Here is a 57,671-nt window from a genome sequence, read left to right on the forward strand (position 1 = left end):
ATATGGCTCAGTTGGTAGAGCGCACCCTTGGTAAGGGTGAGGTCCCCAGTTCGACTCTGGGTATCAGCACCACTTTATACTTAGGTTAAAGTTCGGCAAGAAGTAAAAGAATTTGTCTGGCGGCTTTAGCGCGGTGGTCCCACCTGACCCCATGCCGAACTCAGAAGTGAAACGCCGTAGCGCCGATGGTAGTGTGGGGTCTCCCCATGTGAGAGTAGGGAACTGCCAGACATCAAACAAGTAGAAAGGCCATCCGAAAGGATGGCCTTTTTGCGTTATGCGTACTGTTAAATCCCTCACCTCGTTAATCCCTCTCGCGAAATTCGCACATATCGGCGTATACCTATGCGTTTAACTGGCAAAATAGTGCGTATACATAAAGTAATCGAAACGCAGCAGGAGTGAGGTTACTGGCAGGGTTAACTGTGTAAAGCAGGAAGCGTAGTAGGGTGTTAAATAGAGTTAATAACGGGTAAAGCCAGGATGGAAAATATAAGCGCTTACATCACAACAAAATAAAAGCGCGGACATCGCCGCGCTTTTAAAAGCCTTATTTAGTCAGAGCAACAATACCCAGCGTCAGGCCCGCTATTGCCGCGGCACCACCGGCTATCGCACCTGCTGTTTCCCAGTTATCCTGGGTGGTGCCCTTCATGCAGGTATTGGTGTGAACCAGTCGGCCCTGATCGTCGTATACCGGTACACATGGAGAGTCGTGCGCACAGCCAGCAAGCAGCGCAGCGAGGAGTGCAACGGAAAGGAATCTTTTCATGATGTTACCTCAAAATAATCGCTTATTCGCTTCAGAGCCGATGCGGCAATTAACGAATTGATGATTATTTTACCACCGTGCTAATACCATGCAGAACAGTGAATAATCTCAATTTGTGTGGATTGTAAAAATCATGGAGAAAAGGAGCGGGTGGAGATAATTAATGGAGAAAATGTGAAGGATCGATATATTTATTCTGTTGTTTTCCGTAAATAAAAAAGGCACCCGAGGTGCCTTTTAATTTTTCATTAATCCTTGTGCTTTGTAAACCGTCTTCGGACAACCACAAAGAAAACAGGAACGAAGAAAATGGCCAGCAGCGTAGCTGACAGCATCCCGCCCATCACGCCCGTACCGACAGCGTTTTGTGCCCCACTTCCTGCACCACTACTGATTACCAGAGGCATAACGCCAAGGATGAATGCCAGGGAAGTCATCAGGATAGGACGCAGACGCATACGTGAGGCTTCCAGCGTGGCTTCGATAATCCCTTTGCCTTCTTTATCCATGAGATCTTTGGCGAACTCAACGATCAGTATGGCGTTCTTGGCGGATAAACCAATTGTCGTAAGCAGACCAACCTGGAAGTAGACGTCATTGTTCAGCCCGCGCACCGATGCAGCCAGAAGCGCGCCGATCACCCCCAGGGGCACAACCAGCATGACCGAGAATGGAATTGACCAGCTTTCATAGAGGGCAGCCAGACACAGGAACACCACTATCAGCGAAATGGCGTACAGGGCTGGAGCCTGATTACCGGAAAGACGTTCCTGGTAAGACATCCCCGTCCAGTCGTAGCCGATGCCGGAAGGCAGTTTCGACGCAAGGCTTTCCATTAACGCCATTGCCTCACCGGTACTTTTGCCTGGCGCAGACTCACCGAGGATCTCCATTGATGGCATCCCATTGTAACGTTCCAGACGGGGTGAACCGTATACCCAGTGAGAGCTGCTAAAGGCAGAGAAAGGCACCATTTCGCCGTTAGCGCTACGCACATACAGGCCGCTAATGTCTCCTGGCAGCATACGGAAGCGAGCGTCAGCCTGTACGTAAACTTTTTTCACGCGTCCATGATCGATAAAGTCATTCACATAGGTGCCACCCAGTGCTGTTGAGATGGTCTGATTAACATCAGATACGCTTACACCTAACGCCTGTGCTTTCTCCTGATCGACATCCAGCTTGAATTGAGGCGTATCCTCCAGGCCGTTAGGACGCACGCGGACCAGTAAATCTGGATGTTCTCTCACCATGCCAAGCAGCTGGTTACGCGCCTGCGTTAGTTGCGTATGCCCCAGGTTTGCCTGGTCAATCAGTTCGAAGTCGAAGCCTGTCGCCGTGCCCAGCTCAATAATCGCGGGCAGGTTAAACGGAAATACAAGGCCATCTTTGATCTGGCTGAACGCTTTCGTCGCACGGCTGACAATGGCGCTAACGCCGTTTTCATCGCCCGGACGTTCTTCCCAGGGCTTCAGGCTGACGAACGCGATACCGGCGTTTTGGCCCTGGCCGCTAAAGCTAAAGCCGTTTACGGTGAAGACCGATTCAACGTTCGCTTTCTCTTTCGTCAGATAGTAATCCTGAACCTGATCGAGCACCTGCTGGGTGCGCATCTGCGTCGCCCCTGCCGGCAGCTGAACCATCGTCATAAACACCCCCTGATCCTCTTCCGGCAGGAAGGAGGAAGGCAGGCGCAGGAACAAGACTGCCATGCCGCCGACGATGATGACGTATACCAGCAGATAGCGCCCGGTCTTACGTAAAATACCGCTTACGCTGTTGCTGTAGTGCTCCACGCTCTTATCAAAAAGCGCGTTAAACCAGCCAAAGAAGCCACCTTTCTTTTCATGATGCTCGCTGGCAACGGGTTTGAGCAGGGTGGCACAAAGCGCTGGCGTTAATATCAGCGCAACCAGCACCGATAAGGCCATCGCGGAGACGATGGTTAGCGAGAACTGGCGATAGATAGCCCCGGTAGAGCCTCCAAAAAATGCCATCGGTATAAACACCGCCGAAAGCACCATGGCAATGCCCACCAGAGCGCCCTGGATTTGTTCCATCGACTTCTGCGTCGCCTCTTTTGGCGGCAGCTTGTCCTCCACCATCACGCGTTCTACGTTCTCGACCACCACGATGGCATCATCGACGAGCAAACCTATCGCCAATACCATCCCGAACATCGTCAGGGTGTTAATGGAGAAACCGAACGCAGCCAGTACCGCAAAAGTACCCAGCAACACCACGGGCACCGCGATAGTCGGTATAAGGGTTGCCCGCAGGTTTTGCAGGAACAGGTACATCACCAGGAACACGAGAACGATCGCTTCAAACAGCGTCTTCACCACTTCATGAATTGAGATCTTCACGAAAGGTGTGGTGTCGTATGGATAGACAACTCTCAGGCCCTGCGGGAAGAAGGGCTGCAACTGCGCCAGTTTGCTCTTGATGGCGGCAGCGGTATCCAGAGCGTTTGCGCCAGTCGCCAGCTTGATCCCGAGCCCCGTCGCGGCCTGCCCGTTGATTTTGGTGACCATGTTGTAGTTTTCGCCACCCAGCTCAATGCGGGCCACGTCCTTCAGGTGGACCATTGAACCGTCCTGGTTCACCTTCAGCGTCACACGGCCAAACTCCTCCGGCGATTTCAGGCGCGTTTGAGCAATAATAGAGGCGTTCAGCTGCTGACCCGGTACAGACGGCGTCCCCCCCAACTGGCCCGCCGCAATCTGGTCGTTCTGGGTTTTCAGCTGGTTAATGACGTCCAGCGGCGTGAGCTGGTACTTATTCATTGCGTTGCTGTCCAGCCAGATTCGCATGGCATACTGCGCACCGAACAGCTGCACGTCACCGACGCCGGAAGTACGGCTGATCGCATCTTTTACGTTAGAAGCAACATAGTCGGAGATATCATCCTGGGTAAGGTTTTTATTATCCGACACGAAGCCCGCAACCAGCAGGAAGCTGCTGCTGGATTTTTCCACGCCGATCCCCTGTTGCTGCACTTCCTGCGGCAGCAGCGGCATGGCGAGCTGAAGCTTGTTCTGAACCTGAACCTGCGCGATATCAGGATCCGTACCCGACTCGAACGTCAGGGTGATGGTGACGTTACCGGCAGAATCACTGGTGGACGACATGTACATCAGATTGTCGATTCCGTTCATGTTCTGTTCGATAACCTGCGTCACCGTGTCCTGTACCGTCTGGGCATCCGCGCCAGGGTAGGTTGCTGTCACCGCAACTGCGGGTGGCGCAATGGTCGGATATTGCGCGACCGGCAGTTTTAAAATGGCCAGCCCGCCCGCAATCATCAGAATGATGGCGAGTACCCAGGCGAAAACAGGCCGTTGAATAAAGAAATTAGCCATGACGATATCCCTTAACTGGCTGGAGTAGCGGCGGTATCAGGAATAGCCACGACGGTGACGCCAGGGCGAACTTTTTGCAGGCCGCTGGTGATGACGCGGTCACCGTTTTTAAGGCCGTCCGTGACCAGCCACCGATCGCCAATCGCCTGCGGTGCAACGACAGTGCGAGATTCCACCTGATTTTTATCGTTTACCACAAGCACGGTGGCATCCCCGCGCGGTGTACGGGTTAACCCCTGCTGGGGAACAAGAATGGCATCCGGCTGCGTACCTTCATCGATGCGCGCACGGACAAACATACCCGGTAACAGCATATGCTGAGGGTTAGGGAAGAGGGCGCGAAGGGTGATTGAGCCGGTACTTTCATCTACCGTGACGTCAGAGAACTGTAGCGTTCCTTTTAACGGATAAGGCTGGCCGTTTTCCATCAGCAGCTCGACGCTGCTGGTGTCGCCCTTTTGCAGGCTCGTCTGCTTCAGACGCATAAAATCGCTGCTGGACTGGGTCACGTCGACATAAATTGGATCGAGCTGCTGAACCGTTGCCAGCGCAGTTGACTGACCATTAGTGACGAGCGCCCCTTCAGTAACGCTGGATTTACCAATTCGACCGCTGATTGGCGATGTGACTTTCGTGTAGGCGAGGTTGATCCGCGCGCTTTCAACGCCAGCCTTCGCGGCAACGACGCTCGCATCCGCCTGCTGAGCGGTTGCCACCGCCTGATCGTACTCCTGCTTGCTCACATATTGCGTACCGACCAGCGGAACGTAACGTTTCACCGTCAGATGGGCAATGTTTGCCGCCGCCTGCGCTTTTACCAGTTCACCTTTCGCATTGTCGTAGGCTGCCTGATAGGTGGCAGGATCGATCTGATAAAGGGATTCACCCGCTTTGACATCGCTGCCTTCGGTAAAATTACGGTGCAGAATGATACCACTGACCTGGGGACGAACCTCCGCAACACGATACGCATCTGTTCTGCCTGGTAATTCCGTCGTTACGGCCAGCGGCGCGCTTTTGACAATATGAACATTCACCTGGGGGGCTTGCGCATGCTGCTGTGAATTTTCCTGCCCATCGCACCCGGCGAGCAGTGCGGCACAGACAATGAAACCGGATAAGGGTAAGCGTCTGAAATGAGTCGTCATTACTGTTCCTTAAACTACCCCTAAACCGATAATTGCCGTGAATCGGTGAGAGGGTATGAGGCAAAAATAAAAATGTAGCTGCGTATAATAATGAGGGTATTTAATGTTTTTTAATTTATACGTGCTGGAGGGGCTTTAAAAAGTAAAAATCAGAATCTGGCCAGTGCTTTCAATATGCAATTTCTGTCAGGATAACCAGCGCAAATGTTTTGGGGTCGCTTTATTCATGTGTTTTGTGAATGCAATGCATTGAACTTATTTGACTGAATTATAAATTAAGCAAATTGACTTTTTTTGTGCAAAATGAAAATCGGTTATGATGAATACTTTTATTTATCCGACCCCTTCATTACGTTTGGTAGTGTATTAATCGTATGAGCAATGAGTAGCAGGCTATGGCGCGTAAAAAGAAAGAAGAGGCTCAAAAGACCCGTCAGCAGTTGATTGAAGCCGCTATCGGGCTATTCGCGACGCGGGGCGTGGCTAACACCACGCTCACCGACATCGCCGATGCTGCGCAACTCACTCGCGGGGCAGTTTACTGGCATTTTTCGAGTAAAGCGGAAATATTTAACGCCATCTGGGAACAGCAATTACCGCTGCGTGAGATGATTCGTGACAGGTTAGTGCTTTCCGAAAAAGATGACCCGCTGTTAATGCTTCGTGAACAATTTATTGTCGGCTTGAAATATATTGCAAGCAATCCCCGGCAGTATGCTCTTCTACAGATTTTGTATCATAAGTGTGAATTTCATGACGATGTGATTTCAGAATGTGAAATACGAAAGCGGATCGGTTTAAACGATGATTATCTTCGCAGGACGCTGAGGCAATGCATTGCTCGTAACATCATCTCGTCACAAACGAATATTGAACTTGCGGTAATAGTTTTCCACGCCTTTTTTAGCGGAGTCATCAAAAACTGGCTAATGAACAGCAACAGTTTCAATTTGTACCAACAGGCGCCGGCGCTGGTGGATAATATTCTGGCGACGCTGCATATCACCCGAGTAACGCCAGTGGTTTACGATGCGGCCTCATGACGGCGTCCGGGGTGGCGACATCTCCCCGTGCTGGCACTGTTCCTTAATCGCTTGCGCGGTGATCGGTTTGCCCAGCAGATAACCCTGTAGCGTATTACATCCCAGTTCTGTCAAAAACGCCTGCTGCGCTGCGGTTTCCACCCCTTCCGCCACAACCTTCAGATTCAGCGTTTTTGCCAGAGCGACAATCGCCGAGACAATCGTTGCGTCTTCGCTCTCTCCACTTAACTCTTTCACGAAAGCGCGATCGATTTTTAACTCACAGGCGGGGAGCCGCTTAAGATAGAGCAGGCTTGAGTAACCTGTACCAAAATCGTCTATCGAGGCTTTTACGCCCGCATCCGTCAGCGCTGTCAGGACGCGAACGCTTTCGTCTGGATTGTTCATCGCCGTGGTTTCGGTCACCTCCAGGATCAACATACCGGGCGGTACGCTATGGCGCGACAGACAATCGAGAACCGTTTTAACCAGCGTCGGCTGTTCGAACTGCAACGTAGAAAGATTCACCGCCATTGACCAGTCCGTGTGACCCTGAAGATGCCATTCACGCAGCTGGCGGCAGGCCTCGTCGATGACCCAGTTTCCAATGGGAATAATCAGCCCGGTTTTCTCTGCCAGCGGCAGAAACAGCTCGGGAGACAACAATCCCTGTTTTGGATGCTGCCAGCGTAACAGCGCTTCAAATCCAAGTACTGGCCCGGCAGGGGCGTGGAATTTAGGTTGATATACCAGGCGTAACTCATTACGGTCGATGGCCTGCCACAGATCGTTCATCAACTGAAGATGCGTCTGCGCCAGCGTATTCATTGACGGCTGGAAGAAGTGATAACCGTTGCGACCCATATGTTTTGTGTGATACATCGCCGCATCAGCGTTAAACATCAGTTCACGATCGGTGTTGCCGTCGTGCGGATAGAGCGCGATGCCAATGCTCAGGGTGACCATCAGCTCGTAAGGATCGAGATGGAACGGGCTATCAATAACGCGCACCAGTGAATTAGCCAGTGAGGCTGCATCATCCGGGCTGTCAGTTTCGGCCAGCAGGACGAATTCATCCCCACCGATACGCGCCAGCGTGTACTGACCTTTCAACTGCAACAGCAGGCGCTGAGTCACAGCAACCAGAAGCTTGTCACCGACGTCATGACCGTAGGCATCATTAACGGTTTTAAAACCATCGAGATCCATAAACATCAGCGCGAAGGCGCTCCCCTCGCGATCGGCCTTGCTGATAGCCTGATCGAGACGATCCCCCAGCAGAATGCGATTGGGCAAACGCGTCAGCGTATCATGTAACGCCAGCTGTGCGAGCTCGCGGTTAGCTTCTGCCAGCGATGAGGCCAGCAGCGAGGTACGAGCCTGAAGGCGGGCATCGAACATCGACACCAGTAATGTGATCCCCAAAATAGCAAGCGCGACCACGCTTACCAGTACCGCCAGCCAGCTACCGTTAATGCCATGATGGTGGACCATCGTCGACACCGGAAACTGGGCGGCTTCCATGCCGGCGTAGTGCATACCAGCGATAGCGATGCCCATGGTGATCGCCGCCCCCAGCCGCATCAACGCCATTTGTGCGGCTTCCTGTCGTAAACGGAACGTCAGCCAAAGAGCGGCCAGTGACGCGGCCAGGGCAATGACCACAGAGATGGCCACCCACGTGTTATCCCAGACAATACCCGGTGTGACTTCCAGTGCAGCCATTCCGGTGTAGTGCATGGCAACAATGCCCGCTCCCATCACGGCTGCGCCGGGGAGCAGCCGTTGCAGACGCAACTGCTCACCGCTAACGAGCCACAGGGCGAACATCGATGAGCTGATGGCGATAACCATCGAAAGCACGGTCAGGGCCGCGTTGTAGCTCATGCTCATGGAAAGATCCATCGCCAGCATACCGATGAAATGCATCGCCCACACGCCAATCCCCATCGACACCCCGCCGCCTGCCAACCAGACGCGCGCAGCGACGCCCTGGCTACCGGCAACGCGCGCAGCCATATTCAGTGCGGTATAGGCGGCAAGAATGGCGACAACAAAGGAGATGACGACGAGGATTTGGTTGTATTGGCTAACCAGCATGGTCTGTTCACTCGTTGGGGGATGTTAAGCAAGAGCGGTTGGAAAGGGCACAGACATTATCATCGTCAGGAAATGACGAAAAGTGATTTAAATCCCTGTTTTTATTAGGTGATAGCAGGGATGGCGCAGGGGGTAGCGGTTAGTCCAGCTCTGAACAGTTCACCAGTTTTAGCGGATTTACGGAATTCATATTGCGACATTTATCGGTTTCAGTGCTCATCAGTTCAATCCACTGCATCAGCAGCGCATCGAAAAGGAAAACAGAGACAGCAAAAACGACCAGCCACCAGTATTTACGAATCATGTGTCATTCCGCGAAAAGAGAGCCTTTAACGTGCTGGAAATATACACGAAAAGCGGGCGTTGAAAAGTGGGGAACGAGAAGGTTTACAAAGGTTGACGGTCGCCCATTTGGGCGATAAAAAAGGCGCTTCCCCATGCCGAAGAGCGCCTTTTTAAACAAGCAGTTAGCTAATCGAAATTAGTTCATGCCGTATTTTTTCAATTTCTTACGCAGGGTACCACGGTTGATGCCCATCATCAGGGCAGCGCGGGTTTGATTACCACGGGTGTATTGCATCACCATGTCCAACAGTGGCTGTTCAACTTCAGCCAGTACCAGCTCATACAGGTCATTAACATCCTGACCGTTCAGTTGAGCAAAATAGTTCTTCAGTGCCTGTTTAACCGAGTCACGCAGGGGCTTTTGAGTCACCTGATCCTGAGAGTTAACGGTAGATACGGTCAGTACGTCAGAATTTACGCGTTGTTCGAACATAGTTCTGTCAGCTCTTTATTTCATTACGCAAGATTTTCGAAGTATGCCTCCAACGCCTCCAGCTGTTCGCTGGCATCCTCAATGGCGTTGAATGTGCGCCGAAACTGGTCATTTGGAGCGTGCTCCTGGAGATACCAGGAGACGTGTTTACGCGCAATTCGGTACCCTTTTGCCTGGCCGTAGTGGTCATGCAGTTCCCGAACATGCGAACAAAGCAAGCGCTTAACCTCTGCCAGAGGCAGCGGGGCAAGCAGCTCCCCAGTGTCCAGATAATGCTGGATTTCCCGAAAGATCCAGGGTCTTCCCTGAGCGGCACGTCCTATCATCAGAGCATCAGCTCCCGTATAGTCGAGCACAGCTCTGGCTTTAAGCGGGTCAGTAATGTCGCCATTCGCGATAATCGGAATGGAAACTTTCTGCTTAACTGCCCGAATGCTGTCGTATTCAGCTTCACCGTTGAACAAACAGGCGCGAGTGCGTCCATGAATGGTCAGGGCCTGAATGCCACAGTCTTCGGCCAGTTGGGCAATCTCTACGCAGTTACGGTGTTCCGGCGACCAACCCGTGCGAATCTTTAACGTAACAGGAACGTCCACTGCGCTGACAACCGCCGTCAGGATTGACTTCACCTGGTCGGGGTATTGCAGAAGGGCTGAACCTGCAAGCTTGCGATTCACCTTTTTGGCCGGGCAACCCATATTGATATCAATAATCTGGGCGCCACTTTCCACGTTAATACGCGCGGCATCTGCCATTTCTTCAGGCACGCTTCCGGCAATTTGCACGGTGCGAATACCTGGCTCATCAACGTGCACCATCCGTAGGCGGGACTTATCGCTTTCCCAAACCTGCGGGTTAGACGACATCATCTCGGAAACGGTCAGTCCTGCTCCCATCTCGTAGCACAGCGTCCTGAACGGCCGGTCGGTAATACCTGCCATGGGTGCTGCGATCAGGCGATTTCTGAGCTGGTGGTGTCCGATGCGCATGAGTTAAGAAATGACCATACTGTGACTGCAAGGCGGCGTATATTACGCATTTTTTGCACGAGATGAAAGGCCAAACTTTGAACAATCCACTGCTGTAGATCAATGAATCGCCAGTCATACTTTTGGGATAAGATTATTCGCTATTTAAATCATTGGGTTATGAATAAATGAACGTTTTGTGGGCTCTTACAATTTCCCGTAACTTCTCATCATTTCTGAATAAATGAATCAATTGTCCGGGATAATCTGCTGCGATATGCAGCAGATTAGGGTGCTTCTTGCAATCTGTGTCGCCTTTCAGCACAGGATATCAGCGCAAAAAATCGACTTATTCAACCACCAGGCGGCCATGAAGCGGCTGGACCGGGCGGTTGTTATCGTGATGCATGATATGAGTGAATTTTTGAAGCTGTTCAGCAGAGACGGTCAGCGGCTGCTTAAGCACCAGCCACGTTACCCCTTCTGAGCACGGCGGCGTGGTCAGAGAGCCGCTGAAGCGCCAGTAGGTTTTATCCGCGGGCAGGAGTTTATTGATATCGAGGGTTGGCTTGATCGTGACGTTCTGGTCAACCTGTCCTGGCATCACGCTCCAGAGTTTATCCAGCTCAGCGTTTGCCGCACCCTGGTCGAACATAACGGCAACGACCGTCAGTTCGCCGTCAGCATTTTTGTGCACCAGATGCATTTCCATCGCGTATTTTTTACCGTGCACCGTGTTTTCGGATGGCGCATGGAAATGGAACTGTTGTAACGTCCAGGTCTGTTTATCAAGCGTGATGCTGTCGCGTGTATCGGCGTTTTCACTCGCCTGGATAGTATGGCCGTTGTTTGTCAGGGTGACCGGGCCGTCGATGTAGTGTGTTTCCAGCGGAGTGATATGGGCTTTGACCGTGCTATCAATGTTAATCGGCGACTGATACATCCCGCTTTTACACGTTTTATACGCCTCGTCCAGTTCGCCCCAGTGCTCCGGTGCGCCTTCTCCCTGATAGCTCCAGTGTGATGCGTAAGCCGAAGCCGACATCATGCTCAGCGCCAGCAGCGCTGCCTTGCATGCAATATGTTTCATCGTATTCTTCCTGTGAATTTTATTATTCAAATCAATAATTAACATTATTGTTTGCAGGGCTATTTTATCGGAGAAAAGATGAAGGCGGGAGGGAAAACCGAAGGGGAAAGGCGTGGTCAGAGGACCACGCCAAATGCTTATTTTTTACGACCGGTGATGCGGCACCACTCTTCTTTCTCGACGACCGGGTCGAGCGCAAAGAGATCGGCGTAGGCTTCGCAGACGCTGTCTGCCTGGCTTGCCAGAATGCCGGACAGACCCAGCAGGCCGCCCTCAACCGGCAGGACGCTGATTAACGGCGCCAGCTCGCGTAACGGGCCAGCCAGGATATTCGCGACCACCACATCGGCTTTCATGGCCTCTGGCTGTGCATCGGGCAGATACAGTTCAAGGCGATCGGAAACGCCGTTACGCTCGGCGTTATCACGGCTGGCCTGAATCGCCTGCGGATCGATATCGATCCCGATGGCTTTGGCCGCGCCCAGCTTCAGCGCCGCGATAGCGAGGATCCCGGATCCGCAGCCGAAGTCGATCACGGTTTTGCCTTCCAGATCCAGCCCATCCAGCCATTGCAGGCACAGGGAGGTTGTCGGGTGAGTACCGGTTCCAAACGCCAGACCCGGATCGAGCATCACGTTCACCGCGTTTTCATCCGGAACCTCGCGCCAGCTTGGGCAGATCCACAGACGCTGACCAAACTGCATCGGATGGAAGTTATCCATCCACTCGCGTTCCCAGTCTTTGTCTTCCAGCTGTTCGATTTTATGCGCGAAGCCTGCGCCCAGCAGCGGATGGTTTTCCAGAATCGCCACCACCTCTTTCATGTCGGTTTCTGCATCAAACAGGCCGATAACGTCGGTATCGCCCCACAGGCGCGTTTCGCCCGGCAGCGGCTCAAAGACCGGCGTGTCATGGGTATCCTGGAAAGTGATAGAGACCGAACCGGCTTCCATCAGCGCATCACTCAGTTCTTCGGCGTTCGCGCCGGTTGTGTTCAGTTTTAATTGGATCCACGGCATGGCAAAACTCTTTATTTATCAGTAGACATCAGGGTGGCGGGTGGTACGGGGCGGCCGAAACGGTTACCCACCACAAACGCCAGTAAACTTAACAGCAGCGAGGGCACAATCGGGTGAAAGCCCAGATACTGAATTTTAAACGTTGCGAGAACGGCATACAGAACGCCCCCGACGATCATGCCGCTTAACGCACCCGCGGCATTAGCGCGTTCCCAGTACAGGCCCAGCACCAGCGGCCACAGGAATACGGCCTCAAGCCCGCCAAAGGCGAGCAGGTTCAACCAGATGATCATCTCCGGTGGACGCCACGCGGCCAGCAGCAGCAGCGCACCCAGTACCAGGGTGATCGCGGCCGACATACGCTTCAGGCGACGCTCATTTTCAACCTGTTCAGGGCGCAGGTTCAGGTAGAGATCTTTAATGATCGTAGCGGAACTTTGCAGTAACTGGGCGTTGATGGTCGACATAATGGCCGCCATGGGCGCGGCGAGGAAAATCCCGGCGGCAAACGGCGGCAGCACTTTTACCATCAGGGTCGGGATGACCAGATCCGGCACGGTAAGGTCAGGGATCACCGCGCGTCCCAGCGCGCCCGCCAGGTGCATGCCAAACATCAGGATCGCCACCACAATCGTCCCGATGATGATCCCCCGGTGCACGGCTTTGCTGTCTTTATATGAGATGCAGCGCACGGCGGTATGCGGCAGGCCAATGACCCCAAAGCACACCAGCACCCAGAACGAAGTCATGAAGGTTGGAGAGAGAATATCATCCGCCCCCTGCGGCGAGACCAGCTTCGGATCGATCGCTTCCAGAGTTTCAACCGCATGGCCCAGGCCACCCGCGGCATGCACGATGCCGACCAGAAGAACGAGGGTGCCTACGAGCATGACCAGCCCCTGCATCGTGTCGTTCAGCACGCTGGCGCGGAACCCGCCAAACGCGGTATACAGCGCGATGCTGACGCCGAAGATGACCAGACCCGTCTCGTAGGGGATCCCGGCCGCCGTTTCCAGCAGGCGCGCGCCGCCGATGAACTGCACGGTCATCGCCCCGATGAACGCCACCAGCAGGCTCAGGCTTGCCAGCCATACCAGCAGGCGGCTCTGATAGCGGGCAAACAGCATATCGTTCAGCGTCACGGCATTGTAGCGGCGGGCCAGGATGGCAAATTTTTTACCCAATATGCCAAGCGAGAGCCAGATGGCAGGAAGCTGGATCATGGCCAGCAGTACCCAGCCCAGTCCGTACTTATAGGCCGCGCCGGGGCCACCGATAAACGAGCTGGCGCTGATGTAGGTGGCGGTCAGCGTCATCGCCAGCACGACGCCACCCATTGAGCGGCTCCCGAGGAAATACTCGTTCAGAAAGGTGCCGGTCGAACGTTTGCGCATCGCATAAACCGACAGGCCAAACACCAGGAACAGGTAAGCGATAAGGGGCAGAATGACTTCAAGCTGCATCATCGTCCTCCAGAGAAATATCGCGATAGATGAATTTCACCATCGCCCAGCACAGCACAATAAACACCAGCGGCAGCAGCAGGCAGGCCATTTCAAACCAGTGCGGAAGGCCGGTTATGCCGATAGCTGAATCAGGTAAGTAAGCAGTTACTAACCAAGCAGCAAGATAGAGAAGGGTCAGCCACAGCGCCCAGCGCGCTTCTTTATGGGCCTGAACAAAACGCTTGTCCATTTTTTGTCCCTTGTGGATGAAGAAAGCGGGGATTGTACATGATGGGGCTTTGCGATCCCCAGAAATAAAAAAGGCCGGATTATCCGGCCTTTTAGCAACGCTGGTCTGTTACTTCTCGTTCAGACCGAGTTTTTTCTCCAGGTAGTGGATGTTAGTTCCACCATTCTGGAAGTGCTCGTCGCTCATGATGCGCATCTGGAGATCAACGTTGGTTTTGATCCCATCGATGATCAGCTCCTGGAGGGCGTTCTTCATGCGGGCAATCGCCACGTCACGGTTTTCGCCGTAGCAGATCAGCTTACCGATCATTGAGTCATAGTACGGCGGTACGGTGTAACCGGCGTAGATATGGGACTCCCAGCGCACACCGAAGCCACCCGGCGCGTGGAAACGCGTGATTTTACCCGGGCTTGGCAGGAAGGTGTTCGGGTCTTCGGCGTTGATACGGCACTCTACCGCATGGCCTTTCACCACAACTTCTTCCTGCTTGATGGACAGCGGCTGACCGGCTGCGATACGCAGCTGCTCTTTGATCAGGTCAACGCCGGTGATCATTTCGGTAACCGGGTGTTCAACCTGAATACGGGTGTTCATTTCAATGAAGTAGAACTCGCCGTTTTCGAACAGGAACTCAAAGGTACCCGCCCCGCGATAGCCGATATCAACACAGGCTTTAGCGCAACGCTCGCCGATGTAGCGACGCAGTTCCGGGGTAATGCCCGGCGCTGGCGCTTCTTCGACGACTTTCTGGTGACGACGCTGCATGGAGCAGTCACGTTCTGCCAGATAGATCGCGTTACCCTGACCGTCGGCCAGCACCTGAATTTCGATGTGGCGTGGGTTTTCCAGGTATTTTTCCATGTACACCATGTCATTGCTGAAAGCCGCTTTCGCTTCCGCTTTGGTCATAGAGATGGACTGCGCCAGTTCGGCATCGCTGCGCACAACGCGCATACCGCGACCGCCGCCGCCGCCGGACGCCTTGATGATAACCGGGTAGCCAATGCGTTTAGCATGCGCACGGTTAGCATCCATGTCGTCGGTCAACGGGCCGTCAGAGCCTGGTACGGTTGGAACACCGGCTTTTTTCATCGCGGTGATGGCAGACACTTTGTCGCCCATCAGGCGAATGGTGTCGGCTTTCGGGCCGATGAAGATAAAGCCAGAGCGTTCAACCTGCTCAGCAAAGTTGGCATTCTCAGAGAGGAAGCCGTAGCCCGGGTGGATCGCGACCGCGCCGGTGATTTCGGCGGCGCTGATGATCGCCGGAATGTTCAGATAGCTTTTTACGGACGGAGCCGGACCGATACAGACCGTCTCATCCGCCAGCAATACGTGTTTTAAATCGCGATCCGCGCTTGAGTGCACGGCCACGGTCTTGATGCCCAGTTCTTTACAGGCACGAAGAATACGCAGTGCAATCTCGCCACGGTTGGCGATAACAATTTTATCCAGCATGTTCGCCTCGTTACTCGATGACGACCAGCGGCTCGTCAAATTCTACCGGCTGACCACTTTCGACCAGAATCGCTTTCACAGTACCTGATTTGTCTGCTTCGATCTGGTTCATCATTTTCATGGCTTCAACGATGCACAGGGTATCGCCTACGTTGACTTTCTGACCCACTTCGATGAACGCTTTCGCATCCGGGCTCGGGGTGCGGTAGAAAGTACCAACCATTGGGGAACGTACGATGTGACCACTGATTTCTGTTGCAGCCGCAGGTGCTGCTTCTGCTGCCGCTGGCGCAACGGCTGCGGCGAGCGCAGGCTGTTGCACTGGCGCAGCGTAAGCTTGCTGCATTACCGGGAAGCTAGCGGCTGGGGCTGCACGGCTGATGCGTACAGACTCTTCGCCTTCAGAAATTTCCAGTTCGGAGATGCCTGATTCTTCAACCAGCTCGATCAGTTTTTTAATCTTACGAATATCCATGAGTGGGTTCCGTACTCTTGTTTAGTGTGATTGTGACAAGCGTTTTACCGCTGTCTGTAAAGCGTATGAATAGCCGTCTGCACCCAGCCCACAAATCACGCCAGCGGCGATATCCGACAGGTAGGAATGGTGGCGGAACGGCTCTCGGGCGTGCACGTTACTCAGGTGGATCTCGATAAACGGGATACTCACCGCGAGCAGTGCGTCGCGTATAGCAACACTGGTGTGCGTAAACGCGGCCGGATTGATCAGGATATAGTCCACAGTGTCTTTAGCCTGATGAATACGGTCGATGATTGCGTACTCCGCATTTGACTGAAAATGGTCCAAATCCACATTCAGCGAGGCTGCTTCCGTACCCAGACGGTTAACAATTTCGCTCAATGTCAGCGTGCCGTACTTCTCTGGCTCACGGGTGCCGAGCATGTTCAGGTTCGGTCCGTTCAAAACTAAAATTTGGAATTTGTCAGCCATTGTGCCGCTATCTCCTGCGATTTTCGGGTAAAAAACAACATATACCCTCAACGCGCAATTGTCACCCTTTCAGAGGCCTAAAACCCCTGTCCGGAAAACCGAAGTCGCACATTATAACGATTTCGTAGCATTTGGCAGCTAAATACTGGTCTTATCAGGGAAGATTATCAACCGCTATCCGAAAAAGATTCGCGGTTGATAAATATTCTGCGGGAAAACGCACAGTTTCGTTAACTATCGCCACCACTGGCGGAACTTCTTGTAACGCCATGCTAAAAGGGCCAATGCCAGCAGGGCGTAGATGACCGGCTGAGGGGATAAAATCTTCACCGACCACAGGTAATGAAGGGGGGCGAGGATCGCGACAAGATAGACGAAGTTGTGCAGCCGTTGCCAGCGTCGGCCCAGTTTTCGCTGCGCGTACTGCGTGGACGTCAGCGTCAGCGCCAGTAAAACCAGCCAGCTTACGATACCCAGCGTCAGATAAGGGCGCGTCACCAGTTCGCTGCCGAGTAGTGCCAGGTTGTTAATGCCCAACTCCAGCAGGGCGTAGCTGGTGAGATGCAGCGTCGCCCAGGCAAAACACCATAGCCCCAAAAGCCGTCGCGTGCGTATCAATAAGGGCTGTTTAGCGTAGCGCGCCAGCGGTGAGACGAGCAAGGTCGCCAGCAAAAATTTCAGAGCCATCCGACCCGTAAAATGCTGAATATCTTTAGCCGGATCGGCACTAAACTGCCCCTGACTGGCTGCCCAAAAGAGCCAGATAAAGGGGAGTAATCCGGCTAAGTGCAGGAGAACCTTCAGCCCGGTTATCTGCTTTGCCGTTAAACGCACTCAGAAGTTCTCCCGTAAATTCAGCCCACGGTACAGGGATGCCACTTCATCCGCATAGCCGTTAAACAGCAGCGTTGGCTGGCGTTTAACGTCCAGCGCGCCGCCGGAACCGATAAAACGTTCCGTCGCCTGGGACCAGCGAGGATGGTCAACGTGTGGGTTAACGTTGGCGTAAAACCCGTACTCGTCGGGCGCCGCCAGGTTCCAGGTGGTCGGCGGGCGCTCGCGGGTGAGCTTGATGCTGACGATGGATTTAATGTTTTTGAAGCCGTATTTCCACGGTACGGTTAAGCGAATGGGGGCCCCGTTTTGCGGCGGCAGCGCTTTGCCGTAAACGCCCACGGTCAGCAGCGTAAGGGGATGCATGGCTTCGTCGAGGCGTAACCCTTCAACGTACGGATATTCCAGCCCGCCGCCGATGAACCGATCCTTCTGGCCCGGCATCTCGTCCGGCGCATAGCGCGTCTGGAAGGAGACATACTTCGCGTTGCTGGTGGGCTCAGCCAGGGCCAGCAGCTTGTGCAAAGGGAAGCCTACCCACGGCACGACCATCGACCAGGCTTCCACGCAGCGCATGCGGTAAATGCGTTCTTCAAGGGGGAAGCGGGTAGTGAGGTCGTGATGATCCAGCGTCAGCGGTTTTGCCACTTCGCCATCAATTTTCAGGGTCCAGGGATCGGTTTTCATGCTGCCCGCGTTGGCGGCAGGATCGGCCTTATCAAGACCAAACTCGTAAAAGTTGTTATAGCCGGTGACTTTCTCTTCCGGGGTCAGCGCCAGCTTATTTTGCCATTGCGCCGGTTTGGTGAAGTTAAGCGGGGCACCGGAGGGGGCTTTCGGGCGATCGTTACCCTTAAACCAGTCGAGCAGGTCAGCGTGGGCCGCAGGTGTGAGCGTCAGGGCGGTGGCGCTGATGCCAAGCATCTTCAGGATCTGGCGGCGCTGTAGCATAAAGACAGACTCAGACGTTACGTCGGCTTCCGTCAGTTTTCGGGTTTTCATGGCATCCTCCGTCAGGCGTTTTTCTAAGCATGACGGAGGAGGCGGGTTAGCGCGAATATGTCACGAAAATTTGAAGATTAGGCAATTTTGACCAGCGCACGACCGTGGAACTGGTTGTCCATGATTTTATTCGCGAACTCTGGCGCCTGGCTCAGGGTAATCTCCGTGGCGCTCTGCTCATAGAACGAGGCCGGCAGATCGCGGACCAGACGTTCCCAGGCCTCGGCACGCCGCTCGGCTGGAGCCATAACCGAATCGACGCCCTGAAGACGCACGTTGCGCAGAATAAACGGCATCACCGTCGTCGGCAGGGCAAAACCACCCGCCAGCCCACAGGCCGCCACGCAGCCGCCGTAGTTCATTTGCGCCAGCACTTTCGCCAGCACTTTGTCGCCGACGGTATCGACCGCGCCAGCCCAGACCTGTTTTTCCAGCGGGCGGGTTTCGGCGAACTCGTCGCGGCTCAGAATACGGTTTGCGCCCAGCTGACGCAGATAATCATGCGTACTTTCGCGGCCAGAGACGGCGGCGACCTGATATCCCAGCTTGTGCAGCAGCGTGACGGCCGTGCTGCCCACGCCGCCGCTTGCGCCGGTGACGACGATTTCGCCGGAGTCAGGACGGATCCCGGCCTCTTCCAGCGCCATGACGCACAGCATGGCGGTGAAGCCCGCCGTGCCGACGATCATCGCTTTGCGGCCGTCCATGCCTTTCGGCATCGGGACCAGCCAGTCACCTTTTACGCGCGCCTGTGCCGCCAGCCCGCCCCAGTGGTTTTCACCCACGCCCCAGCCGGTGAGCAGGACCTGCTGTCCGGCGTGGAAGCGCGGATCTTCACTGGTATGCACGCGGCCTGCAAAGTCGATTCCGGGCACCATCGGGAAATTTCGGATGATTTTACCTTTCCCCGTAATGGCCAGTGCGTCTTTATAGTTCAGGCTGGACCAGTCGATATCCACGGTCACGTCGCCTTCCGGCAGGCGGCTCTCCTCAATGGTTTGCACCGAGGCAACGGTTTTGCCGTCCTGCTGTTCTAAAATCAAAGCCTGCATAGGGGGTCCTCACCAGGTTTAGTAATGGGAAAATATGTTCTGAAGACTATACTCGCTCAGTGAAACACCGTGCCGATGTAACGCAATAAATTGCCAGATACACCAGGTTTGGTAGTATGCCGCATTTGAAATGCAAGTTAGCGCTCACTTGCGACCCCTTCAACCCACGGAGTAATCTCAAGGATGCGATTAACGACGAAGTTCTCAGCTTTTATCACTTTGCTGACGGGGCTGACCATCATTGTCACGCTGATCGGCTGCTCGCTGAGCTTTTATAATGCCATCCAGGATAAGCTGGTTAACCGTGTTGAATCGGTTGCATCGGTTATCGACACCCGCCTGATTACCACACCCTTCCCGGCGCTTTCGCGTGAGCTGGATGAGTTAATGGTGCCTGTGGATATTGTGCGGATCGAAATTAAACAGGGGAAGCAGACCGTTTTCAGCCATACCCGCCAGGGCAGCTATCGTCCTGCCGGCACGGTAGATCAGTATCGGGACGTAACGGTCCATTCGCTTAAACACCCTGGTATGACGATTCATATGATGTACCAGGATCCGATGAGCAACTATTTACGCTCGCTCATGACCACCGCACCCTTGACCATCGCCGTTGCCTTTATCGTGCTGCTCATTTTCCTCGCCGTTCGCTGGCAGCGTCGTCAGCTTTCCGGCCAGGAACTGCTGGAAACACGCTCCGTGCGGATACTCAATGGCGAGCGGGGGCCGCAGGTGCGGGGATCGGTGTATGAATGGCCGTCGCGCACCAGTAGCGCCCTGGACGTGCTGCTCTCCGAAATCCAGTTTGCCAGCGACCAGCGTAGCCGTATGGACACGCTGATCCGCTCCTACGCCGCGCAGGATAACAAAACGGGCCTTAACAACCGTCTCTTCTTTGATAATCAGCTGGCTACGCTGCTTGATGACCCCGAAAAGGTAGGCACGCACGGCGTGGTGATGATGATTCGCCTGCCGGACTTCGATCTGCTCCGTGATACCTGGGGACAGCGCGTGGCGGAAGAGAATCTCTTCACCCTGATTAACCTGCTGTCCACCTTTATTATGCGCTACCCCGGCGCGCTGCTGGCGCGCTACCACCGCAGTGACTTTGCCGTCTTGCTGCCGCATCGCACCTTAAAGGAGTCCGAGAGTATCGCCAGCCAGCTGCTGAAAGCCGTTGATGCGCTGCCGCAGAGCAAAATGCTCGACAGAGACGACATGGTGCATATGGGCATCTGTGCCTGGCGCGGCGGCCAGTCGACGGAGCAGGTGATGGAACATGCGGAAGCGGCTACGCGTAACGCCGTATTACAGGGCGCGAACGGCTGGGCGGTCTATGATGATACGCTGCCGGAGAAAGGGCGCGGCAATGTGCGCTGGCGAACCCTGATTGAACAGATGCTGAGCCGCGGTGGGCCGCGTATCTATCAAAAACCGGCGGTCATGAAGAATGGCCATGTTCATCACCGTGAGCTGATGTGCCGTATTTTTGATGGCACCGAAGAGGTTATCTCGGCGGAATATCTGCCGATGGTGCTGCAATTTGGCTTATCCGAAGAGTATGACCGCCAGCAAATCACCCGCCTCATCCCGTTTTTATCGTACTGGCCTGAGGAAAATCTGGCTTTACAGGTGACCGTCGAGTCGCTGATTCGTCCGCGCTTCCAGCGCTGGTTACGCGACACGTTAATGCAGTGCGAAAAATCGCAACGCAAACGCATTATTTTTGAACTTGCAGAGGCAGATGTAGGTCAACACATCAGCCGGTTACGTCCGGTGGTACGTTTAATCAATGCGCTTGGGGCTCGTGTGGCCGTCACCCAGGCGGGTTTGACGCTGGTGAGCACCAGCTGGATCAAAGAGCTGGATGTTGAATTATTGAAGCTGCATCCTGGTCTGGTCAGAACGATTGAAAAACGCACGGAAAACCAGCTGCTGGTACAGAGTCTGGTGGAAGCGTGCAAAGGAACGCAAACGCAGGTATTTGCCACAGGCGTACGTTCACGCAGTGAATGGCAGATGTTGAAAGAGCGCGGTGTAGCGGGCGGTCAGGGGGATTTTTTTGCGGCCTCACAGCCCCTTGACACCAATGTGAAAAAATATTTGCAAAGATACTCTGTTTGACCTGCCGTTTACTTTGTTTTCACGTAGAATATCGCGCCTGTAGCTTTGAGTAAGACGAGCATAAAAGCCAGTGAACGACCTTTAATGGGTTACAAGTGAAAGTGAGGGACGCTGCTGTTTACTCAGCCCTGACGGATTCAGGGGATGAATTTGTAACAAAGGAAACGTGCTGCACTAATTTTCACCGTAGCAGACGATTTTTGCGCCTTGTCGCTGCTGCGTGTGGTTGGTAAAGTAAGCGGATTTTGTTTTCCGCCCCAGCTTTCAGGATTATCCCTTAGTATGTTGAAAAAATTTCGTGGCATGTTTTCCAATGACCTGTCCATTGACCTGGGTACCGCGAATACCCTTATTTATGTAAAAGGACAAGGCATCGTATTGAATGAGCCTTCCGTTGTGGCCATTCGTCAGGATCGTGCCGGCTCGCCAAAAAGCGTGGCCGCAGTAGGTCATGATGCGAAGCAGATGCTGGGCCGTACGCCGGGCAACATCGCCGCGATCCGCCCAATGAAAGACGGCGTTATTGCTGACTTCTTCGTGACCGAAAAAATGCTTCAGCACTTCATCAAGCAGGTTCACAGCAACAGCTTCATGCGCCCAAGCCCGCGCGTGCTGGTGTGTGTGCCGGTTGGCGCAACCCAGGTTGAACGCCGCGCGATCCGTGAATCCGCTCAGGGTGCCGGTGCGCGTGAAGTGTTCCTGATTGAAGAGCCGATGGCTGCGGCAATTGGTGCGGGTCTGCCGGTTTCTGAAGCAACCGGTTCTATGGTGGTGGATATTGGTGGCGGTACTACCGAAGTGGCCGTCATCTCCCTGAACGGCGTGGTGTACTCCTCCTCCGTACGTATCGGCGGTGACCGCTTCGACGAAGCCATCATCAACTACGTTCGCCGTAACTACGGCTCTCTGATCGGTGAAGCAACCGCAGAGCGTATCAAGCACGAAATCGGTTCTGCTTATCCGGGTGACGAAGTACGCGAGATCGAAGTTCGCGGTCGTAACCTGGCTGAAGGCGTGCCGCGCGGATTCACCCTGAACTCTAACGAAATCCTGGAAGCGTTGCAGGAGCCGCTGACCGGCATCGTGAGCGCGGTGATGGTTGCGCTGGAACAGTGCCCGCCAGAGCTGGCTTCCGATATCTCCGAGCGCGGTATGGTGCTGACCGGTGGTGGTGCGCTGCTGCGTAACCTCGACCGCCTGTTAATGGAAGAGACAGGTATTCCTGTCGTAGTTGCAGAAGATCCACTGACTTGCGTCGCCCGTGGTGGTGGCAAGGCGCTGGAAATGATCGACATGCACGGCGGCGACTTGTTTAGCGAAGAGTAGTCGGGTGTGAGAGGGTAGCAATTTGCTACCCTTTCTCTCTGACGCGAGAATACGCATAGCCTATGAAGCCAATTTTTAGCCGTGGCCCGTCGCTACAGTTTCGCCTGATCCTGGCGGTTCTGGTGGCGCTCGGGGTCATTATTGCCGATAGCCGCCTCGGTACGTTCAGCCAGATCCGAACGTACATGGATACCGCCGTCAGTCCTTTCTACTTTATTTCAAATGGTCCCCGTGAACTGCTCGACTCCGTGTCGCAAACGCTTTCATCGCGTGACCAGCTCGAACTTGAAAATCGTGCGTTACGCCAGGAACTGCTGCTGAAAAACAGCGAGCTGCTGATGCTGGGGCAATATAAGCAGGAAAACGCGCGCCTGCGTGAACTGCTTGGCTCGCCGCTGCGCCAGGATGAACAGAAAATGGTCACCCAGGTGATCTCCACCGTAAACGATCCCTACAGCGATCAGGTGGTGATTGATAAAGGCAGCGTGAACGGCGTATACGAAGGTCAGCCTGTGATCAGCGATAAAGGCGTTGTGGGCCAGGTCGTTGCGGTTGCCAAACTGACCAGCCGCGTGCTGCTGATTTGCGATGCTACCCATGCGCTGCCGATTCAGGTGCTGCGTAACGACATTCGCGTGATTGCTGCCGGCAATGGCTGTACGGACGATCTTCAGCTTGAACATCTGCCAGCCAACACGGACATCCGCGTGGGCGACGTGCTGGTGACGTCCGGTCTGGGCGGTCGTTTCCCTGAAGGCTACCCGGTTGCGGTGGTCTCATCCGTGAAGCTCGACACTCAGCGTGCTTACACCGTAATCCAGGCGCGTCCAACGGCGGGCTTGCAGCGTTTACGTTACCTGCTGCTGCTGTGGGGAGCCGATCGTAACGGTGCGAACCCGATGACGCCGGAAGATGTGCATCGCGTCGCGAACGAACGCCTGATGCAGATGATGCCGCAGGTGCTGCCTGCGCCGGATGCGATGGGGCCACCTGCGCCCGTACCGGCTCCGGCGACAGGGTTAACGCAGCCGCTACCGGATGCGCCACCGCCGCCGCAAGTCTCGGGTGGAGGGCAGTAGTGGCCAGTTATCGTAGCCAGGGACGCTGGGTAATCTGGCTCTCATTCCTCGTTGCACTGTTGCTGCAAATTATGCCCTGGCCGGACGACATTCTTGTTTTCCGGCCAAACTGGGTTTTGCTCATTTTGCTCTACTGGATCCTTGCCCTGCCGCACCGCGTAAATGTCGGCACAGGTTTTGTGATGGGTGCCATACTGGATCTCATCAGCGGCTCTACGCTTGGTGTGCGCGCCTTATCCATGAGCATTATTGCGTACCTCGTCGCACTCAAATTCCAGCTCTTTCGTAACCTTGCGCTCTGGCAACAGGCGCTGGTGGTGATGTTGTTGTCGCTCGCTGCGGATATCGTTGTTTTCTGGGCAGAGTTTTTAGTGATCAACGTCTCTTTCCGACCGGAAGAGTTCTGGAGTAGTGTAGTAAACGGTGTGCTCTGGCCGTGGCTGTTCCTGCTGATGCGTAAAATTCGCCAGCAGTTTGCCGTGCAATAAAAGGTTTCTATGACGTCTCTGTATCTTGCCTCCGGTTCTCCGCGTCGCCAGGAACTGCTCGCGCAGCTGGGTGTCTCCTTCGAACGCATCGTTACCGGCATTGAAGAAAAACGTGCTGAGGGCGAAAGCGCTCAGCAGTACGTCTCTCGTCTGGCGCGTGAAAAAGCGCAGGCGGGCGTCGCATGCGTGCCGCGTGACTTACCGGTGCTGGGTGCGGACACCATCGTCATTCTCAAGGGTGAAGTGCTTGAGAAACCCCGTGACGCAGACCATGCGGCGCAGATGCTGCGCAACCTGTCCGGACAAACGCATCAGGTGATGACGGCGGTGGCGCTGGCGGACAGCCAGTACGTTCTGGATTGCCTGGTGGTAACGGAAGTGACGTTCAGAGTCCTCACCGACGAGGAGATCGCCGGCTATATCGCCAGCGGTGAACCGATGGATAAAGCAGGTGCATACGGTATTCAAGGGTTGGGTGGCTGTTTTGTCAGGAAGATAAATGGCAGCTATCACGCCGTAGTCGGCTTACCGCTGGTGGAAACGTATGAGTTGCTGAGTAATTTTAACTCACTGCGTGAGGGAAGGGATAATTATGACGGCTGAATTGTTGGTAAACGTAACGCCCTCGGAAACCCGTGTGGCCTACATTGATGGTGGCATTCTTCAGGAAATTCATATTGAGCGTGAAGCGCGACGCGGAATCGTAGGCAATATCTACAAAGGTCGTGTCAGTCGTGTACTACCGGGTATGCAGGCGGCTTTTGTAGATATTGGGCTCGATAAGGCGGCGTTTTTACATGCCTCCGATATCATGCCGCACACCGAATGCGTGGCTGGCGAAGAGCAAAAGCAGTTTGCCGTGCGCGACATCTCTGAGCTGGTGCGTCAGGGCCAGGATCTGATGGTGCAGGTGGTGAAAGATCCGCTGGGCACCAAAGGCGCGCGTCTGACCACCGACATCACCCTGCCTTCACGCTATCTGGTGTTTATGCCGGGCGCGTCGCACGTTGGCGTTTCACAGCGTATTGAAAGCGAAAGCGAGCGCGAGCGCCTGAAAAAAGTCGTGAGCGCCTACTGCGACGAGCAGGGCGGCTTTATTATTCGTACCGCGGCGGAAGGGATCAGCGAAGACGATCTGGCCTCGGATGCGGCCTACCTGAAGCGCGTCTGGACCAAGGTGATGGAGCGGAAAAAACGCAACCAGACCCGCTACCGTCTGTACGGCGAGCTGGCGCTTGCTCAGCGCGTACTGCGTGATTTCGCCGATGCGCAGCTTGACCGCATCCGTGTGGACTCCCGCCTGACGTATGAAGCCCTGCTGGAGTTCACCGCCGAGTACATTCCGGAAATGCCCGGTCTGCTGGAGCATTACACCGGACGCCAGCCGATATTTGACCTCTATGACGTTGAAAACGAAATCCAGCGCGCGCTGGAGCGTAAGGTTGAGCTGAAATCGGGCGGTTACCTCATTATCGACCAGACCGAAGCGATGACCACCGTGGATATCAACACCGGCGCGTTTGTCGGCCATCGCAACCTCGATGACACCATCTTCAACACCAACATCGAAGCGACGCAGGCCATTGCGCGCCAGCTTCGCCTGCGCAATCTGGGCGGGATTATCATCATCGACTTTATCGATATGAATAATGAAGATCACCGCCGTCGCGTGCTGCACTCGCTGGAGCAGGCGCTGAGTAAAGATCGCGTGAAAACCAGCATCAACGGCTTCTCCCAGCTGGGTCTGGTAGAAATGACCCGGAAACGGACCCGCGAAAGCGTGGAACACGTGCTCTGCAACGAGTGTCCAACCTGCCATGGACGCGGAACGGTAAAGACGGTGGAGACGGTCTGCTACGAGATCATGCGTGAGATTGTCCGCGTCCATCATGCCTACGACTCCGACCGTTTTCTGGTCTATGCTTCCCCTGCGGTGGCGGAAGCCCTGAAAGGGGAAGAGTCGCACGCGCTGGCGGAAGTGGAAATCTTTGTCGGCAAACAGGTAAAAGTGCAGATTGAGCCGCTCTATAACCAGGAGCAGTTTGACGTCGTAATGATGTAAACGCAGTTCGCTGCGAGATTAAAGGCTGACAAGGAGAGACGCGTGAGGCGATTGCCGGGGATTTTACTGCTTACAGGGGCAACGCTGGTCGTGATTGTCGCGTTGCTCGTGAGCGGGCTGCGTCTCGTCTTGCCGCATCTTGACAGCTGGCGTCCGCAGATCCTGGCGAAAATCGAGTCCACCACCGGCCTGCCGTTAGACGTGAGCCATATCGAGGCAAGCTGGCAGACCTTTGGCCCGACGCTTGATGCGCGGGATATCAGCGCCAGCCTGAAAGATGGCGGTCACCTTAAAATCAAACGCGTTACCCTGGCGCTGGATGTCTGGCAAAGCCTGCTGCATCTGCGCTGGCAGTTCCGCGATCTCACCTTCTGGCAACTTCAGCTAAAGACCAATACGCCGCTGCAAAGCGGCGAAGGCGATCGGGGGCTGGAAACCAGCCGTATCAGCGATCTCTTCCTGCGTCAGTTCGATCATTTCGATCTGCGCGACAGCGAAATCAGCTTTATTACCCTTTCCGGGCAGCGCGCCGAGCTGGCGATCCCACAGCTGACCTGGCTAAACGGAAAAGATCGCCACCGCGCCGAGGGGCAAGTAAATCTCTCCAGCCTGAACGGGCAGCACGGCGTGATGCAGGTGAGGATGGATCTGCGCGACGACAATGGCCTGCTGAACAACGGCCGCGTGTGGTTGCAGGCGGACGACGTGGACGTGAAGCCGTGGCTTGGCGAGTGGATCCAGCAGAACATGCAGCTGGAAACCGCGCGTTTCAGTCTCGAAGGCTGGATGACCCTGACGAATGGGGCGTTCGCCAGCGGCGATATCTGGCTCAAGCAGGGGGGCGCGAGCTGGAAGGGCGAAAACCATCAGCATCAGCTTTCGGTCGATAACCTCACCGCCCACGTAACCCAGGAAAAAGGCGGCTGGCAGTTCGCTATTCCGGATACGCGCATCTCCATGGACAACAAACCCTGGCCAAGCGGCGCGCTGACGCTGGCGTGGATGCCGGAGCAGGACGTCGGCGGGGTAAACGGTAAACGCAGCGACGAGTTGCGTATCCGCGCCAGTAACCTGGACCTGACGGCGATCGAGGGCCTGCGTTCAATGGCCGCAAAACTCTCCCCGGAGCTGGGTGACATCTGGCTGGCGACGCAGCCGAGCGGGCAGATAAACCGTCTGGCGCTGGATATTCCGCTTCAGGCCACGGAAAAAACGCGCTTCCAGGCGGCATGGAAAAATCTCGCCTGGAAACAGTGGAAACTGCTGCCGGGCGCTGAGCACTTCAGTGGCAAGCTTGAAGGAAGCGTGGAAAACGGCAGGCTGACGGCAGAAATGCAGGATGCCAAAATGCCGTACGAAACGGTCTTTCGTGCGCCGCTGGAGATCGCGCAGGGTAATGTCACCCTCAACTGGCTGAAGAACGACAAAGGTTTTCAGCTTGATGGCCGCGATATCGATGTAAAAGCCAGGGCGGTGCATGCCCGCGGCAATTTCCGTTACCTACAGCCTGAAGGCGATGAGCCGTGGCTGGGTATCCTGGCAGGCATCAGCACGGATGACGGCTCGCAGGCATGGCGCTACTTCCCGGAGAACCTGATGGGGAAAGCGCTGGTGGACTATCTCAGCGGCGCCATTCAGGGCGGTCAGGCGGATAACGCCACGCTGGTCTACGGCGGCAACCCGCACCTGTTCCCGTATAAGCATAACGAAGGTCAGTTCCAGGTTCTGGTGCCGCTGCGCAACGCAACCTATGCCTTCCAGCCGGACTGGCCCGCGCTGAAAAATCTCGATATCGAACTCAATTTCCTGAATGACGGCTTGTGGATGAAGACGGATAGCGTGGCGCTGGGCGGCGTGACGGCGAGCAACCTGACCGCAAACATCCCGGATTACTCGAAAGAGAAATTGCTGATTGATGCGGATATTAAGGGGCCGGGTAATGCGGTTGGTCCGTATTTTGAAGATACGCCGCTGAATGACTCTCTGGCGGCCACCCTTCAGCAGTTGCAGCTAGATGGCGATGTGAATGCTCGCTTACATCTGGATATTCCGCTCGACGGGGAAATGACCACCGCCAAAGGCGACGTTCGCCTTAATAACAACAGCCTCTATATCAAGCCGCTGGACAGTACGCTGAAAAATCTCCGCGGTCAGTTCAGCTTTGTTAACGGCAATCTGAAAAGTGAGCCGCTGAAAGCGACCTGGTTCAATCAACCCGTCAATATCGATTTCTCCACCACCGAGGGTGATAAAGCCTACCAGGTGGCGGTAAATATGGCCGCAAACTGGCAGCCGTCACGCATGAATGTTCTGCCGAAGCCGGTTGAGAACGCGGTGGACGGCGCGGTGTCGTGGAATGGCAAGGTGGCCATCGACCTGCCTTATCACTCCGGCGCGCGGTATAAGGTCGACATCACGGGCGATCTTAAAAATCTCAGCAGCCAGCTGCCCGCGCCCCTGAATAAGAAAAGCGGCGAGCCGCTGCCTGTCAACGTCAACGTCGACGGTAACCTCAACGGCTTTGACGTAACCGGTAACGCTGGCGGAACAAACCACTTTAACAGCCGCTGGCTGCTTAACCGCAAGCTGACGCTGGACAGGGCGATCTGGACGACGGACAGCCGTACCACGCCACCGCTGCCGGAGCAGGCGGGAATTGAGCTGAATCTGCCGGCGATGGATGGCGCAGAGTGGCTGGCACTGTTCCAGAAAGGTGTTGGGCAAAACGTCGATCAAACGGCGCAGTTCCCGCAGGCCATTACCCTACGTACGCCTGCGCTGACGCTGGGTGGGCAGCGGTGGAACAACCTGAGTATCGTTTCCCGGCCGACGGCTAACGGCTCAAAGGTTGAGGCTCAGGGTCGTGAAATTAACGGCACGTTGACGATGCGCGATAACGCGCCGTGGCAGGCGGCGATCCGCTACCTCTATTACAACCCGACCTTTGCCGTGGCTGAAAAACAGCCGTCGGTCGCTTCGCCCCTCAGCAAGGCTTCGCGCGTTGATTTCAGCGGCTGGCCCGATCTCCAGCTGCGCTGTGCGGAGTGCTGGCTGTGGGGGCAAAAATATGGCCGTATCGACGGAGATGTCGCCATCAAGGGCACGACGCTGAGCCTTACCGGTGGTCTGGTGGATACCGGTTTTGGCCGTTTGACCGCCGCCGGGGAATGGGTGAATAAGCCGGGCGCGCAGCGCACCTCCCTGAAAGGCGATATCAAAGGCAGCAAGCTGGATGCGGCGGCTAACTTCTTCGGCATCAGCACGCCGCTTCGGGGATCGTCATTCGATGTGAATTACGATCTGCACTGGCGTGCGGCGCCGTGGCAGCCGGACGTCGCCACGCTGAATGGCATTCTCAGAACCCGTTTTGGTAAGGGACAAATTGCCGATGTCAGCACCGGCCATGCGGGGCAAATACTGCGCCTGCTGAGCTTTGACGCGCTGCTGCGCAAGCTGCGCTTCGATTTCAGCGACACCTTCAACGACGGTTTCTATTATGACTCCATTCGCGGAACGGCCTGGATCAAGGACGGCGTGATGCATACCGACGATACGCTGCTGGACGGCCTGGAGGCGGATATCGCCATGAAAGGCTCGGTGGATCTGGTGCGTCGTGAACTGGATATGGAAGCGGTCGTCGCCCCGGAAATTTCCGCTACCGTGGGCGTGGCGACGGCGTTTGTGGTTAACCCGATTGTCGGTGCGGCGGTATTTGCCGCCAGCAAAGTGCTGGGGCCGCTCTGGAGTAAGGTCTCGATTCTGCGCTACCGCATTACGGGCCCAATCGATAAACCGCAGATTAATGAGGTGCTGCGCCAGCCGCGCAAAGAAGCACAGCAATGATTTGACGTGGGCAGGTAATTGCCTCACTCTCAATAAATACGATTTTTACACCGCCACGGGCGGCAACGAACGAGTAGCAATACGATGAGTCTGAACCTGGTAAGTGAACATTTGCTCGCAGCGAACGGCCTGAGCCATCAGGACCTGTTCTCCATTCTTGGTCAACTGACCGAACGCCGTCTCGACTACGGCGATCTCTATTTCCAGTCGAGCTATCACGAATCCTGGGTTTTAGAAGACAGCATCATTAAAGATGGCTCCTATAACATCGACCAGGGCGTCGGCGTGCGCGCCGTGAGCGGCGAGAAAACCGGTTTTGCCTATGCCGACCAGATAAGCCTGGCCGCGCTGGAGCAGAGCGCGCAGGCCGCACGCACCATCGTGCGCGACGCGGGCGATGGCCGCGTAAAAACCCTGGGCGAAGTGCAGCATTCGGCGCTCTATACCAGCATCGACCCGCTGCAAAGCATGAGCCGCGAAGAGAAGCTGGACATCCTGCGTCGCGTGGACAAAGTGGCCCGCGCTGCCGACAAACGCGTGCAGGAAGTGTCCGCCAGCCTGAGCGGCGTCTATGAGCTGATCCTGGTGGCAGCGACGGACGGTACGCTGGCCGCCGACGTGCGTCCGCTGGTGCGCCTCTCCATCAGCGTGCAGGTGGAAGACGACGGCAAGCGCGAGCGCGGCTCAAGCGGCGGCGGTGGTCGTTTTGGCTATGACTGGTTCCTCGGCGACGTTGACGGCGAAGCGCGCGCGGATGCGTGGGCAAAAGAAGCCGTGCGCATGGCACTGGTTAATCTGTCTGCCGTGGCGGCACCCGCCGGTACGCTGCCGGTTGTGCTGGGCGCAGGCTGGCCCGGCGTGCTGCTGCACGAAGCGGTCGGTCACGGGCTGGAAGGCGATTTCAACCGCCGTGGTACGTCTGTATTCAGCGGTCAGATGGGGCAGCTTGTCTCCTCTGAGCTGTGTACCGTGGTCGATGATGGCACCATGCCTGACCGTCGCGGCTCGATTTCTATCGACGATGAAGGCACGCCGGGCCAGTACAACGTGCTGATCGAAAACGGCGTGCTGAAAGGCTACATGCAGGACAAGCTCAACGCGCGTCTGATGGGCGTTGCGCCAACGGGCAACGGTCGTCGCGAATCTTACGCGCACCTGCCGATGCCGCGCATGACCAACACCTACATGCTGCCGGGTAAATCCACGCCGCAGGAGATTATCGAATCCGTTGATTACGGTATCTTCGCGCCGAACTTTGGCGGTGGCCAGGTGGATATCACCTCCGGCAAATTTGTCTTCTCGACTTCAGAGGCGTACCTGATTGAGAAGGGCAAAGTGACTAAAGCAGTGAAGGGCGCAACCCTGATTGGCTCCGGCATTGAGGCCATGCAGCAGATTTCCATGGTCGGTAACGACCTGAAGCTGGATAACGGCGTGGGCGTTTGCGGCAAAGAGGGCCAGAGCCTGCCGGTAGGCGTCGGCCAGCCGACGCTGAAGGTTGATAACCTGACCGTGGGCGGTACGGCGTAATTTTTCATTTTCCCCTCACCCTAACCCTCTTCCCAACGGGGAGAGGGCCGGGGTGAGGGGGAAGGCCTACTCTTTCCTTCTTCCCCGCATGCCCTGAAACAGCTCCGCCACTTCCACAAAATAGTCCGTCAGATAGTTAATACAGACCTGCACCTTCAGCGGCAGCTTGTCCTTTTCGGTATACAGCGCGTAAACCGGGCGCGGATCCGACTGGTAGCGCGGGAACAGGATCTCCAGCTCGCCGCTGTTGATCTCGTTGATCACCCACATCAGCGGCACGTAGGCGATACCGGCCCCGGCCACCAGCCAGCGCGAGATGGTCATCGGATCGTTGGTCACGAAGCGGCCTTCAGGCAGCAGCCGGGTGGAAAGCCCTTCCGGCGCGATCAGCTCAAATTCGTTATCCGGGCGCACGCTGTATTCCAGCCACGAGTGGTTGCTCAGATCGGCGGGTTTTTCCGGCACGCCATACTGTGCCAGGTAGTTCTTTGAGGCGCAGACCACCATCGGCATGCTGCCCAGCCGACGCGAGAACAGGCTCGAGTCCTGCAAGGCGCCAACGCGGATCACCACGTCTAACCCATCGGCAATCAGGTCCGGTGCGGGAATACCCGTCACCAGATTGACGGTTAAGCCAGGATACTCTTTCAGCATTTCCGCCGTCATGGCAGCGAGAACATTTTGTGCCATAGTTGAAGAACACCCGATGCGCAGCGTGCCGATAGGGGTGTTATTAAAGGCATAAAGCTGCTCGTGAACATCCTGCACTTCATGCAGCATTCGACGGCAGCCCTGATAGTAAATTTTACCCGCTTCCGTCAGCCCGATGCTGCGGGTACTGCGGTTGAGCAGCTTCACCTGAAGCTCGTCTTCCAGTTTTGACACCGTCTGGCTAATGGATGAGACGCTCATTTGTAGCTGACGTGCTGCGGCGGTAAAAGAGCCTTGTTCGACAACTTTGGCAAACACCGACATGCGTTTTAGTCGTTCCATTATTCACTCTGGCTTAAAAGTGATTTAGATCACATATGATAGATAACAGCATAACAGTTACGTTAATATACTATTAATTACATAACGGCTGCGCCACTCTCGCCCGGCATTTCTTGCCCTCCTGCGGCGGCGCGAGCTTAACAATCCAGTAGCCTGCACTCTCTATAAGCAAGGTCAACATGAGTCTGTTTCCCGTTATCGTGGTGTTCGGTCTGTCGTTCCCACCGATATTTTTCGAGCTTCTTTTATCACTGGCGATCTTCTGGCTGGTGCGCAAGGTGCTGGTCCCTACCGGGATTTATGATTTCGTCTGGCATCCTGCATTGTTTAATACCGCGCTGTATTGCTGCCTGTTCTATTTAATATCGCGCATGTTTGTCTGAGGTTGATGTGAAAACGCTAACAAGAAAAATCTCCCGCACTGCCATCACTATGGCGCTGGTCATCCTGGCGTTCATCGCTATTTTTCGCGCCTGGGTCTATTACACCGAATCGCCGTGGACGCGCGACGCGCGTTTCAGCGCGGAGGTGGTCGCGATAGCGCCCGATGTCGCCGGTCTTATTACGGCGGTCAACGTCCACGATAACCAGCTGGTGAAGAAAGATCAGGTGCTGTTCACCATCGACCAGCCGCGCTATCAAAAAGCCCTTGAAGAAGCAGAAGCCGACGTGGCGTATTACAACGCGCTGGCCTCTGAAAAACGCCGTGAAGCAGGACGCCGTAATAAGCTGGGCATCCAGGCCATGTCCAGGGAAGAGATTGACCAGTCCAATAACGTGCTGCAAACCGTGCTGCACCAGCTGGCAAAAGCTCAGGCGACGCGCGATCTGGCGAAGCTCGACCTGGAACGTACCGTGATCCGCGCCCCGTCCGATGGCTGGGTGACTAACCTTAACGTCTATGCCGGTGAGTTTATCACGCGCGGCTCAACCGCCGTGGCGCTGGTGAAACAAAACTCCTTCTACGTCCTCGCCTATATGGAAGAGACCAAGCTGGAAGGCGTGCGTCCGGGCTATCGCGCTGAAATCACGCCGCTCGGCAGCAACCGTGTCCTGAAAGGGACCGTGGACAGCGTTGCCGCGGGGGTGACCAACTCCAGCAGTACGGTTGATAACAAAGGGATGGCGACCGTCGATTCCAACCTTGAGTGGGTTCGCCTGGCGCAGCGCGTACCGGTGCGCATTCGTCTGGACGAGCAGCAGAGCAACCTCTGGCCCGCAGGCACCACGGCGACGGTGGTGATCACCGGTGAAAAAGACCGTGATGCCAGCCAGGACTCCATCTTCCGTCAAATCGCCCATCGCCTGCGCGAGTTTGGTTGATCGCTATGGGCATTTTTTCCATCGCCAGCCAGCACATCCGCTTCGCCGTGAAGCTGGCATGCGCCATTGTGCTGGCGCTGTTTGTTGGCTTCCATTTCCAGCTTGAAACGCCGCGCTGGGCCGTTCTGACCGCCGCGATTGTCGCCGCCGGTCCCGCCTTCGCGGCGGGTGGCGAACCCTATTCCGGGGCCATCCGCTATCGCGGGATGCTGCGTATTATCGGGACCTTTATCGGCTGTATCGCCGCCCTGACCATTATCATCCTGATGATCCGCACGCCGCTGCTGATGCTGATCGTGTGCTGTATCTGGGCGGGTTTTTGTACCTGGATCTCCTCCCTGGTGAAGGTTGAGAACTCGTACGCCTGGGGCCTGGCGGGATATACCGCACTGATTATTATCATCACCATCCAGACCGAACCGCTGCTCGCCCCGCAGTTCGCCGTGGAACGTTGCAGCGAGATTGTGATTGGTATCGTCTGTGCGATTGTCGCCGATCTGCTTTTCTCTCCGCGTTCTATTAAGCAGGAAGTGGATCGTGAGCTGGACGCGCTGATCGTTGCCCAGTATCAGCTCATGCAGCTGTGCATTAAGCACGGCGACAGCGAAGAGGTCGACAAGGCCTGGAGCGGGCTGGTGCGCCGCACGCAGGCGCTGGAAGGGATGCGCAGTAACCTCAACATGGAGTCTTCTCGCTGGGAGCGCGCCAATCGGCGCCTGAAAGCGATCAATACCGTCTCGTTAACGCTGATCACCCAGGCGTGTGAAACCTACCTGATTCAGAACACTCGCCCCGAAGCGGTAACGGATACCTTCCGCGAACTGTTTGATGAGCCTGTGGAGACGGTGCAGGACGTGCATCGACAGCTTAAACGCATGCGCCGCGTGATTGCCTGGACGGGAGAGCGGGATACGCCAGTCACCATTTATACCTGGGTTGGCGCCGCGACGCGCTACCTGCTTCTGAAACGCGGCGTGATTGGCAACACCAAAATCAGTGCGGCGGAAGAAGGGGTGTTACAGGGCGAAGTGGTCATTAAACCGGAATCCGCCGAGCGTCATCATGCGATGGTCAACTTCTGGCGCACCACGCTGGCCTGTATACTCGGCACGCTGTTCTGGCTGTGGACCGGCTGGACGTCCGGTAGCGGCGCGATGGTGATGATTGCCGTCGTGACCGCGCTGGCAATGCGTCTGCCCAACCCGCGCATGGTCGCTATCGATTTCCTGTACGGTACCATTGCGGCGTTACCGATTGGCGCGCTCTATTTCCTGGTGATTATCCCCTCGACACAGCAAAGCATGCTTCTGCTCTGCATCAGCCTGGCGGTAATGGCGTTCTTTATCGGGATAGAGGTACAAAAACGCCGACTGGGATCGTTAGGTGCCCTGGCGAGTACGATTAACATCATTGTGCTGGATAACCCGATGACCTTCCATTTCAGCCAGTTCCTGGATAGCGCATTAGGCCAGCTGGTGGGCTGTTTCCTGGCGATGATGGTCATCCTGCTGGTGCGGGATAACTCCCGGGCGCGGACAGGGCGTGTGCTACTGAATCAGTTTGTGTCGGCCGCCGTTTCGTCCCTGACCACCAATACCGCCCGACGCAAGGAGAACCACCTGCCGGCTCTTTACCAGCAGCTGTTCCTGTTGCTGAACAAATTCCCTGGCGATGTCGCCCGTTTCCGCCTGGCATTGACCATGATTATCGCGCACCAGCGTCTGCGGAACGCGCCGGTGCCGATTAACGACGATTTGTCCGCCTTCCACCGCCAGCTACGGCGCACGGCGGACCACGTGATATCGGCATCCAGCGATGACAAACGTCGCCGCTACTTTAAGCAACTGCTGGAAGAGCTGGATATCTACCAGGAAAAACTGCGGATCTGGGAAGCGCCGCCGCAGGTTACCGAGCCGGTTGAGCGGCTGGTATTTATGCTGCACCGCTACCAGAACGCGCTGACGGACAGCTGATGAAGAGAAAACCGACGCCAAAAGCGTCGGTTTTTTTGTGGCTATACTTAATCCTGTAGGTTCAAACATTCAGGAAGGGAGGACACATGACAACCCAGGCTCTTCAGGACAGTACGCTTTTTCAGACCGGGTATCTGGTTAACGGTATCTGGAAAACACTCGACACCACGTTTGATGTGCTAAACCCGGCCACGGGCGAGGTCATTGCAAAAGTAGCGAAAGCAGGTAAAGCCGAAACCGAAGAGGCTATTGCGGCCGCGACGAAAGCCTTTCCCGCATGGCGCGCAAAAACGGCAAAAGAGCGTTCTGCGATCCTCTATCGCTGGTATGAACTGATTATTGAGAATAAAAGCTGGCTCGGAAGGCTGATGACCACCGAGCAGGGCAAGCCGCTGCAAGAAGCTGAGGGCGAAGTAGAGTATGCCGCCAGCTTCATTCAGTGGTTTGCCGAGCAGGCCAAGCGTGCCAACGGCGAAATTATCCCTCCGGTTAAACCCGGCTCCCGTATCCTGGCCACCCGGGAGCCTGTCGGGGTGGTTGCCGCTATCACACCATGGAACTTCCCGATGGCCATGCTCACCCGTAAGCTCGGCCCGGCGCTGGCAGCGGGGTGTACCGGCGTGATCAAACCTGCAAACAACACGCCGCTGAGCGCCTTTGCGCTGCTGACGCTGGCGAAGCAGGCCGGCGTGCCGGATGGTGTGCTGAATGCGGTCGCGGGGAGCACCTCTGAAATTAGCGACGCCATAATGGCCAGCCATGACGTGCGCAAAATCTCGTTTACCGGTTCAACCGCCGTCGGGAAAACGCTGGTCCGCAATTCCGCAGACACCATGAAAAAGGTGTCGATGGAGCTGGGCGGCAATGCGCCGTATATCGTTTTTGAGGACGCGGACATTGAGGCCGCCGTTAAAGGCGCCATCGCCAATAAGTTCCGTAACGCCGGGCAGGTCTGCGTCAGCGTAAACCGTTTCTATATTCAGGAGACGGTCTACGACAAGTTTGTGAATCAGCTTGCTGATGCGGTGAAGGCGCTGAAGGTGGGTAATGGCCTGGACGAAGGCGTCGTTGTCGGCCCGCTGATTGAGCCTTCGGCTGTCGATAAAGTCCGTGAGCACGTCGAAGATGCGGTAGCGAAGGGCGCCACGGTGCTGGCCGGCGGTAAACCGCATGAGCTTGGCGGTAACTTCTGGTTGCCCACCGTCCTCGGTGACTGCCATGAAGGCATGAAGCTGGCGGAAGAGGAGACCTTCGGACCCGTTGCCGCCTGCTTCCGCTTCACGTCGGAAGACGAAGTTGTGATGCGTGCGAACAATACGCCTTACGGGCTGGCAGCCTACTTCTATACCCAGAATCTGTCGCGCGTGTTCCGCGTCTCACAAGCCATTGAGAGCGGCATGATCGGGATTAATGAATGTGCGGTATCGACCGAACTGGGCCCGTTTGGGGGGGTAAAAGAGTCCGGGCTGGGACGCGAGGGGTCCGTGCTGGGGCTGGAGGAGTTTCTGGAAGTTAAAACCCTGCATATCGGGGGATTATAATAGACAGGGCGGCATCTGCCGCCCGCCTGTACCGGGTGGCTGGCAATGAAAATTTATACCTTTGATTTTGACGAAATTGATAGTCAGGAAGACTTCTACCGCGAGTTTATTCGGGCGTTCGACCTGGAGCGGGACAGCGTAAGCAACCTTGATATGCTGTGGGATGTGGTGACCGGCGACAGGCTGCCGTTACCGCTGGAAATCGAGTTTACCCATCTGCCTGAAAAGCTGCGCAGACGCTTTGGCGCATTGATTTTATTGTTTGATGAAGCGGAGGAGGAGCTGGAAGGGCAACTGCGTTTCAATGTGCGTCAGTCATAAAAAAGCCCCTGACCGGGAGGTCAGGGGCAAGTCGTATGATGAGATACGACGAGGGTTTATTTGTACAGTTCAGCCGTAGCGTGCCAGTGGTCGCCGCTGCGTGCTTCAATTACGCGATAGGATGATGCACCTTGTTCTTCCGCTTTTTTGTTCAGCATGTCGTGCATGTCCATCGGAGATGCGCCGATGGCACCAACAGAAACCGTCCCGATAGCCTGACGGGATTGTGCCTGTTCGGCATTAATGGCGTCGGCCGCAAACGCACCGAATGACAGGACAGAGAGTACGCTCAGGGCAGCAACAGTGTTTTTAATTTTCATGATCGGTTACCTCGTCAATTATTCTACTGGGGTCTTTGTTCTGTGACCCTCATCACAAAATCAAGTATACACTAATCACGCAAAAAATTAATACCAGACTAATGGTTTCCCTTGTTATTACGTATTAAAAAATCCGATTTTTATAACGGGAATGCATAAAAAAGGATCTGACAAGGCGATTTTTGTCCATTTTTGTATTTAAAATCATATTGATAGATGAATTTGATTTTTAGTGCGATTTTGTAGCAAATCATCCACTGGCTGAATGTTAACAGGCGGTAAAAAGCACTATTTGCAAAAGCAGCAGGCAGTGGAAAGCAGGGTAAAACGAGGCAACAGCAGAATGATCCCCGTAGCCGTGCGCTACGGGGCAGGCAATTACAGCTCCTGTTCGAACAGGACCAGAATCGCTTCGTAGAGGTCTTTCACCGAGAAACCATTTGCCGGGGTGGTAAAGATGGTGTCATCACCGGCGATAGTGCCGAGGATCCCCTCAGCTTTACCCAGCGAATCCAGCAGGCGAGCAATCAGCTGTGCGGCACCTGGGCTGGTGTGGATCACAACCACGGCATCGTTATAGTCGATGTCCAGAACCAGGTTCTTCAGCGGGCTGGAGGTTGTTGGGACGCCAAGTTCAGCAGGCAGGCAATAAACCATTTCCATTTTGGCGTTGCGCGTACGCACCGCACCAAACTTGGTTAACATGCGGGAGACCTTCGACTGGTTGATGTTATCGAAGCCTTGTTCCTGCAACGCCTGAACAATTTCTCCCTGAGAACTGAATTTCTCTTCTTTGAGTAGCGCTTTAAACGCCTTTACTAATTCTTCTTGCTTAGACGAGCTTCGCATAAGTCACCCGGAATATGACGAAAGAAACAACATTATTATGCATGTGGATGAATTTTTATGCAAATTATCTACCTGGCGCCAGGCTGAAATAATGTTATGAAAGGGAGTGATTTTATCAGATTTCGTTATCGGAAAACATGCCTGGGTCACGCCGCGCAAATAAGCTTAAAAGTAAATTAAATGTTATCAAAATGATGTTGTTTTGGTGGCGTGGCAGGGTGTATTGTAACCCCCTCTTAATACGTTGTTGCCCACAGCCTGATAGCATTCAGGTGAAGGCGAAAGACGTGCGACCTCAAATTCTTTAGCGATGAAAATTGTAATTAATGACGTGCTGAATTATGGTCGCCGCAACGGATTTACAGATACTTAAGTTAACCATAATAAGGAGTTTAGGATGAAAGTCGCAGTCCTCGGCGCTGCTGGTGGTATCGGCCAGGCGCTTGCCCTACTACTGAAAACCCAACTGCCTTCAGGCTCAGAACTCTCCCTGTACGATATTGCTCCGGTAACCCCAGGCGTGGCGGTTGACCTGAGCCACATCCCGACAGCTGTGAAAATCAAAGGCTTCTCCGGTGAAGATGCGCGTCCTGCGTTGCAGGGTGCCGACGTGGTGCTGATCTCCGCAGGTGTTGCACGTAAGCCGGGTATGGATCGTTCAGACCTGTTCAACGTCAACGCGGGCATCGTGAAAAACCTGGTTCAGCAGATCGCTGAAACCTGCCCGAAAGCGTGCATCGGTATCATCACTAACCCGGTGAACACCACCGTTGCTATCGCAGCAGAAGTGCTGAAGAAAGCGGGCGTATACGACAAGAACAAACTGTTCGGCGTGACGACGCTGGATATCATCCGCTCCAATACCTTCGTGGCTGAGCTGAAAGGCAAGCAGCCAACGGAAGTGGAAGTGCCGGTTATCGGCGGTCACTCTGGCGTGACCATCCTGCCTCTGCTGTCGCAGATCCCGGGCGTGAGCTTCACCGAGCAGGAAGTGGCTGACCTGACTAAACGTATTCAGAACGCGGGCACCGAAGTGGTGGAAGCGAAGGCGGGTGGCGGGTCTGCAACCCTGTCTATGGGCCAGGCGGCGGCACGTTTCGGCCTGTCTCTGGTTCGCGCGTTGCAGGGCGAAAAAGACGTTGTTGAATGTGCCTATGTTGAAGGCGACGGTGAACACGCGCGTTTCTTCTCTCAGCCGCTGCTGCTGGGTAAAAACGGTGTTGAAGAGCGTAAGTCTATCGGCACGCTGAGCGCGTTTGAGCAAAACGCGATGGAAGGCATGCTGGATACGCTGAAGAAAGATATCACGCTGGGCGAAGAGTTCGTTAACAAGTAAAACGTCCTCTCCCATAGCAGGCCGGGTAAGCGTAAGCGCCACCCGGCAAAAAAAACCGAAGCACAGGCTTCGGTTTTTTTATGGCCGTCAGTTAGTGGCCGGATATTCCTGAATGGTGACCTGAATCGTCAGCTTCTTATCGTTTCGCATGACTTCAACAGGAATAATGGAGCCCGGTCGAATCTCGGCCACCTGGTCCATGGTTTCAAGCGCAGAGACCGCCGGCGTGCCGTTGACGGAAAGGATAACGTCGTTCACCTGGATGCCCGCATTGGCCGCCGGGCCGCCAGGCGCCACTTCGTTGACCACAATCCCCTGGATCTGATCGATACCCCCACCCTGCGTATGCATCGGCGCGATTTCACGCCCGCCGATACCAATGTAACCGCGGATCACGCGGCCATCGCGGATCAGCTTGTCCATGATTTTGGTCGCCAGCTGGAACGGAATGGCAAAGCCAATTCCTTCCGGTGTTTCGCCGTCGTTGCTTTTGTCGAAGGAGAGGGTGTTAATGCCCATCAGTTCACCCAGGGAGTTCACCAGCGCGCCGCCGGAGTTACCGTGGTTGATCGAGGCATCGGTTTGCAGGAAGTTCTGCCGTCCTGACGGGTTCAGGCCAATTCGACCGGTCGCGCTGATGATCCCCTGCGTGATGGTCTGGCCCAGGTTGTACGGATTACCGATCGCCAGCACCACATCGCCGATGTGCGGCGTTCGTTTGCGGTTTATCGGGATAGTCGGCAGACCGCCCGTGGCGTTGATCTTCAGGACCGCCAGATCGGTCAGACTGTCCGACCCCACCAGCAGGGCTTCAAACACGCGGCCATCCTGCAAGGCGACGATAATCTGGTCGGCATCGTTAATGACGTGTTTATTGGTGATGATATAACCCCGGTCATCCATGATCACGCCGGAACCGAGCGTGCGGATCTCCAGCTGGTTATGCGCGGAGCTGTTAAGCCCGCGGTTATAAACGTTAACCACGGCGGGGGCGGCACGGCGTACCGCCTGATTGTACGTCGCAGGCGTTTCATCCGTGCTGTCGAACTGGGGAGCCGACAGTTTGTTGAACTGGCGTAAAGATGGCATAGCCACCAGCAGCAGACCGGCAACGATCAAACCAATGACAATTGAACGAAAGAGCTTTAAAAGCATGATGCGTGTGTCGTTAAAAAAGGAACGGTTTGCAGCATAACATGAGTTATCCGGACATCACACGCAGCGGCGATGCCCGGAGTCGCAAATGGTTAATGCAGTAAAATGTACAGAGTGTCGTTGCCACGGATAATTTGCAGGGCAATGACCGCCGGTTTACTCTCCAGCACCTTACGCATTTCCGCAATAGACTGCACGCGAGTGCGGTTCACGCCAATAATCACGTCGTCCTGATGTAAACCTGCCTGCGCGGCCGGGCTACTCTTCTCAACGTTAGTGACAGAAATGCCTTTCGTGCCGTTTTTAAGCTGACCGTCGCTCAGCGTAGCGCCCTGGAGCGCCGGGGAGATCTGTTCTGCGCTGGCGGAAGAGGAGGTGCTCTTGTCCAGCGTCACTTCCACGGTCAGCGGTTTGCCCTCGCGGATCAGGCCCAGCTTCACTTTAGCGCCAGGCTCCGTGGTGGCAATACGTGAACGTAATTCAGCGAAGCTGCTCAGCGGTTTATCGTTCAGGCTGACAATAACGTCGCCGGATTTCACGCCCGCCTTTGCAGAGCCGGAGTTGGGCAGCACTTCGCTGACAAACGCCCCGCGCTGGACGTTGAGCTTAAAGGCTTTGGCGATATCGGCGCTCATCTCCATGCCTTTAATGCCCAGCAGCCCGCGCTTAACCTCGCCAAACTGAATCAGCTGTTGAGACAGGGTTTTGGCCATGTTACTCGGAATGGCAAAACCAATCCCGATGCTGCCGCCGCCTGGCGCGAGTATCGCGGTGTTGATGCCGATCAGCTCACCGTTCAGGTTAAGCAGCGCACCGCCGGAGTTGCCCCGGTTGATGGAGGCGTCGGTCTGGATAAAGTTTTCCAGTCCTTCGAGATTCAGGCCGCTGCGCCCCAGGGCGGAGACAATCCCGGAGGTGGCGGTCTGGCCTAAGCCGAACGGGTTACCGACCGCGACGGCAAAATCACCGACGCGCAGCTTATCGGAATCGGCGATGGCGATCTGGGTCAGGTTGCTGGGGTTTTGCACCTGAAGCAGGGCAATATCACTTTGATCGTCACCGCCGATCAGTTTGGCGTCGAACTCCCGGCCATCGTTCAGCTGAACGCTGATTTTATCGGCCTGACTGATCACGTGGTTATTGGTCAGGATATAGCCCTTAGCCGCGTCGATAATCACGCCCGAACCCAGGCCTTCAAACGGCTGAGCCTGCTGATCCGGCGCCTCTTCGCCAAAATATTTCTTCAGCTCTTCGGGGATGCGCTGGCTTTGTCGTGCGGTCCCTTCCACCTGCACGCTGACCACCGCAGGCAGGACTTTTTCAAGCATCGGCGCGAGGCTGGGAATGGCTTCTTGTCCGGGCACCTGCGAAGGCAGAGCCGCACTGGCAGGGAAGGAGGCCGAGAGAGATAACCCGACACTTAACGCTAAGGCGCTCAACAGCTGGTTTTTTTTCTTCATCGATGCTGACTCTCGTATCCTGGAATGAAAAAGAACGGCCCCAAAAACATCTTGATGTTATTGAATTTTCAACCGCTGAACAATGAGGTGATTGAGTAAATAATAGCTGGGGACGGGAAGAAAGGACGGGCGCATGAGGTGCGCCCGTAAAATTTATTCAGGTTTTGCGATTAATCGCGTTTTACACCACCGCGCAGCAGGCCGGACGCGCCGTCTGAATAGTCGCGTGGCATCTGAACCGGTGCCTGATCGTTACCGGCTTCAGAGTCCGCCAGACGATTGCGGAAGGGGTTGGTCTCTGCGGTCATTTCCGGCAGCAGGCTGCTGGAGCTTTTCGCCATGTGCTGATAGAGCTGGCGATAATCTGTCGCCATGTTGTCCAGCAGCTCGGCGCTACGGGCAAAGTGGCTGACCAGCTCTTCACGATATTCTTCCAGCTCGGCTTTGTTCTTTTCCAGTTCGTATTGCAGTGACTGCTGCTGACGCAATTTGCGGTTACCGAAACGCATGGCCACAGCACCGATGATGATGCCGACGACTAAACCGATTAGCGCATATTCCCAGGTCATGAACTTCTCCCGTTGTCTTGTTGTTCCGTAGGGTGTTGGCTCGGCTCCTGCCTGTGCCTGATTATGCCACTATAACCGCTATTTCCGCAGAAGTGGAATCCTGACGTATCATCGCGTAGTGTAGAACGGCCTTTTTTTCATCAGCCGCGCGCGCTGGTGAGGTTTAACTAAAGGAATAACAACAACATCATGCAAAACCTGTCCCCTTCATCGCGTTACCAACTGGCCCTGAGTGAGGGCACCCACCAGCCGGATGATGTCCAGCGTGAAGCGGTTAACCGCCTGAACACGATTTACCAGGAACTTCTGGCGAAACCCGCCGATGCGGCGCAGAGCAGCGGGCTGAAGGCGGCATTTGGCCGTTTGCTGGGTAAAAAAGAGCCGCCGGTAAACGCACCGGTTCGCGGCTTATATATGTGGGGCGGCGTTGGACGGGGTAAAACCTGGCTGATGGATATGTTTTACCAGAGCCTGCCCGGCACACGTAAGCAGCGTCTGCACTTTCACCGTTTCATGCTGCGGGTTCATGAAGAGCTGACGGCGCTCCAGGGCGAAACCGACCCGCTGGAGATCGTGGCCGATCGCTTCAAGGCGGAAACGGACGTGCTCTGCTTCGACGAGTTCTTTGTTTCCGATATTACGGACGCCATGCTGCTGGGGGGGCTGATGAAAGCGCTGTTTGCGCGTGGGATCACCCTGGTGGCAACCTCAAATATCCCGCCGGATGAGCTTTATCGCAATGGTCTCCAGCGGGCGCGTTTCCTGCCGGCCATTGATGCTATCAAACAGCATTGCGACATCATGAATGTCGATGCCGGTGTTGATTATCGTCTGCGCACGCTGACGCAGGCGCACCTGTGGCTTTCGCCGCTGAACGCCGACACCTCCCGCGAGATGGATAAACTGTGGCTGGCGCTTGCGGGTGCGCCGCGAGATAACGCCCCAGCGCTGGAGATCAACCATCGTCCGTTGCCGACGCTGGGCGTTGAGAACCAGACGCTGGCCGTCTCGTTTGCAACGCTCTGCGTGGATGCCCGCAGCCAGCATGACTACATTGCGCTGTCGCGTTTGTTCCATACCGTTATGTTGTGGGATGTGCCCGTCATGACCCCGCTCATGGAGAGCGAAGCGCGCCGCTTCATTGCGCTGGTAGATGAGTTTTACGAGCGCCACGTTAAGCTGGTGGTCAGCGCCGAAGTACCTTTATATGAGATTTATCAGGGCGAGCGCCTGAAGTTTGAGTTCCAGCGCTGCCTGTCGCGCCTGCAAGAGATGCAGAGCGAAGAGTACCTCAAGCGCGAGCATATGCCATAAATGCTACCCTCTCCTTGAGACGGGAACCATGTAGGCCGGGTTAGGCGCAGCCGCCACCCGGCATTTTCCACCGTCTCGAAAAACCCATTCCAAATCACATTTAAGGGTCGATCTTTGACCTCAACTTCTCTATAATCTTGCGACCCCACGTTACGAGAAGGTTTTTTTCCCGAAACTTTCTATGTGTCGGCATGTGCTATTCGAAGGGGTAGGTTTGCCGGACTTTGTCGTGTGAACCTCAACTGACTAAACGTTTGGGTGTTCACCAACGTGTAACTTATTATTTGGGTAAGCTTTTAATGAAAACTTTTACAGCTAAACCAGAAACCGTACAGCGCGACTGGTATGTTGTTGACGCGACCGGTAAAACTCTGGGCCGTCTGGCTACTGAACTGGCTCGTCGCCTGCGCGGTAAGCATAAAGCGGAATACACTCCGCACGTTGATACCGGTGATTACATCATCGTTCTGAACGCTGACAAAGTTGCTGTTACCGGCAACAAGCGTACTGACAAAGTGTACTACCACCACACCGGCCACATCGGTGGTATCAAAGAAGCGACCTTTGAAGAGATGATTGCCCGCCGTCCTGAGCGTGTGATTGAAATCGCGGTTAAAGGCATGCTGCCAAAAGGCCCACTGGGTCGTGCTATGTTCCGTAAACTGAAAGTTTACGCAGGCAACGAGCACAACCACGCGGCACAGCAACCGCAAGTTCTTGACATCTAATCGGGATTATAGGCAATGGCTGAAAATCAATACTACGGCACTGGTCGCCGCAAAAGTTCCGCAGCTCGCGTTTTCATTAAACCGGGCAGTGGTAAAATCGTAATTAACCAGCGTTCTCTGGAACAGTACTTCGGTCGCGAAACTGCCCGCATGGTAGTTCGCCAGCCGCTGGAACTGGTTGATATGGTAGAAAAACTGGATCTGTACATCACCGTTAAAGGTGGTGGTATCTCCGGTCAGGCAGGTGCGATCCGTCACGGTATCACCCGCGCTCTGATGGAGTACGACGAATCCCTGCGTTCTGAACTGCGTAAAGCTGGCTTCGTTACTCGTGACGCTCGTCAGGTTGAACGTAAGAAAGTGGGTCTGCGTAAAGCACGTCGTCGTCCACAGTTCTCCAAACGTTAATCCATTCTGCTTACGCAGAACGATTGGCGAAAAACCCGCTTCGGCGGGTTTTTTTATGGATAATGCGCAGGTTATCCACAGTAACATTTCATATATCTTCTCTTTTTCCACATTTCCGGCATCCCCTCACCACAAAGCCATCAAAATCTGGTAAACTATCATCCAATTTTCTGCCCAAATATCGGTGAATACTCGATTTTTGTTCGATTCTTGAACAATGTGTCTTCTCTGGGATGGGCGATACTTCATCTGGCTGGCCCCGTTGGGCCGGTAGCAGTAAAAATTCTGAATATACCTGGAGGTTTTCATGGCTGTCGCTGCCAACAAACGTTCGGTAATGACGCTGTTTTCTGGTCCTACTGACATTTATAGCCATCAGGTTCGTATCGTGCTGGCCGAGAAGGGTGTCAGTTTTGAGATCGAGCATGTGGAAAAGGATAACCCGCCTCAGGATCTGATCGATCTCAACCCGAGCCAAAGCGTACCGACGCTGGTGGATCGCGAGCTGACCCTGTGGGAATCCCGTATCATTATGGAATACCTGGATGAGCGTTTCCCGCATCCGCCACTGATGCCTGTTTATCCTGTTGCGCGTGGTGAAAGCCGCCTGTACATGCAGCGTATCGAGAAAGACTGGTACACGCTGATGAACGTTATCGTCAACGGTTCCTCTTCAGAAGCAGATGCTGCGCGTAAACAGCTGCGTGAAGAACTGCTGGCGATTGCGCCGGTATTTGGTCAAAAACCGTTCTTCCTGAGCGACGAGTTCAGCCTGGTAGATTGCTACCTGGCGCCGTTGCTGTGGCGTCTGCCAACCCTGGGCGTGGAGTTCAGCGGCCCGGGCGCGAAAGAGCTGAAAGGCTACATGACGCGCGTCTTTGAGCGCGACTCTTTCCTGGCATCCTTAACTGAACCGGAGCGCGAAATGCGTCTCGGCCGAGGCTAATGACTGTGGAAATGTCACAACTTACCCCACGCCGTCCGTATCTGCTGCGCGCCTTCTATGAATGGCTGCTGGATAACCAGCTCACGCCGCACCTGGTTGTGGATGTGACGTTGCCGGGCGTGCAGGTTCCAATGGAATACGCACGCGACGGACAGATTGTACTGAATATTGCGCCACGTGCAGTGGGTAACCTGGAGCTGGCAAACGACGAAGTGCGCTTTAATGCGCGTTTCGGCGGCGTGCCGCGTCAGGTTTCCGTTCCGCTGGCTGCGGTTCTGGCTATCTATGCCCGTGAAAACGGTGCAGGCACCATGTTCGAGCCGGAAGCGGCTTATGATGAAGAGGTTGCCAGCCTGAATGACGATGACGCATCCGATGAACGCGAAAGCGACCCGGTCATGTCTGTGATTGATGGCGACAAGCCCGATCGTCAGGACGACGACGAAGGTCCGGATGATGAACCGCCACCGCGCGGTGGTCGACCGGCGCTACGCGTTGTAAAGTAAACGAGAGCCCCTTACTTCGGTAAGGGGCTTTTTTTTGGCTAACCCCTTCATTTTCCATTCTTAATTATTTTATTCAGATCATGAATGCGTAGCAGCAAAGTCATTAATTTATTCTGAAAAAAGAAATTAGTTAAATTAAATATACACATTCACAAAACAGGGTATATTGGCGTCAAATAATATCATTTAGAGCATAAATTACGTTTTAAAATTGGACGACATCGGACAGGAGCGTCAATGATGTCTGGGCTAAATAAAGCCCATCAAGGATGAGCAGAAGGTTAACAGGTTATAATCCTATCGCTTTAAATTCTTCTTATTCCTTCGTTGTATTATTTTTTAAACCAGTACGCGGGATATTTCCCTAAAATACCCTTTCACTAAAGTAGTGATTTTTATAACCGTTATATTTTTAAGGATTGAAAATGAAAAAATTCGCTAAATCAGCTCTGTTAAGCATGCTTGTATTAGGCGGTTCTGCTATGGCAGCCCACGCTGAAGGCAATGATGGTACCGTTACATTTGTTGGCAAAATTGTGACTTCCCCATGCTCAATTAAAATTGGCGACGAAAACCAGACCATTAGCCTCGGTGAAAACCTGGGTACCGGTTCACTGAAAGCAGGCCTTATTCAGGCTGTAGATTTCGATATTCAGCTGGTCAACTGCGTGTTTGACGATCAGACCAGCATGAACATTGTATTTAATGCGAGCGGTGACGAATCTACGGCGAATCCGGGCTACCTGGCGCTGATGGGTGCGAAGGGCGAGATGAAAGGCTCTCATATCGTTCTGGCGAACTCTAAGGGTACCGAAATCCGTCTGGGCACCGCTGCAACGCAGGCGCTGGCTGTAGATGCCGAAGGCAAAGGTCTGGCCGATCAAAAATTCGCGTTCAAAGCGTGGGTACAGGGCGAAACCGCTGCTGAAACTATCGACACAGGTGAGTTCTCCTCTCTGACCAGTTTCCAGATCAGCTACCTGTAATTCTCTGTTTTGCCCCGCGCAGGCGGGGCAATTTAGACATCTTTGCGCGGGCCATATCGGCATTCAAGGTATTAATAATGAAGTGCGGCAATTTCTATCAACTAAAGCATCTGGCCATATTGATTGGCATTATTATGGGATCATCTCTTAATGATTCTTTTGCAGAAGATGCAGTTGAATTTAATACTCAGTTTCTGGATGTCCAGGGGAGTGAAAATTACGACTTAAGCCATTTTTCCCGCAAAGGCTATGTGCTGCCGGGGAAATATAATTTACAGGTCATTGTGAATAAAGGCCGGCTGCCTGAAAATTACGATATCAACTGGTATCCAAAAGAAGATGAGCCTGATGACAGCTTTGCATGTCTTTCACCTGATCTGGTCGCGCATCTGGGTATTAAGCCCGAGCTCACAGAGAATTTTATCTGGATAAAAGAGGGCGCGTGTCTAAAACCAGATCAGCTGAAAGATATGCACGTGAACGCGGACATGTCCGAATCAGCGCTGCGTATTGCTATTCCACAAGCCTATCTCGAATATTCGGATGAAAACTGGGATCCGCCCGCGCGTTGGGATGAAGGTATTCCGGGTATTCTCTTTGATTATAATATTAATGCCAGCCATGAACATGATGAAAATGAAGGCGGCAACGAACAGGATGTCAGCGGCAATGGGACCCTGGGGGCAAACTTAGGCCCGTGGCGTCTACGCGCCGACTGGCAGGCTGATTACCAGCATCAGGACGGCGAAACGACCCGTAACTGGGAGTGGAGTCGTTATTATGCCTATCGCGCTTTGCCTGCCTGGGGCGCCCAGCTTCTGATGGGAGAAACATCGCTCTCGTCAGATATTTTCGACACCTTTAACTACGCAGGGTTAAGCGTCAATTCAGACGATCAAATGCTGCCCCCAAACTTGCGGGGCTACGCGCCTGACATCGCGGGCGTCGCGCGCACCAATGCCAAAGTTGTGGTTACGCAGCAGGGAAGAGTGCTGTATGAAAAGCAGGTTCCGGCGGGCCCGTTCCGAATTCAGGATATTAACCAGTCCGTCTCTGGCGATTTGCACGTGCGCATTGAAGAGCAGGATGGAAAAGTACAGGAATACGATGTCAGCACCACGTCGGTGCCTTTCCTGACGCGCGCCAATCAGGTGCGCTTCAAAACCACCGTAGGCCGTCCACAGGACTGGAACCACAATATGGCCGGCAATATTTTTGCGGCCAGCGAAGCGTCCTAGGGCGTAGCCGATGGCTGGTCCCTGTACGGCGGCGGAATAGGTGAGCAGGATTATCAGGCGATGGCGGTAGGCATCGGGCGCGACATGGCCGCGCTTGGGGCACTCTCGTTTGACGTCACGCGTTCGCGCGCGCTCATCACGGAAGATCAAGACGACGATACGCTACAGGGTAACTCGTACCGCATAAGTTATTCCAAAGATTACGACGAGCTGCACAGCCGCATCTCCTTTGCCGGCTATCGCTTTTCTGAAGAAAACTTCATGACGATGAACGATTACCTGGATGCGCAGGACGGTGAACATTTCCGCTCTGGAAAAGATAAGCAGATGTTTACCGTTAACTATAACCAGAACTTAATTGATATTGGCATAAACGTTTTCGTGAACTGGACGCGTCGTTCTTACTGGGACCGTTCGGACGAGAATAACTATAACATTATGTTCTCTAAATATTTTGATATTGGTGACTTTAGAAATATCAGCCTGTCTCTGAACGGCTATCGCAGTGAATATGATGACGAGACTGACGATGGATTTTATCTTTCCGTCAATATTCCGTGGGGAGAAGGCGGCTCGTTTAATTATAACGGCTCTTACAGCCAGGACGATCACTCTAATCGTGTGGGCTATAGCCAGCGCGTGGATGACAATAATAATTACCAGCTTAGCGTCGGTGATTCACAAAGCCAGAAATCGGCCGACGGTTATTATCGCCACAGCGGTGATATCGCGGATTTGGATCTCAATGCCAGCTATCTGGAGAATAATTATTCCTCGGTGGGGATATCCCTGGAAGGCGGAGCCACGCTGACGGGCCACGGCGGCGCGCTGCACCGCGTTTCCATCCCGGGCGGCTCAAGGTTAATGATTGACGCAAGCGGTCAGGAAGGCGTACCGGTGGGCGGCTATAATGCGCCCGTTTATACCAACGCGTTTGGCATGGCCGTCCTGTCGGACATTAACGACTACTACCGTAATGACATAAAAATCGATATTGAAAACTTGCCGGAGAATGCGGAAGCCACGCGCTCAACCGCCCAGATTACGCTGACTGAAGGGGCGATTGGTTACCGTCAGTTCGACATTATTCGTGGAGAAAAAGCGGTCGCGATCCTGCGGTTGAGTAACGGTAAAAATCCACCGTTTGGTGCAGAAGTCTTTAACGAAAGGCATCAGCAGGTAGGGTTAGTTGACGACAATGGCAGCGTCTATCTTGCGGGCGTCAACCCGGGCGAAGAGATGCAGGTGACGTGGAATGGCGACCAGCAATGTTCTATTTCGTTACCGGCTCCTTTGCCGAAAGATCTCTTTAATAACCTGTTACTGCCGTGCCGCAGCGAGCGGGAATTAACGACGCCGGCCGCGCCTTCGGTCATGCCGGCAATTCAGCAACAAACTAAACGCGTTATCCCTGCTTCGGAACAAGACGATTTTTCCGCCAAGCCGGATCCGTCAATTCAATCAGGAGAAAACACATGAAAAAAATTGCTTCACTCCCAGCCTATATTGTATTGGGCTGTACGTTGCTTCCCATGATGGCAGCCCATGCCGCCATTGTGCCGGACAGAACGCGTATTATTTTTAATGGCAACGAGAAATCCGTCAGCATTACGCTGCGCAATGATAATCAGGAAAGTCCTTACCTGGCACAGTCATGGGTTGAAGATAGTAAAGGTCAGAAAATTACGTCGCCACTGACTGTATTACCGCCGGTTCAGCGTATTGAGCCTAAAGAAACCGGGCAGGTTAAAATACAGGGAATGCCGGGGCTGGCCTCTTTGCCGCAGGATCGTGAATCGCTGTTCTATTTTAACGTGCGTGAGATCCCGCCGAAAGGTAAGCGACCGAATACGCTGCAAATAGCCTTACAGACGCGCATTAAATTATTTTACCGTCCGGCTTCGCTGCCGAAAATGGATCCCCATCATCCGTGGCAATATGCGCTGACGCTGACCCGCAGCGGAGACGATTATCAGGTAAATAACCCGACCAGTTATTACGTGGTGCTGAGTAATGCCAGCAAATCCCACGATACGCCATCCGTGGCGGGCTTCAATCCAATGGTGCTGGCGCCAAAATCCGGGGAATTAATGCACGTGAAAGCCTCTACGCTGGGTCAACAACCCGTGCTGGTCTACGTCGATGATTACGGTGGACGTATGCCGCTCTATTTCCGCTGTTCAGGCACAACCTGTAGCGTAGACCAGGAAAGAAGCAGTAAAAAATAACAGGCAGGAGGCCCCGTTATGTTTCGGAAAATAACCTGTTTACTGGCGATCGCGCTGGCTGGCGTCGCGGGGTCATGCAGGGCAGCTGACACGGAGGTGCTTATGAGCGTCACCGTTGTGGTGAACGTACCTATGCCATGTGAGGTGAGCGGCGGGGCGGTCGAGTTTGGCTCGGTGTACACCACAAAAATTGACGGCACCCGCTACACCCAGCCGCTTGATTACACGATCGACTGTAAAAACCGTCTGAAAGACAACCTGAAGATGCAAATTCAGGGGGAGTCGACGGTGATCAACGGGGAAAAGGTGCTTAAAACCAACGTCGAAGGATTTGGCCTTCGCCTACAGACAAAAGACGAAAAACGACTTATTGAACCGGGTTCCACCGACTGGCTGGAGTTTATCTACGCCAACAGCGGGCCCGAGCTGGAAGTCGTTCCGGTGAAGTCGGCCTCCGTCACCCTGAATGCATCTGAGTTCGATGCCAGAGCAACCCTGATCGTGGATTATCAATGAAAATGCGTTCATTTATCTTGCTGCTGTGTTGCTTAACGGTGGGCTCTGCCGGTGCAGAGGGGGATTTGACCTTTCACGGTTTTCTGGTCAGGCCACCGGAATGTGTAATCAGCAACGATCAAACCATTGAAGTTAACTTCGTCGATGTACAGATAGAAGAGATCGACGGCACGAAATTCATGCAGAATTTGCCCTACACCATTGATTGTGATTCGCCTGACCGCTATTCGGATCTGACGATGTCGCTGACGCTAACCGGTAACGTGACGGACTTTAATAACGCAGCCGTCGTGACGGATGTTTCAGGGCTGGGCATTGAAATTCTGCACGGTAATACACCCTTTGAATTAGGTTCGACGTTAACCGTCACCGAACAGGCATTACCCGTTCTGAAAGCCGTGCCCGTAAAGAAAACGGGGGCTGTCATGTACGCGGGTAATTTCGAAGGTTGGGCAACATTGCAGGTGGATTATCAATGAAGCGCTATCAGCGAGGAACGCTCTCCCTGCTGCTGTTTCTGGCGACGGCAGGTGTTCAGGCTTCACCAGATAACGTGCATTTCACCGGCAACCTGCTGGGCGGAATTTGCAAGATGGAAATGCAGAACGGGGTGCTGGATACCGTCACCTTTCCTGATATTGCCGCCAGCGACTTAATGCTGCGCGGACACTCAGCTCGTCAGCCCGTCAGGTTAAGGCTTTATGACTGTCCGCCTTCCGTACAAAAAAATGGCGTGCGGGTGACGTTTCACGGCACCGAAGTCACCGGGATGCGCGGTTTTCTGGCCTTCGATGCCACCTCGATTGCATCCGGCGTGGGCATTGGTCTCGAAATGCTAAACGGCGTGAGCGTTCTGGTTAACGATCCGGTGGGGGCGACCTTTCCGCTCGCCGACGGAAATAACGATCTGATGCTGAACGCCTGGCTTCAGGTCATTCCCGGGCAAGACGTTTTATCCGGAACGTTCACGGCAACATCAACCGTTATTTTTGAATATTTATAATATGAACAGACGATTACTGATTACCCTTGTACTCACTCTCATGAGCCTGTTTTACGCGGGCGGCAGTTACGCAGCTAAAGGTCTTACGGGCAGCCGCGGCCAGATCGTAACCTATTACGGTAAACCGGTTTCCGGCGCGAAAAGCTCTGTGATGGTCAATATGGGCACCACCACAAAAGCGGGCGTGTTCCATGGCGTCTGGGATTTATTTAGCCGCGATCCGAATGGCTACATGACGGTTACTTCCTGGGACGGCAACGCCTCAGGTTTTGCTCCAGTGCGTTTGAAGCTTGCCTCTGAGCAAGCGGTTTCTACGGGATGCCCCGGAATGGATAAAACGCGCTGGACATGCATGAAGGTATTTATCGATATCGAAGTCACGTGGCAGGACAGTGAAGCCTGTCCCTGGATCTTAATGTTTGTTACGCGCTCAACGGATACCGCTACCGGCGATAGCTGGGCGTCAACGATGGAGCGTACATCCGGCTGTAACTACGTACCCGCTACCGGTCTGGATATTTCCTGGGATCGCGACGTCATTCAGCATGACAAGCAAATCACGCTGAATTCTACGGGCGGAACCATGGAAACGACGCTGCATACCTATCTTTGGGAAGGGGGAAGCTTTTGTGATAACAGCGCGATGACCGAACGGGGCGCCTACTGTCGCATGATTACCACGGGTGTCTCAATTAGCGAAATAGGCTGTACTGATGAAAAACTCACGACCTCGGTTGTCCGGCATCCCTTAATGGATCAAATTGTGCACGACATCATATTGAGGATAAATCTTGAGCACGTGGGGGGAGGGCAATTTGTCTCCACTTGTAATTACCGTTACATTATTGACCAGCTTTAGCGGCGCACGGCCCCAAAACAGAGAATTTTGACGCATCCTCTCCTGTGCTATGATGCAGCGTTTTCCTTCAATGGCACTGGACTGCAATGAAACCGACCGATCGTAACGCTGAAAACTCAGATGAAACCCTTGGCCGCAGCCTGCGTCGCCGTCCGCTGACGCGCAAAAAGCTGTCGGATATGGTGGAAGAAGAGCTGGAGCAGATGATCCGCCGGAAGGAATTTGCGCAGGGAGAGCAGCTGCCCTCCGAGCGCGAGCTGATGGCGTTCTTCAACGTGGGCCGCCCCTCGGTGCGCGAAGCGCTGGCGGCGCTAAAGCGTAAAGGTCTGGTGCAGATTAACAACGGTGAACGCGCCCGCGTCACCCAGCCGTCTGCCGATACCATCATCAGCGAGTTGTCGGGGATGGCGAAAGATTTTCTGACACAGCCCGGCGGTATTGCCCATTTTGAGCAGCTCCGTCTGTTCTTTGAATCCAGCCTCGTGCGTTATGCCGCAGAGTACGCCACGGACGATCAGATTGCGCGGCTGACGAAAGCGCTGGAGATCAACAGCCAGTCCCTGGATGACAACGCGCTGTTCATTCGTTCCGACGTCGATTTTCACCGCGTGCTGGCAGAGATCCCCGGCAACCCAATCTTCAACGCGATCCACGTTGCGCTGCTCGACTGGCTAATCGCGGCGCGTCCTACAGTGCCGGACGCTGAGCTTTATCAGCATAACGAAGCCAGCTATCGCCAGCATATCGCGATCGTTGACGCGATCCGCCGCCGCGATCCCGATGAAGCCGATCGGGCGCTGCAAACTCACCTCAACAGCGTTTCCGCTACCTGGCACGCCTTCGGCCAGCATTCAAAAGCTAAAAAGTAACGATCTTTAAGTGAAGCAGCTCGCAATATAAGCGTTCTGTATTCCACTGCTGCTTATTTGTTATGGTATAACAGGTATAAAGGTATATCGTTATAACAAGCACACGAATGATTGAGGTATCTATGGCAACGCAACTACGCGGCGTAATGGCCGCTCTTCTGACTCCGTTTACCCAACAGCAGGCGCTGGATAAGGAGAGCCTGCGCCGTCTGGTGCAGTTCAATATTGCGCAGGGCATCGATGGGCTTTATGTCGGCGGTTCAACGGGGGAAGCCTTTGTCCAAAGCCTTTCTGAACGCGAGCAGGTGATGGAGATCGTGGCGGAGGAGGCGAAAGGAAAAATCACGCTCATTGCCCATGTTGGCTGCGTGAGCACCGCGGAAAGCCAGCAGCTGGCCACCGCCGCTGCCCGACTGGGCTTTGACGCGGTGTCCGCCGTCACGCCGTTTTATTACCCCTTCAGCTTTGAAGAACATTGCGATCATTACCGTGCAATTATTGATTCGGCGGCTGGTCTGCCGATGGTGGTCTACAACATCCCGGCGTTAAGCGGCGTGAAGCTAAGCCTGGATCAGATCAACACCCTGGTGACGCTGCCCGGCGTCGGCGCGTTGAAGCAAACCTCCGGCGATCTGTTCCAGATGGAGCAGATCCGCCGTGAGCATCCGGATCTGGTGCTCTACAACGGGTATGACGAAATCTTTGCCTCTGGCCTGCTGGCCGGCGCGGACGGGGGGATCGGCAGCACCTACAACATTATGGGCTGGCGCTACCGGGCTATCGCCAACGCGGTTCGTGAGGGGGATAACGCCACCGCACAGCGCCTGCAAAGCAAATGCAACAAGGTCATCGACCTGCTGATTAAAGCCGGGGTCTTCCGTGGTCTTAAAACGGTTCTGCACTACATGGACGTGGTGTCCGTGCCGCTGTGCCGAAAACCGTTTGCCCCTGTAGACGAGCAATTCGTGCCGGCGCTGAAGGCGCTGGCAGAGCAGTTAATGGCGGAAAAACGCTAACGCACTGCCGGATGGCGCGTCGCTTATCCGGCAAAACGACAGAGAAATCGTCGGGAGAGTGAAATGAGTAAGTCTACCCAAAGCATCCCGTGGTACCGCCATCTAAGCCGCCCTCAGTGGCGCGCCTTCTCCGCCGCCTGGCTGGGATATCTGCTTGATGGCTTCGATTTTGTCCTGATTGCCTTAGTGCTGACAGAAATTAAAAGTGAATTTGGCCTGACGACCGTGGAAGCGGCGAGCCTCATTTCTGCGGCCTTTATTTCGCGCTGGTTTGGCGGCCTGCTGCTGGGTGCCATGGGCGACCGCTATGGCCGCAAGCTGGCAATGATAACCAGCATCGTACTCTTCTCCTGCGGTACGCTGGCCTGCGGTTTTGCGCCGGGTTACGTCACCCTGTTTATCGCCCGCATGGTGATTGGAATGGGGATTGCGGGGGAATATGGCTCCAGCGCAACCTACGTCATCGAAAGCTGGCCGAAACACCTGCGCAATAAGGCGAGTGGTTTTCTCATTTCTGGCTTCTCCGTCGGTGCCGTGGTTGCGGCCCAGGTCTACAGCCTTGTCGTGCCCGTCTGGGGCTGGCGAGCGCTGTTCTTTATCGGCATCCTGCCCATCGTCTTTGCCCTGTGGCTGCGGAAAAATATTCCGGAGGCTGAAGACTGGAAAGCGAAGCACGAAGGTCAGGCGCCGGTACGCACAATGGTTGATATTCTTTATCGCGGCAAATACCGCCTGATCAATATGGCGATGACGCTGTTTGCCGGCACGGCGCTGTGGCTCTGCTTTGCCGGCGAACTCAACAACGCCGGGCTGGTGGTGATACTCGGCCTGCTGTGCGCCATTGTGTTTATCAGCTTTATGGTGCAAAGCAGCGGTAAACGCTGGCCTACGGGCGTCACGCTGATGGTTGTCGTGCTCTTCGCCTTCCTCTACTCCTGGCCGATTCAGGCGCTGTTACCCACGTATCTGAAAACCGACCTGGCCTATGATCCGTCAACGGTGGCGAAGGTGCTGTTCTTTAGCGGCTTCGGCGCGGCTGTAGGTTGCTGCGTGGGTGGTTTTCTCGGCGACTGGTTGGGCACCCGGAAGGCATACGTCTGTAGCCTGCTGGCCTCACAGCTGCTGATCGTTCCCGTCTTTGCGATCGGTGGTGCAAATGTCTGGGTGCTGGGCCTGCTGCTCTTTTTCCAGCAGATGCTGGGGCAGGGGATCTCGGGGATCTTACCGAAACTCATCGGCGGTTATTTCGACACCGACCAGCGTGCGGCGGGCCTGGGCTTTACCTATAACGTCGGGGCGTTGGGCGGGGCGATCGCCCCGGTGATTGGCGCGCTGCTGTCGCAGAATATGGCGCTGGGCACAGCCCTGGGATCGCTCTCCTTCGGCCTGACCTTTGTGGTGGTCCTGCTGATTGGGCTGGATATGCCGTCCCGTGTTCAGCGCTGGCTTCGGCCGGAGGCGATTCGAACCCACGACGCCATCGACGGTAAACCTTTCAGCGGAGCCGTTCCGT

The 57,671-nt window shown here is 54.7% G+C and carries 52 protein-coding genes, 1 rRNA gene and 1 pseudogene (1 of these 54 running past the window's edge); 31 read left to right on the top strand and 23 right to left on the bottom strand.

The window, feature by feature from the left end:
- Window positions 1-115 precede the first annotated feature (115 nt).
- Window positions 116-231, top strand: a 5S ribosomal RNA gene (gene rrf / locus IM300_RS16565).
- Window positions 232-550: 319 nt separating this feature from the next.
- Here the strand turns inward: rrf and IM300_RS16570 are convergent.
- The 3 genes from IM300_RS16570 to IM300_RS16580 all read right to left on the bottom strand — a co-directional run bounded on the left by IM300_RS16570 (window position 551) and on the right by IM300_RS16580 (window position 5,282).
- Window positions 551-772 carry a lipoprotein gene (locus tag IM300_RS16570; protein WP_003860364.1) on the bottom strand — a complete coding sequence of 74 codons (222 nt, stop codon included), beginning with the start codon at window positions 770-772 and terminating at the stop codon, window positions 551-553.
- A gap of 248 nt (window positions 773-1,020) precedes the next feature.
- A complete protein-coding gene (locus tag IM300_RS16575) occupies window positions 1,021-4,134 on the bottom strand; it encodes an efflux RND transporter permease subunit (protein ID WP_193037476.1) in 3,114 nt (1,037 codons plus the stop codon).
- An 11-nt stretch (window positions 4,135-4,145) separates the two neighbouring features.
- Window positions 4,146-5,282, bottom strand: coding sequence for an efflux RND transporter periplasmic adaptor subunit (locus tag IM300_RS16580; RefSeq protein WP_193037478.1), 1,137 nt, complete (start codon window positions 5,280-5,282; stop codon window positions 4,146-4,148).
- Between the two features lie 395 nt (window positions 5,283-5,677).
- Here IM300_RS16580 and envR point away from each other — a divergent pair, with 395 nt between their 5' ends.
- Window positions 5,678-6,325: an acrEF/envCD operon transcriptional regulator gene (envR, locus tag IM300_RS16585; RefSeq protein WP_193037480.1), complete on the top strand. Its 648-nt coding sequence runs from the start codon at window positions 5,678-5,680 to the stop codon at window positions 6,323-6,325.
- On the opposite strand, the gene IM300_RS16590 is transcribed toward envR, so the two are convergent.
- From IM300_RS16590 to IM300_RS16655, 14 genes are all read right to left on the bottom strand, one after another.
- Window positions 6,320-8,404, bottom strand: coding sequence for a bifunctional diguanylate cyclase/phosphodiesterase (locus tag IM300_RS16590; RefSeq protein WP_193037482.1), 2,085 nt, complete (start codon window positions 8,402-8,404; stop codon window positions 6,320-6,322). The genes envR and IM300_RS16590 overlap by 6 nt on opposite strands.
- A 139-nt stretch (window positions 8,405-8,543) precedes the next feature.
- Window positions 8,544-8,708 carry a DUF2556 family protein gene (locus tag IM300_RS16595; RefSeq protein ID WP_063450987.1) on the bottom strand — a complete coding sequence of 55 codons (165 nt, stop codon included), beginning with the start codon at window positions 8,706-8,708 and terminating at the stop codon, window positions 8,544-8,546.
- A gap of 177 nt (window positions 8,709-8,885) precedes the next feature.
- Complete coding sequence (gene fis / locus IM300_RS16600; RefSeq protein WP_000462905.1) at window positions 8,886-9,182, bottom strand: DNA-binding transcriptional regulator Fis; 297 nt, start codon at window positions 9,180-9,182, stop codon at window positions 8,886-8,888.
- A 23-nt stretch (window positions 9,183-9,205) separates the two neighbouring features.
- Window positions 9,206-10,171 (bottom strand): tRNA dihydrouridine synthase DusB, encoded by a 966-nt coding sequence (gene dusB, locus IM300_RS16605; protein ID WP_006812176.1) that lies wholly within the window; start codon window positions 10,169-10,171, stop codon window positions 9,206-9,208.
- Window positions 10,172-10,499: 328 nt separating this feature from the next.
- A complete protein-coding gene (locus tag IM300_RS16610; protein ID WP_193037484.1) occupies window positions 10,500-11,240 on the bottom strand; it encodes a carbonic anhydrase in 741 nt (246 codons plus the stop codon).
- A 137-nt stretch (window positions 11,241-11,377) separates the two neighbouring features.
- Window positions 11,378-12,259 carry a 50S ribosomal protein L11 methyltransferase gene (prmA, locus tag IM300_RS16615; RefSeq protein ID WP_017382703.1) on the bottom strand — a complete coding sequence of 294 codons (882 nt, stop codon included), beginning with the start codon at window positions 12,257-12,259 and terminating at the stop codon, window positions 11,378-11,380.
- Between the two features lie 11 nt (window positions 12,260-12,270).
- Window positions 12,271-13,722 carry a sodium/pantothenate symporter gene (gene panF, locus IM300_RS16620; RefSeq protein ID WP_063867532.1) on the bottom strand — a complete coding sequence of 484 codons (1,452 nt, stop codon included), beginning with the start codon at window positions 13,720-13,722 and terminating at the stop codon, window positions 12,271-12,273.
- Window positions 13,712-13,954 carry a YhdT family protein gene (locus IM300_RS16625; RefSeq protein WP_022649569.1) on the bottom strand — a complete coding sequence of 81 codons (243 nt, stop codon included), beginning with the start codon at window positions 13,952-13,954 and terminating at the stop codon, window positions 13,712-13,714. The genes panF and IM300_RS16625 overlap by 11 nt, the downstream gene beginning before the upstream one ends.
- Window positions 13,955-14,062: 108 nt before the next feature.
- Window positions 14,063-15,412: an acetyl-CoA carboxylase biotin carboxylase subunit gene (gene accC / locus IM300_RS16630; protein WP_003860388.1), complete on the bottom strand. Its 1,350-nt coding sequence runs from the start codon at window positions 15,410-15,412 to the stop codon at window positions 14,063-14,065.
- 10 nt (window positions 15,413-15,422) lie between these two features.
- Window positions 15,423-15,887, bottom strand: a complete 465-nt coding sequence (accB, locus tag IM300_RS16635) for an acetyl-CoA carboxylase biotin carboxyl carrier protein (protein ID WP_063450991.1) — start codon at window positions 15,885-15,887, stop codon at window positions 15,423-15,425.
- A gap of 21 nt (window positions 15,888-15,908) precedes the next feature.
- Window positions 15,909-16,361: a type II 3-dehydroquinate dehydratase gene (aroQ, locus tag IM300_RS16640; protein ID WP_022649568.1), complete on the bottom strand. Its 453-nt coding sequence runs from the start codon at window positions 16,359-16,361 to the stop codon at window positions 15,909-15,911.
- A gap of 234 nt (window positions 16,362-16,595) precedes the next feature.
- Window positions 16,596-17,195, bottom strand: coding sequence for a protein-methionine-sulfoxide reductase heme-binding subunit MsrQ (msrQ, locus tag IM300_RS16645; protein ID WP_063867534.1), 600 nt, complete (start codon window positions 17,193-17,195; stop codon window positions 16,596-16,598).
- Window positions 17,196-18,197, bottom strand: a complete 1,002-nt coding sequence (gene msrP, locus IM300_RS16650) for a protein-methionine-sulfoxide reductase catalytic subunit MsrP (protein ID WP_063450993.1) — start codon at window positions 18,195-18,197, stop codon at window positions 17,196-17,198.
- Window positions 18,198-18,274: 77 nt separating this feature from the next.
- The gene (locus tag IM300_RS16655) at window positions 18,275-19,249 is read right to left on the bottom strand and encodes an MDR family oxidoreductase (protein WP_063450994.1); all 975 of its coding nucleotides are present in this window, start codon (window positions 19,247-19,249) and stop codon (window positions 18,275-18,277) included.
- A 183-nt stretch (window positions 19,250-19,432) separates the two neighbouring features.
- Here IM300_RS16655 and csrD point away from each other — a divergent pair, with 183 nt between their 5' ends.
- The 8 genes from csrD to tldD all read left to right on the top strand — a co-directional run bounded on the left by csrD (window position 19,433) and on the right by tldD (window position 31,701).
- Window positions 19,433-21,373: an RNase E specificity factor CsrD gene (gene csrD, locus IM300_RS16660; RefSeq protein WP_063867536.1), complete on the top strand. Its 1,941-nt coding sequence runs from the start codon at window positions 19,433-19,435 to the stop codon at window positions 21,371-21,373.
- Between the two features lie 282 nt (window positions 21,374-21,655).
- Window positions 21,656-22,699 (top strand): rod shape-determining protein MreB, encoded by a 1,044-nt coding sequence (gene mreB / locus IM300_RS16665; RefSeq protein WP_000913396.1) that lies wholly within the window; start codon window positions 21,656-21,658, stop codon window positions 22,697-22,699.
- 62 nt (window positions 22,700-22,761) lie between these two features.
- The gene (gene mreC, locus IM300_RS16670; protein WP_003860400.1) at window positions 22,762-23,778 is read left to right on the top strand and encodes a rod shape-determining protein MreC; all 1,017 of its coding nucleotides are present in this window, start codon (window positions 22,762-22,764) and stop codon (window positions 23,776-23,778) included.
- Window positions 23,778-24,266: a rod shape-determining protein MreD gene (mreD, locus tag IM300_RS16675; protein ID WP_193037486.1), complete on the top strand. Its 489-nt coding sequence runs from the start codon at window positions 23,778-23,780 to the stop codon at window positions 24,264-24,266. Before mreC ends, mreD begins: the two co-directional genes overlap by 1 nt.
- 9 nt (window positions 24,267-24,275) lie before the next feature.
- A complete protein-coding gene (locus IM300_RS16680) occupies window positions 24,276-24,869 on the top strand; it encodes a nucleoside triphosphate pyrophosphatase (RefSeq protein WP_063450997.1) in 594 nt (197 codons plus the stop codon).
- Entirely contained in the window at window positions 24,859-26,328 is a 1,470-nt protein-coding gene (rng, locus tag IM300_RS16685) for a ribonuclease G (RefSeq protein ID WP_063450998.1), read from the top strand. The genes IM300_RS16680 and rng overlap by 11 nt, the downstream gene beginning before the upstream one ends.
- A 42-nt stretch (window positions 26,329-26,370) precedes the next feature.
- A complete protein-coding gene (gene yhdP, locus IM300_RS16690) occupies window positions 26,371-30,171 on the top strand; it encodes an AsmA2 domain-containing protein YhdP (RefSeq protein ID WP_193037488.1) in 3,801 nt (1,266 codons plus the stop codon).
- A gap of 84 nt (window positions 30,172-30,255) precedes the next feature.
- Entirely contained in the window at window positions 30,256-31,701 is a 1,446-nt protein-coding gene (gene tldD, locus IM300_RS16695) for a metalloprotease TldD (protein ID WP_063867539.1), read from the top strand.
- Between the two features lie 66 nt (window positions 31,702-31,767).
- On the opposite strand, the gene aaeR is transcribed toward tldD, so the two are convergent.
- Window positions 31,768-32,694 carry an HTH-type transcriptional activator AaeR gene (aaeR, locus tag IM300_RS16700; protein WP_193037490.1) on the bottom strand — a complete coding sequence of 309 codons (927 nt, stop codon included), beginning with the start codon at window positions 32,692-32,694 and terminating at the stop codon, window positions 31,768-31,770.
- 179 nt (window positions 32,695-32,873) lie between these two features.
- Between aaeR and aaeX the strand changes: the two genes are divergently transcribed.
- The 5 genes from aaeX to IM300_RS16725 all read left to right on the top strand — a co-directional run bounded on the left by aaeX (window position 32,874) and on the right by IM300_RS16725 (window position 37,852).
- Window positions 32,874-33,077, top strand: a complete 204-nt coding sequence (aaeX, locus tag IM300_RS16705; RefSeq protein ID WP_003860416.1) for a p-hydroxybenzoic acid efflux pump operon protein AaeX — start codon at window positions 32,874-32,876, stop codon at window positions 33,075-33,077.
- Between the two features lie 7 nt (window positions 33,078-33,084).
- Window positions 33,085-34,017 carry a p-hydroxybenzoic acid efflux pump subunit AaeA gene (gene aaeA / locus IM300_RS16710; protein ID WP_063451239.1) on the top strand — a complete coding sequence of 311 codons (933 nt, stop codon included), beginning with the start codon at window positions 33,085-33,087 and terminating at the stop codon, window positions 34,015-34,017.
- Between the two features lie 5 nt (window positions 34,018-34,022).
- Window positions 34,023-35,990, top strand: coding sequence for a p-hydroxybenzoic acid efflux pump subunit AaeB (gene aaeB / locus IM300_RS16715; protein ID WP_193037492.1), 1,968 nt, complete (start codon window positions 34,023-34,025; stop codon window positions 35,988-35,990).
- Window positions 35,991-36,076: 86 nt separating this feature from the next.
- On the top strand, window positions 36,077-37,531 hold the full coding sequence (locus IM300_RS16720; RefSeq protein ID WP_193037494.1) for an NAD-dependent succinate-semialdehyde dehydrogenase: 1,455 nt from the start codon (window positions 36,077-36,079) through the stop codon (window positions 37,529-37,531).
- A gap of 45 nt (window positions 37,532-37,576) precedes the next feature.
- Window positions 37,577-37,852 (top strand): barstar family protein, encoded by a 276-nt coding sequence (locus tag IM300_RS16725; protein ID WP_063451004.1) that lies wholly within the window; start codon window positions 37,577-37,579, stop codon window positions 37,850-37,852.
- 56 nt (window positions 37,853-37,908) lie between these two features.
- On the opposite strand, the gene yhcN is transcribed toward IM300_RS16725, so the two are convergent.
- Window positions 37,909-38,172: a peroxide/acid stress response protein YhcN gene (gene yhcN / locus IM300_RS16730; RefSeq protein ID WP_063451005.1), complete on the bottom strand. Its 264-nt coding sequence runs from the start codon at window positions 38,170-38,172 to the stop codon at window positions 37,909-37,911.
- Window positions 38,173-38,550: 378 nt separating this feature from the next.
- Window positions 38,551-39,021, bottom strand: a complete 471-nt coding sequence (argR, locus tag IM300_RS16735; protein WP_003860428.1) for a transcriptional regulator ArgR — start codon at window positions 39,019-39,021, stop codon at window positions 38,551-38,553.
- A gap of 397 nt (window positions 39,022-39,418) precedes the next feature.
- Here argR and mdh point away from each other — a divergent pair, with 397 nt between their 5' ends.
- A complete protein-coding gene (gene mdh / locus IM300_RS16740) occupies window positions 39,419-40,357 on the top strand; it encodes a malate dehydrogenase (RefSeq protein WP_006812159.1) in 939 nt (312 codons plus the stop codon).
- Between the two features lie 87 nt (window positions 40,358-40,444).
- Here the strand turns inward: mdh and degS are convergent, their stop codons facing one another.
- The 3 genes from degS to zapG form a co-directional block, all read right to left on the bottom strand.
- The gene (degS, locus tag IM300_RS16745) at window positions 40,445-41,512 is read right to left on the bottom strand and encodes an outer membrane-stress sensor serine endopeptidase DegS (protein WP_003860430.1); all 1,068 of its coding nucleotides are present in this window, start codon (window positions 41,510-41,512) and stop codon (window positions 40,445-40,447) included.
- A gap of 92 nt (window positions 41,513-41,604) precedes the next feature.
- Window positions 41,605-42,972, bottom strand: coding sequence for a serine endoprotease DegQ (gene degQ, locus IM300_RS16750; RefSeq protein WP_193037496.1), 1,368 nt, complete (start codon window positions 42,970-42,972; stop codon window positions 41,605-41,607).
- A 170-nt stretch (window positions 42,973-43,142) separates the two neighbouring features.
- Entirely contained in the window at window positions 43,143-43,541 is a 399-nt protein-coding gene (gene zapG / locus IM300_RS16755) for a Z-ring associated protein ZapG (protein WP_003860432.1), read from the bottom strand.
- 189 nt (window positions 43,542-43,730) lie between these two features.
- Here zapG and zapE point away from each other — a divergent pair, with 189 nt between their 5' ends.
- The 15 genes and pseudogenes from zapE to IM300_RS16830 form a co-directional block, all read left to right on the top strand.
- Complete coding sequence (gene zapE, locus IM300_RS16760; RefSeq protein WP_193037498.1) at window positions 43,731-44,855, top strand: cell division protein ZapE; 1,125 nt, start codon at window positions 43,731-43,733, stop codon at window positions 44,853-44,855.
- Window positions 44,856-45,154: 299 nt separating this feature from the next.
- Window positions 45,155-45,583: a 50S ribosomal protein L13 gene (gene rplM / locus IM300_RS16765; RefSeq protein ID WP_006178824.1), complete on the top strand. Its 429-nt coding sequence runs from the start codon at window positions 45,155-45,157 to the stop codon at window positions 45,581-45,583.
- Window positions 45,584-45,598: 15 nt separating this feature from the next.
- Complete coding sequence (gene rpsI / locus IM300_RS16770) at window positions 45,599-45,991, top strand: 30S ribosomal protein S9 (protein ID WP_003860436.1); 393 nt, start codon at window positions 45,599-45,601, stop codon at window positions 45,989-45,991.
- Window positions 45,992-46,298: 307 nt separating this feature from the next.
- The gene (gene sspA, locus IM300_RS16775; RefSeq protein WP_014071978.1) at window positions 46,299-46,937 is read left to right on the top strand and encodes a stringent starvation protein SspA; all 639 of its coding nucleotides are present in this window, start codon (window positions 46,299-46,301) and stop codon (window positions 46,935-46,937) included.
- Window positions 46,938-46,942: 5 nt separating this feature from the next.
- Window positions 46,943-47,443: a ClpXP protease specificity-enhancing factor gene (gene sspB, locus IM300_RS16780; protein ID WP_063867931.1), complete on the top strand. Its 501-nt coding sequence runs from the start codon at window positions 46,943-46,945 to the stop codon at window positions 47,441-47,443.
- Between the two features lie 425 nt (window positions 47,444-47,868).
- Window positions 47,869-48,429 carry a fimbrial protein gene (locus IM300_RS16785; RefSeq protein WP_063867544.1) on the top strand — a complete coding sequence of 187 codons (561 nt, stop codon included), beginning with the start codon at window positions 47,869-47,871 and terminating at the stop codon, window positions 48,427-48,429.
- Between the two features lie 77 nt (window positions 48,430-48,506).
- Window positions 48,507-51,146 (top strand): annotated as a pseudogene (locus tag IM300_RS16790) (outer membrane usher protein).
- Between the two features lie 53 nt (window positions 51,147-51,199).
- Window positions 51,200-51,895 carry a fimbria/pilus periplasmic chaperone gene (locus IM300_RS16795; RefSeq protein WP_226842347.1) on the top strand — a complete coding sequence of 232 codons (696 nt, stop codon included), beginning with the start codon at window positions 51,200-51,202 and terminating at the stop codon, window positions 51,893-51,895.
- Between the two features lie 18 nt (window positions 51,896-51,913).
- Window positions 51,914-52,411 (top strand): fimbrial protein, encoded by a 498-nt coding sequence (locus IM300_RS16800; RefSeq protein WP_193032990.1) that lies wholly within the window; start codon window positions 51,914-51,916, stop codon window positions 52,409-52,411.
- Entirely contained in the window at window positions 52,408-52,890 is a 483-nt protein-coding gene (locus IM300_RS16805; RefSeq protein WP_370551724.1) for a fimbrial protein, read from the top strand. The genes IM300_RS16800 and IM300_RS16805 overlap by 4 nt, the downstream gene beginning before the upstream one ends.
- On the top strand, window positions 52,887-53,414 hold the full coding sequence (locus IM300_RS16810) for a fimbrial protein (RefSeq protein WP_193032991.1): 528 nt from the start codon (window positions 52,887-52,889) through the stop codon (window positions 53,412-53,414). The genes IM300_RS16805 and IM300_RS16810 overlap by 4 nt, the downstream gene beginning before the upstream one ends.
- A gap of 1 nt (window position 53,415) precedes the next feature.
- Complete coding sequence (locus IM300_RS16815; RefSeq protein ID WP_193037500.1) at window positions 53,416-54,273, top strand: StfH/YfcO family fimbrial adhesin; 858 nt, start codon at window positions 53,416-53,418, stop codon at window positions 54,271-54,273.
- Between the two features lie 86 nt (window positions 54,274-54,359).
- Window positions 54,360-55,142, top strand: a complete 783-nt coding sequence (nanR, locus tag IM300_RS16820) for a transcriptional regulator NanR (RefSeq protein ID WP_193037502.1) — start codon at window positions 54,360-54,362, stop codon at window positions 55,140-55,142.
- Window positions 55,143-55,264: 122 nt separating this feature from the next.
- Window positions 55,265-56,158: an N-acetylneuraminate lyase gene (gene nanA, locus IM300_RS16825; RefSeq protein ID WP_193037504.1), complete on the top strand. Its 894-nt coding sequence runs from the start codon at window positions 55,265-55,267 to the stop codon at window positions 56,156-56,158.
- A 63-nt stretch (window positions 56,159-56,221) separates the two neighbouring features.
- Window positions 56,222-57,671, top strand: the 5' portion of a protein-coding gene (locus tag IM300_RS16830; RefSeq protein WP_193037506.1) for an MFS transporter. 41 nt of this gene lie beyond the right edge of the window; 1,450 of the gene's 1,491 nt are visible here — the first part of the coding sequence; its start codon is at window positions 56,222-56,224; its stop codon lies off the right edge, out of view.

This window comes from Enterobacter cloacae complex sp. I2 (genome assembly GCF_014896205.1).
Lineage (GTDB): Bacteria > Pseudomonadota > Gammaproteobacteria > Enterobacterales > Enterobacteriaceae > Enterobacter > Enterobacter quasihormaechei.

Coding starts and splice junctions, on each gene's coding strand:
- IM300_RS16590 (WP_193037482.1), bottom strand. CDS start 8,404: ATGCTGGTTAGCCAATACAACCAAATCCTCGTCGTCATCTCCTTTGTT.
- IM300_RS16610 (WP_193037484.1), bottom strand. CDS start 11,240: ATGAAACATATTGCATGCAAGGCAGCGCTGCTGGCGCTGAGCATGATG.
- IM300_RS16785 (WP_063867544.1), top strand. CDS start 47,869: ATGAAAAAATTCGCTAAATCAGCTCTGTTAAGCATGCTTGTATTAGGC.
- rng (WP_063450998.1), top strand. CDS start 24,859: ATGACGGCTGAATTGTTGGTAAACGTAACGCCCTCGGAAACCCGTGTG.
- degS (WP_003860430.1), bottom strand. CDS start 41,512: ATGCTTTTAAAGCTCTTTCGTTCAATTGTCATTGGTTTGATCGTTGCC.
- tldD (WP_063867539.1), top strand. CDS start 30,256: ATGAGTCTGAACCTGGTAAGTGAACATTTGCTCGCAGCGAACGGCCTG.
- sspA (WP_014071978.1), top strand. CDS start 46,299: ATGGCTGTCGCTGCCAACAAACGTTCGGTAATGACGCTGTTTTCTGGT.
- zapE (WP_193037498.1), top strand. CDS start 43,731: ATGCAAAACCTGTCCCCTTCATCGCGTTACCAACTGGCCCTGAGTGAG.
- argR (WP_003860428.1), bottom strand. CDS start 39,021: ATGCGAAGCTCGTCTAAGCAAGAAGAATTAGTAAAGGCGTTTAAAGCG.
- IM300_RS16795 (WP_226842347.1), top strand. CDS start 51,200: ATGATGGCAGCCCATGCCGCCATTGTGCCGGACAGAACGCGTATTATT.
- IM300_RS16800 (WP_193032990.1), top strand. CDS start 51,914: ATGTTTCGGAAAATAACCTGTTTACTGGCGATCGCGCTGGCTGGCGTC.
- IM300_RS16625 (WP_022649569.1), bottom strand. CDS start 13,954: ATGGACAAGCGTTTTGTTCAGGCCCATAAAGAAGCGCGCTGGGCGCTG.
- IM300_RS16810 (WP_193032991.1), top strand. CDS start 52,887: ATGAAGCGCTATCAGCGAGGAACGCTCTCCCTGCTGCTGTTTCTGGCG.
- accB (WP_063450991.1), bottom strand. CDS start 15,887: ATGGATATTCGTAAGATTAAAAAACTGATCGAGCTGGTTGAAGAATCA.
- mreC (WP_003860400.1), top strand. CDS start 22,762: ATGAAGCCAATTTTTAGCCGTGGCCCGTCGCTACAGTTTCGCCTGATC.
- dusB (WP_006812176.1), bottom strand. CDS start 10,171: ATGCGCATCGGACACCACCAGCTCAGAAATCGCCTGATCGCAGCACCC.
- envR (WP_193037480.1), top strand. CDS start 5,678: ATGGCGCGTAAAAAGAAAGAAGAGGCTCAAAAGACCCGTCAGCAGTTG.
- IM300_RS16805 (WP_370551724.1), top strand. CDS start 52,408: ATGAAAATGCGTTCATTTATCTTGCTGCTGTGTTGCTTAACGGTGGGC.
- accC (WP_003860388.1), bottom strand. CDS start 15,412: ATGCTGGATAAAATTGTTATCGCCAACCGTGGCGAGATTGCACTGCGT.
- aaeX (WP_003860416.1), top strand. CDS start 32,874: ATGAGTCTGTTTCCCGTTATCGTGGTGTTCGGTCTGTCGTTCCCACCG.
- msrP (WP_063450993.1), bottom strand. CDS start 18,197: ATGAAAACCCGAAAACTGACGGAAGCCGACGTAACGTCTGAGTCTGTC.
- csrD (WP_063867536.1), top strand. CDS start 19,433: ATGCGATTAACGACGAAGTTCTCAGCTTTTATCACTTTGCTGACGGGG.
- mreB (WP_000913396.1), top strand. CDS start 21,656: ATGTTGAAAAAATTTCGTGGCATGTTTTCCAATGACCTGTCCATTGAC.
- IM300_RS16595 (WP_063450987.1), bottom strand. CDS start 8,708: ATGATTCGTAAATACTGGTGGCTGGTCGTTTTTGCTGTCTCTGTTTTC.
- yhcN (WP_063451005.1), bottom strand. CDS start 38,172: ATGAAAATTAAAAACACTGTTGCTGCCCTGAGCGTACTCTCTGTCCTG.
- rplM (WP_006178824.1), top strand. CDS start 45,155: ATGAAAACTTTTACAGCTAAACCAGAAACCGTACAGCGCGACTGGTAT.
- nanR (WP_193037502.1), top strand. CDS start 54,360: ATGAAACCGACCGATCGTAACGCTGAAAACTCAGATGAAACCCTTGGC.
- IM300_RS16680 (WP_063450997.1), top strand. CDS start 24,276: ATGACGTCTCTGTATCTTGCCTCCGGTTCTCCGCGTCGCCAGGAACTG.
- IM300_RS16570 (WP_003860364.1), bottom strand. CDS start 772: ATGAAAAGATTCCTTTCCGTTGCACTCCTCGCTGCGCTGCTTGCTGGC.
- aaeB (WP_193037492.1), top strand. CDS start 34,023: ATGGGCATTTTTTCCATCGCCAGCCAGCACATCCGCTTCGCCGTGAAG.
- aaeR (WP_193037490.1), bottom strand. CDS start 32,694: ATGGAACGACTAAAACGCATGTCGGTGTTTGCCAAAGTTGTCGAACAA.
- nanA (WP_193037504.1), top strand. CDS start 55,265: ATGGCAACGCAACTACGCGGCGTAATGGCCGCTCTTCTGACTCCGTTT.
- IM300_RS16725 (WP_063451004.1), top strand. CDS start 37,577: ATGAAAATTTATACCTTTGATTTTGACGAAATTGATAGTCAGGAAGAC.
- mdh (WP_006812159.1), top strand. CDS start 39,419: ATGAAAGTCGCAGTCCTCGGCGCTGCTGGTGGTATCGGCCAGGCGCTT.
- degQ (WP_193037496.1), bottom strand. CDS start 42,972: ATGAAGAAAAAAAACCAGCTGTTGAGCGCCTTAGCGTTAAGTGTCGGG.
- IM300_RS16720 (WP_193037494.1), top strand. CDS start 36,077: ATGACAACCCAGGCTCTTCAGGACAGTACGCTTTTTCAGACCGGGTAT.
- aroQ (WP_022649568.1), bottom strand. CDS start 16,361: ATGGCTGACAAATTCCAAATTTTAGTTTTGAACGGACCGAACCTGAAC.
- IM300_RS16815 (WP_193037500.1), top strand. CDS start 53,416: ATGAACAGACGATTACTGATTACCCTTGTACTCACTCTCATGAGCCTG.
- IM300_RS16580 (WP_193037478.1), bottom strand. CDS start 5,282: ATGACGACTCATTTCAGACGCTTACCCTTATCCGGTTTCATTGTCTGT.
- rpsI (WP_003860436.1), top strand. CDS start 45,599: ATGGCTGAAAATCAATACTACGGCACTGGTCGCCGCAAAAGTTCCGCA.
- prmA (WP_017382703.1), bottom strand. CDS start 12,259: ATGCCGTGGATCCAATTAAAACTGAACACAACCGGCGCGAACGCCGAA.
- IM300_RS16575 (WP_193037476.1), bottom strand. CDS start 4,134: ATGGCTAATTTCTTTATTCAACGGCCTGTTTTCGCCTGGGTACTCGCC.
- fis (WP_000462905.1), bottom strand. CDS start 9,182: ATGTTCGAACAACGCGTAAATTCTGACGTACTGACCGTATCTACCGTT.
- IM300_RS16655 (WP_063450994.1), bottom strand. CDS start 19,249: ATGCAGGCTTTGATTTTAGAACAGCAGGACGGCAAAACCGTTGCCTCG.
- zapG (WP_003860432.1), bottom strand. CDS start 43,541: ATGACCTGGGAATATGCGCTAATCGGTTTAGTCGTCGGCATCATCATC.
- panF (WP_063867532.1), bottom strand. CDS start 13,722: ATGCAGCTTGAAGTCATTCTGCCCCTTATCGCTTACCTGTTCCTGGTG.